Raw genomic sequence first — 43,192 nt, 5'->3', positions numbered from 1 at the left:
CCGGTCGACGACGCGGTGCTGCGCGCGGAGGGGGCGGCCACGACGCTCCTCCAGGTCGCCCAGCCCGGCGCCCACCCCCACCCCCCCCCCCCCCCCCCCCCCCCCCCCCCCCCCCCCCCCCCCCCCCCCCCCCCCCCCCCCCCCCGGGCGGTGCCGCCGCGCGGCGGGCGGCGCGGGGGACGGTGCGGCAGGCGGCGCGGGGGACGGTGCGGTGAGCGCCGCGGCGGTGCCCGACGACGGCGGCTGCACCGTGCTGCACGTGCAGCTGGACGACTTCCCGCTGTGCGTGGAGCTGCTGGAGCGCCCCGAGCTGGCCGGCGCTGCGGTGGCGGTGGCCGGCGCGCGCGGCGCGGTGCGGGCGGCCAGCGCTCCGGCCCGGCGCGCCGGGGTGCTGCCCGGCACGCCGCTGGGCCGGGCGCGCCGGCTGTGCCCGTCGCTGACCGTGCTGCCCGGCCGCCCCGGCGAGCACGAGCGCGCCTGGGCGGGGGCGCTGGGGGTGCTGCGCTCCCTGACCCCGGCGGTGCAGCCGCTGGCACCGGGCTCGGCGTGCCTGGACGTGGCCGGGGCGGTGCGCCGGCTGGGCCCGCCGGCGGCCGTGGCGCGCCTGCTGCGCGACCGCGTGGCCGACGAGCAGGGCCTGACGTGCTCGGTGGGGGTGGCCCCCACCCGGTTGCTGGCCGCCCTGGCGGCGGGGCGGGCCGGGCCCGACGCGCTGCTCGTCGTGCCGCGCGCCGGCGCGCTGGCGTTCCTGCACGAGGCGCCGGTCACCGAGCTGCCGGGCGTGGGTGCGCGCACCGCCGAGGTGCTGCAGCGGCTGGGCCTGCGCACCGCGGGCGACGTGGCGCACACCCCGTCGGCGACGCTGCGCCGCGCCCTGGGCGAGCGCGCCGGGCGCCGGCTGCACGCCCTGGCCTGGGGGCGCGACGAGCGGGCGGTGGTGCCCGAGGGTCCCGGCGCGCGGGCCGTGGCCGCCGAGGAGGTCTTCGCCCGCGACGTCGACGACCCCCGGGTGGTGCACCGCGAGCTGCTGCGCGTGGCCGCGCGCACGACGGCGCGCTCCCGCGCCGCCGGGCTGGCCGCGCGCACGGTCGCGCTGCGGGTGCGCTTCGCCGACGGCAGCGCCCTGACGCGCTCGCGGACCCTGCCCGAGCGCACCGACGTCACCCGCCTCGTGCACGCCACCGCCGCTGCCCTGTTCGACGGGCTGGGCCTGCAGCGGGCGCGACTGCGCGGGGTGGGCCTGCGCCTGGAGGACCTGGCGCCCGCCGCCGGGCAGCCGCGCCAGCTGCTGCTGGGGGAGCGGGTGCGGGGCTGGCGGGAGGCCGACGGCGCGGTCGACCGCGCCGGGGCGCGCTTCGGGGCGGGCAGTGTGAGACCTGCCACGTTGCTGGAGGCCGGAACTCCACCGCCGAGCCCGGGCGTTGCGTCCTCGGAGGACTGGAGCCCCCCGAGCGCCGTACCCGGTGGGCCCGGGTGGTGGAACATGTGGTAACCCGAGTTTCGCCTCCCGTCCCCGGGACCTATCCTGAAGTCACATCGTGCGCACGCCAGGAGGTACAGGTGCCGCTCTCGGAGCATGAGCAGCGTCTGCTCGAGCAGATGGAACGTGCGCTGTCCGCGGACGATCCCAAGTTCGCCAACGCCATGCGGGGTTCCCGCCACGGCCGCTCCGCGCGCCGGCGCCTCGCCGTCGGCGTCGTGGCCGTCGTGGTCGGCCTCGTGCTGCTCCTCGCCGGGGTGAGCACGAGCAGGATCTGGCTGGGGGCGGGCGGCTTCATCGTCATGCTCGCCGGGGCGATCTGGGCCTTCTCGCCGGCTCGCGGCACCGGGGCCAGGACCGACGCCCAGCCCGGCCCCGCCGCGGCCCGGCGGGCCCGCCCGGGCCGCGCCCGCCGCAGCGGCTCGTTCATGCAGCGCATGGAGCAGCGCTGGGACCGCCGTCGGGGCGAGCGCTGGTGAGCACCCCCTCCTGAGCGTCCCGGGGCCCACCGGCCCCCGCGGGCCCGCGCACCGTCGAACGGTGCGCGGGCCCGCGGCGTCCGGGCGCGCACCACGGGCCGCGGTGCGCCGGGTGCGCAGGACCAGCGGGTCAGTCCCGCTCCCACCACGCCAGCAGCGCCCGCACGCCCGCGCCGGGGAACCAGCGCGCCCGCCAGCGCGCCGCCCGCGAGCAACTCTCCGCGACGGCCCCGACCACCTCGTCGACCTGGGCGCGCACCACGCGCCGCCCGCCCGCCGCGCTCGCCGGGCGCTCGAGCACCGCGGCCCCCCGCCGGCCGGCGCGCCCCGCACCGCCCGCCGGGCCGGGGCCGCCGCCGGAGTCCCCGGCGCCGAAGCGGGCGCCCTCCACCGCCGCGCGCAGCGCGGTGAGCTGCTCGCGCGCCCCGGTGGGCAGCAGGGCGAAGTCCTCCACGAGCGCCGCGCGGCGCCGGGGCGTGGCCGAGACGGGCCAGCGCAGGCCGAGGTCGGCCAGGCGGTCCTCCAGCTCGGCCCAGGCCGCCTCCGCCGAGGACGGCCCGTCGTGGGCGGCGCGCCAGCGCCGCCGGCCCACCGCGGCCGCGCCGGCGCGCGGGGCCACCAGGGCCAGCACCAGCAGCAGCGCCGCGGCGACCCAGCCCCACGGGGCCGCGGCCACGCGCTGCCAGCCGGTCAGCTCGGCCTCCTCGGCCTGCTCGCCGGGCGCGCTCGCGGTCGCGCTCGCGCTGGGCGCCGCGCTGGCGCTCGGCTGCCGCTCGTCCTGCCCGCCCGACGACAGGTCCGGTACCGCGCCGCCCCCCGGTGCGCGGACGGCGGGCACCGTGTACGCCGGCGACTGCCCGGTGCGCGTGGCTGGGGTCGGCTCGAAGCGCACCCAGCCCATGCCCTCGAAGTACAGCTCCGGCCAGGCGTGCGCGTCCTGCGGGGTGATGCGCCAGTTCCCGGGGCTGGTCTGCTCCCCGGGCAGGAAGCCGATGGCCACCCGGGCCGGGATGTCCAGCGCGCGCGCCATGACGGCCATGGCGGAGGCGAACTGCACGCAGAAGCCCGACCTCTGCTCCAGGAAGGCGGCCACCGCGTCCGCGCCGCCGTCGTTGGGGGCGCTGGTGGAGTAGGTGAAGCCGCCGGTGGAGCGGAACCAGCGCTGCAGCGCGGCGGCGCGCTCGTAGTCGTCGCGCGCGTCGGCCGTCACGCGCGCGGCCTCCTCGCGCACGACGGCGGGCAGCGACTCCGGCAGGGCGGTGTAGCGCTCGCGCACCTCCTCCGGCGCCGCGCCGGCGGTGCGCAGCTGCTCCTCGACGGGGTCCACCTCGAGGTGGCGCGCGACGTAGCCGCGGTTGCGGGTGGTCTCGCCGTCGCCGACGACGTTGAGGGTCTCGCGCTCGTAGAGCCACTCGCCGTCGATGGCCACGCCCAGCGACGGGTACGGCAGCGGCAGGTACGTCTGGTCCAGGCCGCGCACCGAGATGGTCGTGGTGTGCACGGGGGAGGAGGCGCGCAGCTCCTGCGACAGCCCCGGCGGCGGGCTCATGCCGTCCTGCACCCGCTGGTTGCGCGGGATGTCCGCGCCCGTGCTCGGCGCCCACGTCTCCCCGTCGAAGACGTCGGCGGTGACGATGCGCAGCGGCGCGGGGTCCTCCTGGTCGGTCTGGTACGTCAGGATCGTCGCGTCCGAGCGCGCCCCCAGGCTCGCCTTGAGGTTGAGGATCGGGTTGATCACCGTGATGGTGTCGCCGGATCCGGTGTTCAGCGTCAGCGGCCGCTCGTCCAGGCCGGGCGCCAGGGCGGGCACGACCAGCGCCAGCGCGAGCGCGCCGGCCGCCGTGGCCGTCGCGGTGGTGCCCGCACGGGTGCCCGAGGGGCGCCGCACCGCCGCGCGCACCGCGCGCCCGGGCGCCGGCCAGCGCGGGTCGGAGCGGCTGGTGGTCAGCAGCACGAGGTAGGGCACGGCGGTGACCAGCAGGGCCAGGACCCCCGAGCCGCCGGGGGCCAGGGCCAGCGGCACGGCCAGCGCGGCGGCCAGCGGCACCCCGGCCAGCGCCGGCCGGCGCAGCGGCACGGCCGCCGCGTCCACGGCCAGCGCGATCAGGCCCGCACCGCCGACGAGCAGCAGGCGCAGCCCGCGCAGGTCCGCCGCGGGCACGCTGTAGCGCTGCACCACCTGCACGCCCTCGGCGAACAGCTGCACCAGGCGCCCCGGGGTGGCGCCGGAGGGCAGCACGCCGAGCACCGCGGTAGAGCCGCCGAACTGCGCGACCAGCAGCGCCAGCAGCACGACCGCCTGCGCCGCGACGGCCAGGCCCTCGCGGCGCAGCGCGGCGCGCACGACCAGCCCGGTGCCCACCACGGCCAGCACGGTGCCCAGCGCCCCGACGAGCCAGCCGGAGCCGACCACCAGGGGCGTCAGGGACAGCGTGGCGCCGGCCGAGGCCGCCGCGCCCCACCACGCGGCGCGCGCGCTGCGGGTCACCGCGGGCCCCGCGCGGGGGTCGCCGCCGGGCGCGCCGGCGCGTCGCCGCGGGCCGCGCGCGCCCAGGCCTGCGGCACGCTCGTGGCGGGCGTGGCCACGGCGGTGCGCCAGCCGGCGCGCGCCAGCACCAGGTGGGCGCGCCGCACGCCGGCGTCGGCGCTCGCGTCGCCGTCCCCGTGCCCGGCGCGGTCCCCGTCGCTCCCGCGGGCGCCCGCGTCGTCCGGGCCCGCGGCGGCCCACAGCCGCGTGCGCTGCAGCACCGCCAGGGCCGGCGCCCCCAGCGGGCGGGCGCTGGTCAGGGGCTGCACGTCGCCCTCGTCGACCTCCCCGAGCAGCGCCACGAGCAGGGTGGACTCCGCACGGCCCAGGGCCGCCAGCGAGCGGGCCAGCCCGTCGTCGGGCCCCGGGCGCAGCCGGGCCAGCTGGTGCAGCAGGGCGCGCGCGGCCGAGGCCTCCTCGCCGGCGCGCACCTGCTCCAGGCGGCCGCCGTGCAGCAGGCGCACCCGGTGCCCGCGCTGGTGCAGGTGCACGGCCACCGAGGCCGCTGCGCTGACCGTCCACTCCAGCGACGAGGCGGCGCCGCGGCCGTGGTGGGCGCCGGCGCGGTCGTCGAGCAGGACCACCGCGTCGGGGCGCCCGGGGTGCTCGTCGGAGCGCACCATCACCTCGCCGCGGCGGGCCGTGGAGCGCCAGTGCACGCGCCGCAGGTCGTCGCCGACGCGGTAGGCGCGGATCGAGGCGTCGTCCGGGGAGGTGGTGGCGGCCGCCCCCGCGGACGAGCCGCGCGCGCCGCCCAGGTCGCCCAGCGGGAGGTCGGCGAGCCGGTGCACCCGCGGCAGCACGTCCAGGGTGCTCGTCGGGCCGGTGGTGCGGGCGGCGACCACCAGGCCGAAGGGGTCGCGGGCGCGCACGGTGGCCGGCCCGAGCCGGTAGCTGCCGCGCACGTCGGACCTCACCGCGTGCTCGAGGTCCAGGGCGGCGCCCTCGCGCAACGGCGGCACGGCGACGCGGGCGGTGCCGCCCAGCGCCAGCGGCACGGCGTCCTCCAGGACGACCCGTCCGCCCGCGCGCCCGCGGCCGCGCACCGTCAGCCGCACCCGCGCCGGGGCACCGGCCTCGACCACCGCGGACCCGGACCTCGACACGAGGTCGAGGGTACGGCAGGAGCGGTGCGCCACCACGACGGCGAGGAGCACCAGGGCGGTGAGCAGCACGCCGGCGCGCAGCAGGTCGCGCTGCCCCAGCGCCGGCGCGGCGCCCGCGGCCAGCAGCCCGGTCACCAGCAGCGCCCAGCCGCGCGCGGTCGGGCGCAGGTCCGGGGACCGGCGGCGGGCGGCGGCCCGGACCCGGCCCGGCGCCCGCCGGCCGCGGCCCGCCTCCCGCCGCCCGCTCCCGCCCCGGCCGGGGCGCCGCGCGGCGCTCACCGCGGCGAGGGCAGCGCCGTGGTGCGCAGCACGTCGGCGACGACGTGGGCGCCGTCGCGCCCGGCCAGCTGCGCGTCCGCCGTCAGCAGCAGCCGGTGCGCCACCACGGGCACGGCCAGCGCCTGCACGTCGTCGGGCAGCACGTGGTCGCGCCCCTCCATCGCCGCGCGCGCCCGGCCCGCGCGCAGCAGGTGCAGCGCGGCGCGCGGTGAGGCGCCCAGGCGCAGGTCCGGGTGAGCGCGGGTGCGCCGCACCAGGTCCACGACGTACTGCTTCAGGGCCTCGGCGGCGTGCACGGCGCGCACCGCCTCGCCGAGGCGCCGCACGTCGGCGACGGCCACCACGGGCGTCAGCCGCTCCAGCGGCTCGGCGCCGCCGTGCTCGGAGAGCATGGTCAGCTCCGCCTGCGCCGAGGGGTAGCCCATCGAGACGCGGGCGGTGAAGCGGTCGCGCTGCGCCTCGGGCAGCGGGTAGGTGCCGTCCATCTCCACGGGGTTCTGCGTGGCGAAGACGACGAACGGCCGCTCCAGGGGCCAGGTGGTGCCGTCGACGGTGACCTGCCCCTCCTCCATGCACTCCAGCAGCGCGGACTGCGTCTTGGGCGAGGCCCGGTTGATCTCGTCGCCGATGACGACGTTGGCGAAGACGGCGCCGGGGCGGAACTCGAAGGCGCCGCGCTCCTGGTTCCACACGCTCGAGCCCGTCACGTCGCTGGGCAGCAGGTCCGGGGTGAACTGGATGCGGCGCACGGTGCCGTCGATGGCGCGCGCCAGCGCCTTGGCGAGCATCGTCTTGCCCACGCCGGGCACGTCCTCCACCAGCAGGTGCCCGCCGGCGAAGAGGACCGTCAGCGCCAGGCGCACCGCCTCGTCCTTGCCCTGGATGACCCGGTCCACCGTGCGCGCCAGCGCGTCGGTGGTGGCGGCCAGCTCCTCGAGCGCGGCGGGCAGGTCCTCGGGCGGCACGGCCAGCGGGTCCCCGGGGTGGCCGCTGGCGGGTGCGCTGGTGGTCGTCACGTGGCCTCGTCTCCTCCTGCGGGCGCGGTGGGGCCGCGCTCGTGCCGTCGCCCGGCCTCACCGTCGCGACCAGGCTCCACTGTGCCCCACGCCCCCGCCCCCGCGCCCCCCGGACGGCCCCTCCGCCGGCCCGCTCGGGGCCCGCGCCGGGCCCGCGGGGGCGGCGGTGCCGGCGGGGGCGCCGGGGCGGCGCGCGCGGCGGTGCGGCCGGGGTGGGGCGCGCGCGGGGGGCCGGGCGGGGCCCGCCGCCGCCCCCCACCGCGCTCCACCGCGCTGACCTGCGGCGATGCGCGCCCCCGGTGATCGCCGCGCGCCGCGTGACGTTGACCGTGGAGGAAAGTGGAGTACGGTGGAGGGGAGCGGCTCAGGAGGGGCCGCTCGGAACCGACCGTCGGGGGTTGCGGCTGTGTTCCTGGGCACCTACACCCCCCGCCTGGACGACAAGGGGCGGCTGATCCTCCCGGCCAAGTACCGGGACCAGCTCTCCGACGGACTGGTGATCACCAAGGGGCAGGAACGCTGCCTCTACCTCTTCCCCACGCAGGAGTTCGAGCGGATGCACGAGGAGCTGCGGCGGGCGCCGCTGACCCGCAAGGAGGCCCGCGACTACCTGCGGGTCTTCCTCTCGGGTGCCTCGGACGAGGTCCCCGACAAGCAGGGGCGCTTCACCATCCCCCCGGTGCTCCGCACCTACGCCGGGCTCGACCGCGACCTCGCCGTCACGGGCGTCGGGTCCCGCGTGGAGGTGTGGGACCTGCCCACGTGGGAGACCTACCTGGCCGGCGCCGAGCCCGCCTTCTCGGACCAGCGCGAGGAGGTCCTGCCCGGGGTCGTGTGACCCCCGGCTCCCGGCGCCCGCCGGGAGCGACCGTCGACCGCGGCCCCCAGCCGCTCCCGACCGGACCTGACGCCTCTTCCCCGGCGCCAGGCACGGACCCGCGAGCGGATGGGGACCACGGCCGACGGGCACGGACGGCGACGTCGGCCCGCCGGCCGGCGGGGAGCAGAGGTGGGGGAGCGGTGACCGAGGACGCGCAGGCCGCCGCGGTCGCGGCCCGGCACGCCCCGGTGATGCTCCGGCGCTGCACCGAACTGCTCTCCCCGGCCCTGCAGCACCCCGGCGCGGTCTCCGTCGACGCGACGCTGGGGATGGGCGGGCACGCCGCGGAACTGCTGCGCCTGCACCCGCACCTGCGCCTGGTCGGCATCGACCGCGACCCGCAGGCCCTGGAACTCGCCGGTCGCCGGCTGGCGGGTTTCGGCGAGCGCGTCACGCTGGTGCACGCGGTGCACGACGAACTGCCTGCCGTCCTCGACGACCTCGGCGTCGAGCGCGTGGACGCGGTGTTCTTCGACCTGGGCGTCTCCTCCCTGCAGCTCGACGAGGTCGAGCGGGGTTTCTCCTACGCGCGCGACGCCCCGCTGGACATGCGCATGGACGCAGGTGCGCCCACCACCGCCGCCGACGTGCTGAACACCTACCCGCACGGGGAACTCGCGCGCGTCCTGCGCGAGTACGGCGAGGAGCGCTTCGCCGACCGCATCGCCGCGGCCGTGGTGCGCGAGCGCGCCGCGGAACCCTTCGCGAGTTCCGCGCGGCTCGTGGACCTGGTGCGCGCCAACGTCCCCGCCGCCACCCGGCGCACCGGCGGGAACCCCGCCAAGCGCACGTTCCAGGCCCTGCGCATCGAGGTGAACGACGAGCTGCGCGTGGTCGAGCGCGCCCTGCCCGCCGCGTTCGAGCGCCTGGCCGACGACGGCCGCCTGGCCGTGCTGACGTTCCACTCCCTCGAGGACCGCATCGCCAAGAACGCGCTGCGCGGGCTCACCGCGAGTTCCGCACCGCCGGACCTGCCGTTCCTGCCGCCGGGTTCCGGCCCGCGCGCGGAACCCCTCACCCGCGGCGGCGAGGCGCCCGGCGAGGAGGAGGTCTCGGTCAATCCCCGCGCGGCGTCGGCGCGCCTCCGCGCGGTGCGCAGGCTGCCCCGGGAGGATCCCCGCAGGCCCTCCTCCGCGCTCGGGGGACGACCGGCCCGCCGGCCCCGCCCGCAGGACGGGCGCACCGCGACCGCGGGCGGCACGAGCAGCACGAGGACCACGGACGACGGAAGGACCCGGTGATGAGCCAGCCACTGATCGCGGCCCGCAAGGCCGCGGTCCGCGCTCGCGAGGCGCGCCCGGACACCGGGGCCGTGCCCGAGCTGCGCGTGGTGGTGCCGCCGGCCGTGCGCGGGCTGCGCCTGCCGCTGCCCGTGGCGTGCGTGCTCCTGCTCAGCCTGGGCCTGTTCGGCCTGCTGATGACGAACATCGCCATCGCCGGCGACGCCTACCGCATCACCGACCTGCAGGTGACCTCCCAGGGCCTGGCCGACCGCCAGCAGGCCGCCGAGGAGGAGCTCGCCGCCCGCTCGGCGCCGCAGGCGCTCGCCGCCCGCGCCGCCGAGCTGGGCATGGTGCCCGCCCCCGCGCCCGTGCACCTGACGGCCGACGGCTCGGTGGGCACTCCGACCCCCGCCACCGCGCCCGAGGAGCCCGAGGAGCCCGCGGGCACCACCGGCGCCGGGAGCACCGGGAGCGCGGCGGGCACCGCCGCGCCCGCGCCCCCGGCGGGCGCCGGGGACGCCGCGGGCGGGCAGCCCGCCGAGGACGCCGCGGCGGGCTGACCCGGCCGCGCCGCCCGAACGCCGCCGCACGCACGACCCGCCGCCGCGGGGAACCCGGAAGGCCCCACCTTGCCCCGACCCACCGCCGCCCGCCGCAGCCGCGACCTCGACGACCGCCCCGACCGCCGGCTGCGCGCGTTCGTCCTGACGGTGCTCGTGGTGCTCAGCCTGCTGGCCGGGCGCCTGGTGCAGCTGCAGGGCGCCGACGCGGCCGAGCTCGCGCAGGCGGCGCTGGACCAGCGCACCCACACCAGCACCCTGTACGCCCAGCGCGGCGACGTCCTCGACGCCGACGGCGTGGTGCTGGCCACCTCGGTGGAGCGCCGCGACGTGGTGGCCGACCCCGCGATCGTGGCGACCTTCAACACCCGCCAGGACGGCAGCGCCCGCGACGCCGCGCTGCCGCGGGGCCCGGAGGGGGCCGCGCGGGTGCTGGCCCCGGTGCTGGGCGCGGACGAGGCGGCCCTGGCCACCACCCTGCGCGGGTCGGGGCCGGAGGACCGCTACGCCCTGGTGGCCGTGGGCATCACCCCCGAGCTGTGGCAGCGGGTCTTCGACGCGGGCGTGGCCGGCATCACCTCCGAGCGCAGCACCCAGCGCGTGTACCCCAGCGGCAGCGCCGCCTCCACGCTCGTCGGCGTGCTGGGCACCTCCGAGACCGAGGACGGCAAGACGCGCGACCGCCCGCTGTCGGGGCTGGAGCTGGCCGACGACGACCTGCTGGCGGGCACCGACGGGTCCGTGCGCTACGAGCGCAGCCTGGGCGGGCAGGAGATCCCGCTGGGCGAGCGGGAGACCACCGAACCCGTCGACGGCACCTCGCTGCACCTGACGATCGACTCGGACCTGCAGTGGAAGGCGGCCACCGCCGTGGCCGAGCAGGTGCGCGCCACCGGGGCGCGCTCGGGCACGGTGGTGGTGATGGACCGCCGGCAGCGGCTGCTGGCGCTGGCCAGCGCGCCGAGCATCGACCCGGCGGACCTGACGTCGCTGAAGAACGAGGAGCTGAACAACACCGCGCTGACCGAGGCGTTCGAGCCCGGCTCGACCGCGAAGGTCATCACGATGGCCGCCGCGCTGGAGGAGGGCACCTCCACGCCCACCAGCGAGTTCACGGTGCCCGACGAGCTCAAGCGCTCCACGAAGGTCTTCCACGACTCGCACCCGCACCCGGTGCAGAAGCTCACCCTGGCCGGCGTGCTGGCCGAGTCCAGCAACACCGGCACCATCATGGCCGGGGAGGAGCTGGACTCGCGGACCCTGTACGAGTACCACCGGCGGTTCGGGTTCGGGCAGCGCACCGACCTGCACTTCCCCGGGGAGACGCCCGGCATCCTCGCCGACCCCGAGGACCACTCCGGCACCCAGCGCTTCACCGTCATGTTCGGCCAGGGCCTGTCGGTCAACGCGGTGCAGGCCGCCTCGGTGTTCGCCACCGTCGCCAACGACGGCGTGCGCGTGGAGCCGCAGCTGGTCTCGGGCACCTCGGACCCGGACGGCAACTACCGCGCCGAACCCGAGCCGGCCAGCTCGCGCGTCATCGGCTCCGGCACGGCGAAGACGTTGCGGGACATGATGCAGGCGGTCGTCGGCGAGAGCGGCACCGGCAAGGCCGCCGACATCCCCGGCTACCTCGTGGCCGGCAAGACCGGCACCGCGCAGCGCTACGACTCCGACTGCGGCTGCTACTCCGGCTACACCGCCTCGTTCATCGGCATGGCGCCGGCCGACGACCCGCAGCTCGTCGTGGCGGTCATCCTGCAGGACCCGAAGAACAACTACTACGGCGGTTCCGCCGCCGGCCCGGTCTTCAAGGACGTCATGACGTACGCGCTGCAGCAGCGCCGCACCCCCCCCTCCACCGCCGCGCCGGCGGCCCTGCCGCTGACCTGGGGCGAGGAGGGGTGAGGCGCTCCGCGCCGCACCGACACGCCCGGGGCGCCGTGACGGGGGCACCCCCGCGGACGGGTAACCTCACGGCGTGCCGATGACCGACGGGCCGGGCGGCAGCGCTCCTCGGCCCCTGACCCTCGCGGACGTCGCGGCCTCCCTCGGCACCGACCTCGAACCCCCCGCCGCCGGTGCGCGCGCCGTGGGCGGGGTGAGCCTGGACTCGCGGCGCGTGGTCCCCGGCGACCTCTACGCGGCGCTGCCCGGCGCGAACGTGCACGGCGCGCGGTTCGCCGCGCAGGCGGTCGCCGCGGGCGCCGCGGCGGTGCTGACCGACCCCGCGGGCGCCGCCGCCGCGCGGGCCGCCGGCGCGCCGCTGCTCGTGGTGGACGACCCGCGCGCGGTGCTCGGCGACCTGGCCGCGCGCGTGCACGGGCACCCCGGCGAGCGCCTGGTCACCGTCGGCGTGACGGGCACCAACGGCAAGACGACCACCGCGTACCTGCTCGAGGCGGTCATGCGGGCCGCCGGGTGGAGCACCGGCCTGCTGGGCACCGTCGAGACGCGCATCGCCGGCGAGCGGCTGAGCAGCGAGCGCACCACGCCCGAGGCGCCCGACCTGCACGCCCTGCTGGCGCGCATGGTCGCCGCGGGCGTGCGCGGCTGCGCGCTGGAGGTCTCCAGCCACGCGCTGGCGCTGCACCGCGTGGACGGCCTCGTGCTCGACGTGGCCGTCTTCACCAACCTCAGCCAGGACCACCTGGACTTCCACGGCTCCATGGAGGAGTACTTCGCCGCCAAGGCGCGCCTGTTCACCCCCGCGCACGCCCGGCACGGCGTCATCGCGGTCGACGACGCGTGGGGCCGGCGGCTGGCCGCCTCGGCGGGCGTGCCCGTGACGACGGTGCGCACCGGCGACGCGGGCGTGACCGGCGGGGCGAGCGGGGCGGGCGGGGCCGACTGGGCGGTGCGCGACGTGCGCCCCGGCCGCGACGGCAGCACCTTCCGTCTCGTGGGCGCCGACGGCGCCGAGCTGGCGCTGCGCTGCCCGCTGCCGGGCCCCTTCAACGTCGCCAACGCCGCCCTGGCCGCGGTGGCCGCCCTGCGCGCCGGGCTGGGCGCCGAGCACGCGGTGCGCGGGCTGGCCGCCTCGGCGGGCGTGCCCGGGCGCCTGGAGCGGGTCTCCACCGGCGCGCCGGGCGAGCCGCTGGTCGTCGTGGACTACGCGCACACCCCCGACGCGGTCGAGCGGGTGCTGGCCGCGCTGCGGCCGCTGACCACCGGGCGCCTGGCGGTGGTGCTCGGCGCCGGCGGCGACCGCGACCGCGCCAAGCGCCCCCTCATGGGTGCCGCCGCCGCCCGCGGCGCCGACCTGCTCGTGGTCACCGACGACAACCCCCGCTCGGAGGTGCCGGCCGAGGTGCGCGCCGCGGTGCTGGCCGGCGCGGCCGGTGCGGGCGCGGAGGTGCTCGAGGTCGCCGACCGGCGCGCGGCGGTGGCCACCGCCCTCGAGCGCTGCGGCGGTCCCGGCGACACGGTGCTGCTGGCGGGCAAGGGCCACGAGACGGGCCAGGAGGCGGCCGGGGTGGTCGTGCCCTTCGACGACCGCGTGGTCGCGGCCGAGGAGCTGCGGCGCCTGGCCGCGGCGCGCGGGCCGGCCCCGACCGGCGCGAGCACGGGCGCGAGGACGGGCACGACGTCGGGCACGAGTGCAGCTGGAGGTGGGTCGTGATCGCGCTGACCGCGGCGGAGGTGGCGGAGCTGGCCGGGGGCCGGCTGGTCGCCGGGGCCGCGAGCACCCGCGTCGAGGGGCCGGTGGTCGTCGACTCCCGGCTCGCCGCGCCCGGGGCGCTGTTCGTGGCGCTGCCCGGTGCGCGCGTCGACGGCGCCGAGCACGCGGCGGCCGCCGTCGCGGCCGGGGCCGCGCTCGTGCTGGCCCAGCGCCCCGTGGACGTGCCCGCCGGCACCGCGGTGGTCCTCGTCGAGGACGGCGTCGCCGCCCTGGGCCGGCTGGCCGCCGGCGCCCTGGCGCGGCTGCGCGCCGGTGGCGGCGGGCCGCGCGTGGTGGGGGTGACCGGCTCGGCGGGCAAGACGACCACCAAGGACCTGCTGGCGGCGGTGCTGGCCCCGCTGGGTCCCGTCGTCGCCCCCGTGGGCAGCTTCAACAACGAGGTCGGTGCGCCGCTGACGGTGCTGCGCGCCGACGCCGGCACCGCCGCGCTCGTGGTGGAGATGGGCGCGCGCGGGCGCGGGCACATCGCGGCGCTGTGCCGCGTGGCCCGCCCGGCCACCGGTGTCGTCCTCAACGTCGGCGCCGCGCACGTGGGGGAGTTCGGCTCCCTGGAGGCCACCGCCGCCGCCAAGGGCGAGCTGGTGGAGGCGCTGCCCGCCGACGGCCTGGCCGTGCTCAACGCCGACGACGCCCGCGTCGCGGCGATGGCGGCGCGCACCGCGGCGCGGGTGGTCACCTTCGGCCTCTCGCGGGGCGCGGACGTGCGCGCGCTGGACGTGCGCACCGACGAGCTCGCCCGACCGGTCTTCACCCTGGCCGCCGGCGGGCGCACCGCCGCGGTGCACCTGCGCCTGCACGGCGAGCACCAGGTCGGCAACGCCCTGGCCGCCGCGACCGTCGCGCTGGGGCTGGGCGTGGACCTCGACGACGTCGCCGCGGCGCTGTCGGCGGCCGGGGCCGCCAGCGGCGGGCGCATGCAGGTCGTCGAGCGCCCCGACGGCGTCACCGTCGTGCACGACGCCTACAACGCCAACCCCGACTCGGTGCGCGCGGCCCTGAAGGCCCTGGTGGGGATGGCCGGCGGCCGGCGCACCTGGGCGGTGCTGGGGGAGATGCTCGAGCTGGGCGCCTCCTCGCGCGACGAGCACGACGCGGTGGGCCGCTACGCGGTGCGCCTGGACGTCTCCAAGCTCCTCGTCGTCGGCGCGGGCGCGCGCCCGGCGTACACCGGCGCGGTGATGGAGGGCTCCTGGGGCGAGGAGGCCGTCTTCGCCGCGGACGTCGACGCGGCCGGGGCCCTGCTCGAGGAGCAGCTGCGCCCCGGCGACGTCGTCCTGGTCAAGGCCTCCCACGGCGCGGGCCTGGGCGCGCTGGCCGAGCGGCTGCTCGCGGGCGGCCGCGCGCCGGCCGCGGGCGCGGCGGGGGCCGGCGCGTGAGGGCGGTCCTGGTCGCGGGGGCCGTGTCCCTCGTCGTGGCGCTGTTCGGCACCCCGCTGTACATCCGCTGGCTGGTGCGCCGCGGCTACGGGCAGTTCGTGCGCGACGACGGCCCCACCAGCCACCACACCAAGCGCGGCACCCCCACGATGGGCGGGGCCGTCATCATCCTCGGCGCGCTGCTCGCCTACGGCGCCGCGCACCTGTTCACCGGCACGCCCGTGACGGCCTCGGGCCTGCTGGTGCTGCTGCTCATGGCGGGCCTGGGGGTGGTCGGGTTCCTCGACGACTTCCTGAAGATCTCCCGCAAGCAGAGCCTGGGGCTGCGCGCGCGCTCCAAGCTCGTCGGGCAGGGCCTGGTCGGCGTCGCCTTCGCGGTGCTGGCGCTGCAGTTCCCCGACGAGGACGGCCTGCGGCCGGCGTCGACGAACGTCTCGTTCCTGCGCGACGTCGACCTGCTGGACCTGGCGTTCGGCGGCGCCGCCGTGGGCACCGTGCTCTTCGTGCTGTGGGCGCTGTTCATCACCTCGGCCATCAGCAACGGCGTGAACCTCACCGACGGCCTGGACGGGCTGGCCACCGGCGCCACCACCATGGTGCTGGCCGCGTACGTGCTCATCTGCACGTTCCAGTCCAACCAGAACTGCTACGCGCTGCCGGAGTTCGAGCCGCGCTGCTACGAGGTGCGCGACCCGCGCGACCTCGCCGTGGTGGCCGCCGCGGTGATGGGCGCCTGCTTCGGGTTCCTGTGGTGGAACGCCTCCCCGGCGAAGATCTTCATGGGCGACACCGGCTCGCTGGCCCTGGGCGGCGCGCTGGCCGGGCTGGCGATCCTCTCGCGCACCCAGCTGCTGCTGGTGCTGCTGGGCGGGCTGTTCGTCATCATCACCCTCTCGGTGGTCATCCAGGTCGGCTCCTTCAAGATGACCGGCCGGCGGGTGTTCCGCATGGCGCCGCTGCAGCACCACTTCGAGCTCGCCGGGTGGGGCGAGGTCACCATCGTCATCAGGTTCTGGATCGTCGCGGGGCTGTTCGTCTCGCTGGGTCTGGGCGTCTTCTACGCGCAGTGGGTGGTCGGGGCGTGAGCGACGCGTCGAACGTGCTGGACGGCTGGCTGGGCAACCCCGCCCCACGCGCGGCCGACACCGACCGGGTGCGCGCGCTGCGCCACGCCGGCTCGCCGTGGGCGGAGCTGCGCACCCTGGTCGCCGGGGTGGGCACCTCCGGGTTCGCCGCCGCCGACGCGCTGCTCGAGGCCGGCGCGGAGGTGAGCGTCGTGGACGCCTCCGCCGACGGCGCCCGGCGCGAGAAGGGCGAGCTGCTGCGGGTGCTGGGCGCGCAGGTGCTGCTGGGGCCCGAGCACGTGCAGGCCCCGCCGCGCCCGTGGGCCGCCTTCGACCTCGTCGTCACCTCCCCGGGCTGGCGCCCGGACGCGCCGCTGCTGACCAGCGCCGCGCTGGCGGGCGTGCCGGTGTGGGGCGAGGTCGAGCTGGGCTGGCGGATGCGCCCGGACCCGGCCGGCGGCGCGCCGGTGGCGCCCTGGCTGACGCTGACGGGCACCAACGGCAAGACGACCACCGTGGAGCTGACCGCCTCCATCCTGCGCGCGGCGGGCCTGCGCGCCACCTCCGCCGGCAACGTGGGCACCCCGCTGGTGGAGGCGCTGCGCCACCCGCACGCCTTCGAGGTCCTGGCCGTGGAGCTGTCCAGCTTCCAGCTGCACTGGCTGTCCACCGACACCACCGCCTCGCTGCGCCCGCTGGCCAGCGCGGTGCTGAACCTGGCGCCGGACCACCTGGACTGGCACGGGTCGATGGACGCCTACGCGCGCGCCAAGGGCCGCGTGTACGAGAACACCGAGCGGGCGTGCGTGTACAACCTCGCCGACCCGCGCACCGAGGAGCTGGTGCGCGAGGCCGACGTCGTCGAGGGCGCGCGGGCGATCGGCTTCGGGCTGCAGGTCCCGCGCGTCGGCACGCTCGGCGTCGTCGAGGACGTCCTGGCCGACCGCGCGTTCGTCGAGCAGCGGCGCACCAGCGCCGCGGAGCTGTGCTCCTTCGCGGACCTCGTGCCGGAGGGCTCGGGCGCGCCCGTGGCCCCGCACGCCGTGGAGAACGTCCTGGCCGCCGCCGCGCTGGCGCGCGCGCACGGCGTCCCGCAGGTCGCCGTGCGCGACGGCGTGCGCGCCTTCACCCCGGCCCCGCACCGGGTGCAGACCGTGGCCGAGGCCGGCGGGGTGCGCTGGGTCGACGACTCCAAGGCGACCAACGCGCACGCCGCCGAGGCCTCGCTGCGCGCCTTCGAGCACGTGGTGTGGATCGCCGGCGGCCTGGCCAAGGGCGCGCGCTTCGACGACCTCGTCGAGCGCGCCGCGGGGCGGCTGCGCGCCGCTGTGCTCATCGGCGCCGACCGGGCCGCGCTGCGCGAGGCGCTGGCCCGACACGCCCCCGATGTGCCGGTCGTCGAGGTGGACCTCGCCCAGACTGGGGCCGTGCCCGACCCGTCGAGCGACGCCCCCGCGCAGGGGCGCGAGGCCTCCGCCGCCGCCCTCATGGACGCCGTGGTCGAGCGCGCCGCCGCCCTGGCCCGCCCCGGCGACACGGTGCTGCTGGCGCCGGCGTGCGCCTCCATGGACCAGTTCACCGACTACGCCCACCGCGGCGACGCCTTCGCCGCCGCGGTGCGCCGCCTGACCGGCCGGGAGGGCTGAGGTGGCGCTGGGCACCGCCGAGCGCCCCGGCACCGGCGGCCGGTCCGACCGGACCGGCCGGACCACCGGCACCTGGCGCCGCCCCGCGTGGCTGGAGGCCGCGGGGGAGTGGGCGCGCGAGCGCCTGCGGCTGCTGGACTCCCCCCTGGCCACGCACCACGTGCTGCTGGCCACGACCGCGCTGCTGGTCGTCATCGGCCTAGTGATGGTGCTCTCCAGCTCCAGCGTGGAGTCGCTGCGCGAGAACGGCTCGCAGTTCTCCTACTTCAAGAAGCAGGCCACGTTCGCGGTGCTGGGCGCCGTGGCGCTCGTCGTGGCCAGCCGGCTGCCCGCCACCGCGTGGCGGCGGCTGGCGCTGCCCGCGCTGCTGGCCGCCGCGCTGCTGCAGCTGCTCGTCTTCGTCCCCGGCGTGGGCCGGGAGGTCGGCGGCAACCGCAACTGGATCGAGCTGGGCCCGCTGTCCGGGCAGCCCTCCGAGGCGGCCAAGGTCGCCCTGGTCCTGGCCGCCGCGCTGGCCCTGACCCGCCGGCGCGAGCGCCTGCACGAGCCCGCGCAGCTCTTCGGCGCCCTGCTGCCCTCGGTGAGCGCCACGATCGGCCTGGTGCTGCTCTCGCGCGACCTGGGCACCGCGATGGTGATGATGCTGATCGTCGTGGCGATGCTGTGGACCTCCGGCGTGCCGGTGCGCTTCTTCGCGCTGGTGGGCGCCGCCGGCGCGCTCGTGGCCACCCTGCTGGTCGTGACCAGCGAGAACCGCATGCGCCGCGTGCACGACTGGCTGTTCGGCTCGGCCACCTCGGGCGTGGAGATCCAGGGCGCCAGCTGGCAGCCGGTGCAGGGCAGGTACGCCCTGGCCTCCGGTGGCTGGTGGGGCCTGGGGCTGGGGGCCAGCCGGGAGAAGTGGCAGTGGCTGCCCGAGGCCCACAACGACTTCATCTTCGCCATCATCGGCGAGGAGCTGGGGCTGCCGGGCACCCTCGTCGTGCTGCTCCTCTTCGCCGTCCTGGCGCTGGCCGCGCTGCGCCTGGTGCGCCGCTCGCAGGACCTCTTCACGAAGGTCGCCGTCACCGGGTTCGCGGCGTGGGTGCTGGGCCAGGCCTGCCTGAACGTCGCGGTCGTGCTCGGGCTGCTGCCCGTCATCGGCGTCCCGCTGCCGCTCATCTCCTACGGCGGCACCGCCCTGGTGGTGACGATGCTCGCGGTGGGCGTCCTGCTGTCCTTCGCGCGCGCCGAGCCCGGCGCCGCCGAGGCGCTGCGCGCGCGCGGCTCCGTCGTCGAGCGCTCCCTGGCCGTGCTGCCCGGGCGCGCGAGGAGGTCGCGGTGAGGGTCCTGCTCGCCGGCGGGGGCACCGCCGGGCACGTCGCGCCGCTGCTGGCGACCGCCGACCGGCTGCGCCTGCGCGACCCGGCCACGCAGGTGCTGGTGCTGGGCACCGCCGAGGGCCTGGAGTCGCGCCTGGTGCCCGAGCGCGGCTACCGCCTGGCGCCGGTGCCGCGCGTGCCGCTGCCGCGCCGGCCCTCGCCGGACCTGCTGCGCCTGCCCGGCCGGCTGCGCGCCGCGGTGGCCGCCGCCCAGCGCGCGCTGGCGGAGGTGCGCGCCGAGGTCGTCGTCGGCTTCGGCGGCTACGTCGCCGTGCCCGCCTACCTCGCGGCGCGCCGCGCGGGCGTGCCCGTCGTCGTGCACGAGCAGAACGCGCTGCCCGGCATCGCCAACCGCCTGGGCGCGCGCTGGGCGCGGCACGTGGCCGTCACCTTCCCGGGCACGCCGCTGCCGCGCGCGGTGCACACCGGCATGCCGCTGCGCAGCGAGGTCACCGACCTCGCCCGCGCCGGCGACCGCGAGGGGCTGCGCCGCGCGGCCCGCGCCCGCCTGGGCCTGGACCCGCACGCGCCCACCCTGCTGGTCACCGGCGGCTCGCTGGGCGCGCAGCGCCTGAACGAGGTGCTCGGCGCCGCCGCCGCCGACCTGCTGGCCGCCGGGGCGCAGGTGCTGCACGCCAGCGGCCGCGGAAAGCAGGTGGTGCTGGCGCCCGGCGCCGACCCCGCCCGCTACCTGGTGCGCCCGTACCTGGACGACATGGGCACCGCCTACGCCGCCGCCGACCTCGTGGTGTGCCGCAGCGGCGCCGGCACGGTCAGCGAGCTGACCGCCCTGGGCCTGCCGGGGGTCTACGTGCCGCTGCCGATCGGCAACGGCGAGCAGCGGCGCAACGCCGAGGGCGTCGTCGCCGCCGGCGGCGGGCTGCTCGTGCCCGACGCCGAGCTCGACGCGGCGTTCGTGCGCGAGCGGGTGGTGCCCCTGCTGAGCGACCCCGCCGCCCTGGCGGCCGCGGCCACCGCCGCGGCGGCCTCCGGCGTCCTCGACGGCGACGAGCGGCTGGCCGCCCTGGTGGCCGAGGCCGCCGGCGAGCGCCCCGCGGGAGCCGCCGCGTGAGCGCCCCCACCGAGCCCGCGGGCGAGCCCGTGCCCGTCGAGCGCCTCGGGCGCGTGCACCTGCTCGGGATCGGCGGCGTCGGCGTCTCCGGCGTGGCCCGGCTGCTGCTGGCGCGCGGCGTGGCCGTCTCGGGCAGCGACGCCGTCGACTCCGAGGTGCTGCACCGCCTGGCCGCGCTCGGCGCGCGCGTGGCCGTCGGCCACGACGAGGCCCACCTGGGCGACCTGGGCCCGGGGGACACCGTGGTCGTCAGCTCCGCGGTGCGCCCGGCCAACCCCGAGCTCGTCGCCGCCCGCGCGCGGGGCCTGCGCGTGCTGCACCGCTCCGAGGCGCTGGCCGCGCTCATGGTCGGCCGGCGCGGCGTGGCGGTGGCCGGCACCCACGGCAAGACGACGACCTCCTCCATGCTCGCCGCGGCCCTGCTCGAGGCCGGGCTGGACCCGGGGTACGCGATCGGCGGGGAGCTGACCGGCGGCAGCGACGGCGGCGCGCGCGACGGCTCCGGCCCCTTCGTGGCCGAGGCCGACGAGTCCGACGGCTCCTTCCGCGCCTATGCGCCCGAGGTCGACGTGGTCACCAACGTCGAGCCGGACCACCTGGACCACTACGGCACCGCCGAGGCGCTCGCCCGCGCGTTCGAGGAGTTCGTGCAGCGCCTGCGCCCGGGCGGCGTGCTCGTGGCCTGCGCCGACGACGCCGGCTCGGTGCGCCTGGCGGAGTTCGCCCGGCAGGCGGGCGTGCGCGTGCGCACCTACGGCACCCACCCGGACGCGGACGTGCGCCTGTCCGACGTGGACGTCAGCGGCGCGAGCCCCAGCGCCCTGGTGCACGTGGACGTCGACGCGGACGCCGGCCCCGACGCGGCCGCCCTGCCCCTGCGCCTGGCGGTGCCGGGGCTGCACAACCTGCGCAACGCCGCCGGCGCCCTCGCCGCCGCGCTGGAGCTGGGCGCCCCGGCGGGAGCGGTGCTGCGCGCGCTGGAGCGCTTCGGCGGCGCCCGGCGCCGCTTCGAGCACCGCGGCGAGGCGGCCGGCGTGCGGGTGGTCGACGACTACGCGCACCACCCCACCGAGGTCGAGGCCCTGCTGCGCGCCGCCCGGCCGGTGGCCGCCGGCGGGCGCGTCGTGGCCGTCTTCCAGCCGCACCTGGTCAGCCGCACCCGGCAGTTCGCCGAGCAGTTCGGCCGCGCCCTGGCCCTGGCCGACGAGGTGGTCGTCCTCGACGTCTACGTCGCCCGCGAGGACCCCGACCCCGCGGTCACCGGCGCGCTCGTGGCCGACGCGGTGCCCCTGCCGGCCGGCGCGGTGGCGTTCGTGCCCGACCGCGCCGACGCCGCCCGCGCCGTCGTGCGGCGGCTGCGCCCCGGCGACCTGCTGCTCACGGTCGGCGCGGGCGACGTGACGGCCCTGGGCCCGCAGGTGCTGGCGCTGCTGGCCGAGCGCGAGGGGCGGGCGTGACCCGGCCCACCCGTCCGCGCCGCCCGCCCGCGCCGACGGTGCCCGCCGCGCCCGCCCGCCCGGCGCACCCGCGCCCGGTGGGCAGCGCCGAGCGGCGCCGCGCGGTGCGCGCGGCCGCCCCGGCGCCCGCGGCGCGCCGGAGCCGCGCCGGAGCCCGACCCGAGGTGCGCGCCGCCCGCGCCGGCGGTGCGCGCGTGGCGGACCTGACCGGGCGCCTGACCCGGCGCGGGGGGCTGCTGCGGCGCCCCGGCCGGCGCGCCGCGACGGCGGCGCTGGCCCTGGCGGTGGTGCTGGCCGCCGCCGGCTGGGTCGCGCTGGCCTCGCCGTGGCTGCGCGTGCAGCAGGTCCGCGTCGACGGCGCCGGGCGCACCGCGCCCGAGCGGGTGCTGGCGCTGGTGGACGACGCGCGCGGCGAGCCGCTGGCCGCGCTCGACACCGGCGACCTGGCCCGGCGCATGGAGGGCGAGCTGCCCCTGGTGGCCTCGGTGGAGGTGGTGCGCGCGTGGCCCTCGACCCTGCGGGTGCGCCTGCACGAGCGCCAGGCGGTGGCCGCGGTGCCCTCCACCACCGGCGGCGTGGACCTCGTCGACGCCGAGGCGCGCGTGCTGCAGCACGCCGACGCCGCCCCGGCGGGGGTGCCGCTGCTCAGCGTGGACGTCGAGCGGGCCCGTCCCGGCGCGCTGCGCGCGGCGCTGGCCGTCAACGGCTCGCTGCCGGTCTCGGTGCGCTCGCGGGTCGCGGCCATCACGGCCACCAGCCCCGACGCGGTGACCCTGCGCCTGGCGGATGGCCCGGTGGTCGTCTGGGGCGACGCCGGGCGCCCCGAGCGCAAGGCGCAGGTCCTGCTGCGGCTGCTGGAGGAGCCGGAGGTCGCCGGCGCCGAGGCCGTCGACGTCTCGGCGCCCGACGCCCCCGCGGTGCGGCCCGCCAGCTGACCGGCCGCAGCGCGGACCGGCCCCGGAGTGGACTGGCCTCCGCGGGGGTTCGGCCGGACGGGTGGTCCTGCCCCCTGGGCGGTGCGCCACGGCGACACGCCGGGGCGGCAGTTGCACGTCAGCCCCCTGTCTCCCTACGGTCACCCAGCAGCAGGAAATGACATAACGTTAACCCTCTACCTGAGGGTCAGCGTTTTCCCGGGGGCGGCACGACCGGACCCGGGCGGCATCGGCGAAAGAGGCGAGAGGCACTCGACGTGGCAGCTCCGCAGAACTACCTAGCGGTCATCAAGGTCGTCGGCGTCGGCGGCGGCGGGGTGAACGCGGTCAACCGGATGATCGAGGTCGGCCTCAAGGGCGTCGAGTTCATCGCCGTCAACACCGACGCGCAGGCGCTCCTCATGAGCGACGCCGACGTCAAGCTCGACGTCGGCCGCGAGCTCACCCGCGGCCTGGGCGCCGGCGCGGACCCCGAGGTGGGCCGCAAGGCCGCCGAGGACCACGCCGAGGAGATCGAGGAGGTGCTCAAGGGCGCCGACATGGTCTTCGTCACCGCCGGCGAGGGCGGCGGCACGGGCACCGGCGGGGCCCCCGTCGTGGCCCGCATCGCCCGCTCGCTCGGTGCGCTGACCATCGGCGTGGTCACCCGCCCGTTCACCTTCGAGGGCCGCCGGCGCGCCAACTCCGCCGAGTCCGGCATCGCCGAGCTGCGCGACGAGGTCGACACCCTCATCGTCATCCCCAACGACCGGCTGCTGTCCATCAGCGACAAGCAGGTCAGCATCCTGGACGCCTTCAAGTCGGCCGACCAGGTGCTGCTCTCCGGCGTGCAGGGCATCACCGACCTCATCACCACCCCGGGCCTGATCAACCTGGACTTCGCCGACGTGAAGTCCGTCATGCAGGGCGCCGGCAGCGCCCTCATGGGCATCGGTTCCGCCCGCGGCGACGACCGCGCCGTGCAGGCCGCGGAGAGCGCCATCTCCTCCCCGCTGCTGGAGGCGAGCATCGACGGCGCCCACGGCGTGCTGCTGTCCATCCAGGGCGGCTCGGACCTGGGCCTGTACGAGATCAACGAGGCGGCCCGGCTGGTGCAGGAGGCCGCGCACCCCGAGGCCAACATCATCTTCGGCGCGGTCATCGACGACGCCCTGGGCGACGAGGTGCGCGTGACCGTCATCGCCGCCGGCTTCGACAGCGGCAGCCCGGTGCGCTCGCGCGGCGAGCGCGCCCTGGGCCAGGTGCCCGGCCGCGCCCCGGCGGCCCCGCCCGCCCCGGCCCGCCCGGCCCGGCCCGAGCCGTGGCAGCAGCAGGCCCCCATCGCCCCCTCGCACCTGCCCAGCGCGCCCCAGGCGCCGGCGCAGCCCGCCGCGCCCGCCCAGCCGCAGTACGCCGCCCCGCAGTACGCCGCGCCCCAGTACGCGCAGCACGCCCCGCAGCAGCAGGCCCCGCAGCAGCCCGCCCCGCAGGCGCCGCAGCAGCCCGCCCAGCAGGCGCCGCAGTACGCGCCCCAGCAGCCGGTGCAGCACCAGCCGCAGATGGTGCCGGGCGAGGACCCCGTGCAGGTCCCGCGCATCATCGAGCTGCCCAGCGACACCGCCGGGGCGCGCCGCCCGGTGCGCCCGCGGCCCGAGGAGGACGACCTCGACGTGCCCGACTTCCTCAAGTGAGGCGCCGCCCCGCCGCGCGGCCCGGTCGCGCGGCGGGCCGCGGCGGGTCGGCGCGGGCCGCCCGCCGGTGAGCGCCGCGCACGTGCCGCTGCTGGACGCCGGCCTGCCGGCCGGCGTCCGCGGCGGCTTCACCACCCGCGCCGGCGCCGGCGGCGCCGGGGCGCACGCCGGGTTCAACCTCGGCGACCACGTGGGCGACGACCCCGAGCGGGTGGCCGCCCACCGCGACGCGCTGCGACGGGCCGTGGGCGCCGACGCCCTCGTCGTGCCGGTCCAGGTGCACGGCGCGGACGTCGTGGAGGTCGCCGACGAGCACGCCCCCGTCCCGCGCGCCGACGCCCTGATCACCCGCCGGCGCGGGCTGGCGCTGGCCGTGGTGGTCGCCGACTGCGTGCCCGTGCTGCTGGCCGACCCCGGTGCCGGGCTGGTGGGCGTCGCGCACGCCGGGCGCCCCGGGCTGGTCGCCGGGGTGGTGCCCGCCGCGGTCGCGGCGCTGCGCGCGGCCGGTGCCCGCGACCTGCGCGCCGCGCTGGGCCCGTGCGTGTGCGGCGGGTGCTACGAGGTGCCCGCCGCGATGGCCGAGGAGGTCGCCGCCGCCGTGCCCGCCGCCCGGGCCAGGACGCGCCGGGGCACCCCGGCCGTCGACGTGGCCGCCGGTGTCCTGTCCCAGCTCGCCGCCGCCGGCGTGCCCGCCACCGGGCCCGGGCCGTGCACGCTGGAGGACCCCTCGCTCTACTCCTACCGCCGCGACGGCGTCACCGGCCGCAGCGCCGGCGTGGTGGTGCTCGCGTGAGCGGTGCGCCGGACCCGGCGCGCGCCCGCGAGCTGGCCGGCCGGCTGGCGGCGGTGCGCGGGCGCGTGGCGGCCGCGGCCGCGGCCGCGGGGCGCGAGCCGGCGGAGCTGACCCTCGTGGTGGTCACCAAGTTCTTCCCCGCCGGGGACGTCGCCGCCCTGGCGGCCCTGGGCGTGCGCGACGTCGGCGAGAGCCGCGACCAGGAGGCCGCGGCCAAGGCGGCGGCGCTGGAGCCCGCCCACCCGGACCTGCGCTGGCACTTCGTGGGGCAGCTGCAGACGAACAAGTGCCGCGCGGTGGCCCGCTACGCCCGCGCGGTGCACTCCGTGGACCGCGTGCGCCTGGCCGCCGCGCTCTCGGCCGCCGCCGGCGCGGCCGGGCGCGAGCTGGACTGCTTCGTGCAGGTGGACCTGGCCGCCGCGCTCGGCGCCGCCGTGGACCCTGCGCGCGGTGGTGCCGCCGGCGCGGACGTGCTGCGCGTGGCCGACGCCGTGGCCGCCGCCCCCGGGCTGCGCCTGGCGGGGCTCATGGCCGTCGCCCCGCGCGGCGAGGAGCCGGCGCGCGCCTTCGCGCAGCTGGCGCGCACGGGCGAGCGGGTGCGCGCCGAGCACCCCGGGGCGGTGCTGCTCTCGGCCGGCATGAGCGGCGACCTGGAGGCGGCCGTGGCGGCCGGGGCGACACACCTGCGTGTCGGCAGCGCGGTCCTGGGCGCGCGTCCGGCGGCGCGGTAACGTCACCGACGCCCGGCGCCCCCGCCGCGGTGGGACCCCGCACGACCGCACCCCCCGAGGAGACTGCGATGGCCGGCGCACTGCGCAACGCGATGGTCTACCTCGGCCTGGCCGAGGACGACCGCTACGCCGAGGAGTCCGAGGCCGACGCGCCGCGCGAGCGCGCCGAGCACGTGCGCGGGGCGCACCCGGCCCCGCGGCCCGAGCCGCGGCACGAACCCCGCTCCGAGGCCCGCGCGCTCGATCCCACTCCGGTCGCGGAGCGCCGCGCGGAGACCACGGGTCAGGTGACCCCGATCAGGAGGCAGGTGGCGCACGTGGTGCCGCAGGTCAGCAGTGCTCCGGAGCTGCACCGGATCACGACGATCCACCCGCGCACGTACAACGAGGCCAAGACCATCGGGGAGAGCTTCCGCGAGGGCGTCCCGGTGATCATGAACCTCACCGACATGGACGACGCGGACGCCAAGCGCCTGGTCGACTTCTCCGCCGGCCTCGTCTTCGGCCTGCACGGCTCCATCGAGCGCGTGACGAACAAGGTGTTCCTGCTCTCCCCGCAGAACGTCGAGGTGGCCTCCCAGGAGGAGGAGCGCCCCGCGGAGCGCACCTTCTTCAACCAGTCCTGAGCACCACCGGCTGAGCACCGCTCCCGCGCGCCCGGCCCGCGCGCGGTGCCCGGCGGGGGTCGGCGGCGCCCCGCGGGGGCCGGGCGGGGGACCGGGGGCGGGCCGGACGGGTCCCTCCCGGCCCGTCGCGGCCCGGGCGCGCGCGCGTCGGGCAGGATGTGGGGGTGGCCCTCCTCTTCGAGTCCCTGCGCCTGGTCGTCCTCCTCTTCTTCCTCTGCCTGATCGCCCGGCTCGTGCTCGACTGGGTCCAGGTCTTCGCCCGCGAGTGGCGCCCGCGCGGTGCCGTGCTGGTCGCCGCGGAGGGCGTCTACACGGTGACCGACCCGCCCCTGAAGGTGCTGCGGCGCGTGCTGCCGCCGCTGCGCCTGGGGGCGGTGCAGCTCGACCTCGCCTTCCTCGTCCTGGCCCTGCTGTGCTCGATCCTGCTGGGCGTGCTGGGCACCCTGGCCCTCGAGGCGTCCCGCTAGGCGCACCCCTGACGCGCCCCGCGCGGTGATCCGCGGCGCGGGGGCGTTCCGCTACGGTGACGCCAGGTGGACCGTCCGGCCGGGGCGGCCCTCGACAGAGGTGAGCCCCATGCCGTTGAGCCCGGAAGACGTCGTCGAGAAGCGCTTCAACCCCACGCGCGTGCGCGAGGGGTACGCCCAGGACGAGGTGGACGACTTCCTGGACGAGGTGGTCACCGAGCTGCGCCGGCTGAACGCCGAGAACGACGAGCTGCGCTCGCAGCTGCAGCAGTGCCGGGCCCGCGTGGCCCAGCTGTCGGGCACCACCCCCGCGGCCGCCTCCGACGACGCCGTCGCTCCCGAGGCCGGCCGGCCGCTGGACGCCCAGGACGTGCCCGCCCGGGAGGTGCCCGCGCAGGACGTGCCCGGGCCGCGCGAGGGCGCCGGCGCGGTGGCGGCGAGCGCCCTGCGCGCCGAGGGCGGCGCGCCGGTGGAGGACGCCGAGCACGTGCGGGACGCCGAGCGCACCCCGCGCGCCGGGCAGCCCTCCTCGGGGGAGCAGCCGGCCGCGGCGGACGCGCCCGGCGCGGACCCCACGTCCCAGGCGGCCGGCGTCATCGCGCTGGCCCAGCGCCTGCACGACGAGTACGTGCGCGAGGGCCAGCAGCAGCGCGACGCCCTGCTGGAGGCGGCGCGCCAGCGCGCCGAGCAGACCGTCTCCGAGGCCGAGCAGCAGCGCGAGCGCACCCTGCAGGAGCTGCAGGAGCGCCGCCGCCTGCTGGAGGAGGCGATCGTCCAGCTGCGCGAGCGCGAGGGCACCTACCGCGAGCAGCTGGAGTCCTTCATGGCCGGGCAGCTCGAGGAACTGCGCCGCAGCGGCCGCGTCGTGCCCGACGACGCCGCCGCCCGCTGAGCGCACCCCGCCGCACCCGCACCGCCGAGCGCGCCGCCACCCCGCCGGGGGTGGCGGCGCGCTCGCGCTTGCGGGGTGCTCGAGGGGTATCGCGCGGTCCGTGAGTCACTTTCTGTTTCCACTTGCTCACGCAACGTTGTATCCCTAGTCTTCCGGCACGCGGCAGCAGGCCGCGGGCAGCGGAGGGGGACCACGGTGGGCACAGCGGTTTCGGGGACGGCGACCACGCGGCGCAGCCAGGCGGCGGGCACGGCCTCGCGCGCGCGCACGGGCGGCGCCGCGCGCGCGGCCGCGGTGCGCGAGCTGCCGGTGGCGGGCACCGAGGAGGCGTGGACCCCGGCGGAGCTGGACGGGGTGCGCGGCGAGCTCGAGGCCGAGGTGGACCGGCTGGAGCGCCAGCTGCACGACGCCACCAGCTCCTTCTCCGCCCTCGTCGCCTCCGGCGAGGGCGCCGGTGACGACCAGGTCGACCACGGCGCGGCCACCGCCGGGCGCGAGCACGAGATGACGATCGTCAACAACGCGCGCGACCTGCTGGAGCAGACCCAGCGCGCGCTGGTGCGGCTGACCTCCGGCGCCTTCGGCGTGTGCGAGTCGTGCGCCGGGCCCATCGGCAAGGCGCGCCTGCAGGCCTTCCCGCGCGTGACCCTCTGCGTCGGCTGCAAGGCGCGCGGCGAGCGCCGCTGACGCCGGGGCCGCCCCCGGGTGCGCGGCGGGCGTGGGAGACTCGTGCGGCCATGACCGCGCCCCCGCCCGCCGCCCGCCCGCGCCGCACCGCCCACGCGCTGGTGCTGGCGCTGTCCGTGTACGCCCTGGACCAGGTCACCAAGGTGCTGGCCGTGGCCCACCTCGAGCCGGGAGTGCGCAGGCCGCTGCTCGGCGAGGTGCTGCAGCTGCACCTGATCCGCAACCCGGGGGCGGCCTTCAGCTTCGCCACGGGCGCCACCTGGGTCTTCACCGCGGTCGCGCTGGCGGTGGTGGTCGCCGTGCTGGTGCTGGCGCGCCGGCTGCGCAGCACCGGCTGGGCCGCGGCTCTCGGCTTCCTGCTCGCCGGTGCGGCGGGCAACCTCACCGACCGCCTGCTGCGCCAGCCGGGCTTCGCGCGCGGGCACGTCGTGGACTTCCTCGAGCTGCCGAGCTGGCCCGTCTTCAACGTGGCCGACGCGAGCATCTGCTGCGCCGCGGTGCTCATCGCGGTGATGACGCTGCGCGGGGTGGGCCTGGACGGCTCCCGCGAGCAGCGCGGCGCCCGAGCGGCGGGGGAGGGCTCCCGTGCCTGAGGTGCGCAGCCTGCCCGTGCCCGACGGCCTCGAGGGCGAGCGCGTGGACGCCGCCCTCTCCCGCCTGCTGGGCCTGTCGCGCACGCGCGCCGCCGAGATCGCCGCCGCCGGCGGCGTGCTCGTCGACGGCGCCGTCGTGGGCAAGTCCGACCGGGTGCGCGCCGGCGCCTGGCTCGAGGTGGAGGTGCCCGACCCGCCGTCGGCGCCGGCCGTGGTGGCCGAGCCCGTCGAGGGCCTGGTGGTCGTGCACGACGACGAGGACCTCGTCGTCGTCGACAAGCCGGTGGGCGTGGCCGCCCACCCGAGCCCGGGCTGGACCGGGCCGACGGTCGTGGGGGGCCTGGCCGCCGCCGGCTACCGCGTGGCCACCTCCGGGGCCGCCGAGCGCCAGGGGGTCGTGCACCGCCTGGACGTGGGGACCTCCGGGCTGATGGTCGTCGCCAAGAGCGAGCACGCCTACTCCGCGCTCAAGCGCGCCTTCAAGGAGCGCACGGTCGAGAAGGTCTACCACGCGCTCGTGCAGGGCCACCCGGACCCGCTGCGCGGCACCATCGACGCCCCCATCGGCCGCCACCCGGGCAGCGCGTACCGCTTCGCGGTCACCGCGGACGGCAAGCCGTCGGTGACCCACTACGAGGTCCTGGAGGCCTTCCGCGCCGCCGCCCTGGCCGAGGTGCACCTGGAGACCGGCCGCACGCACCAGATCCGCGTGCACTTCTCGGCGCTGCGCCACCCGTGCGTGGGCGACCTGACCTACGGCGCCGACCCGGTGCTGGCCGCGCGCCTGGGGGTGGGGCGGCAGTGGCTGCACGCCGTCCGGCTGGGCTTCGAGCACCCGGGCACGGGGCGGCCGGTGGAGTTCACCAGCTCCTACCCCGACGACCTCGCCACGGCCCTGGCCCGGCTGTCCGACTGAGCCGCCGGGACGCGCCCGCCCGGGCGCGCCGGCCGTCCCCGCCGCACCGGGCGGGCGGCCGGTCGGTGCGACGCTGCGGGCCCATGCACCGCCGCGGACCCGTCGACCGGTGCGACCGCCGGGGCGGCCGGCCCGGCGGAGCCCGCGAGGTGCACGCGCGCGTAGCGGAAGCCCACCATGCGCTGGAAGTGGCGCAGCCCGTTGGTCAGCTTGAGCGGGGGCGTGGCGTCGAGCAGGTGGCGCACCCCGCGCCGCGCCAGCTCGTCCACCAGGTGGGCCAGCGCGTAGTAGCGCGCGTCGCTCTGCGCGGGTCCGGAACCGAGCGTGCGGAAGTAGCGCAGCGAGCCCCACTCCCCGGCCGTGGGCGTCACCGACAGCAGCACCGGCTCCCCGGCCACCTCCGCCACCAGCCACAGGTCGTGCTCGAGCACCTCGCTGTTGTCCGGGTCCTCGCTGCGGTAGCGCGCGTCGCGGTGGGCGCGCTCGGCCGCCTCGGCGCGCACCAGCAGCTCGCGGCGCTCGGCGGGGTCGTGCACGAGCCGCCAGGTGGTCCCGCGCCGCTCGGCCGCGCGCACCTTGCGGCGCAGCGTCTGCCGCGAGGCGCCGTCGCGGTACGCGCCGGGGGTCGCGGGCACCTCGAGCACGGCCAGGCCGGCCGCGCCCACGGGGACGAGCCCCAGGTAGCGCTGGGTCAGTGCCGCCCGCAGGGTGAGCCCGCCGGGCGAGGCGTCCGTGCGCACCCCCAGCCGGGGCAGGCGGGCGATCGCCACGGCGGTCGGGAGCACCTGCAGCGGGTGCCGCGCGGCCAGGCCCACCAGGCGGACCTTCGCGCCGCCCAGCACCCCGGCGCGCTCCGCGGGCCGCTGCAGGGCGTCGACGCAGCGCGTGAAGCGGTCGGCGAGCGCGGGTTCGGCGGTGCCGGCGTCGAGGTGCCGCACGAGGCGCCGCACGAGGAGCCGGGAGCGGTGCCCGGCGGCGGAGCGCGACCCCCGCGGGGTCGTCCCCTGCACTGCTGCCATGCCCGCCGTCTCCTCCTCGCCGCGTCCCCGGGGCCCGTGTCGGCCCCCGGCTGCACCACGGTGGCAGCAGCGCGCGCCGGTCGGCGCCCGCCGCCGCCCGCCGGCACCCGTCCGGGCGAGCAGGACCACCCGTCGGGACCACGGCGCGCCGGACCGTGCGCGCGGGGCGTCGCGGGCTCGGGCGCCGCGGGGTGCGACCCGGCCGCCGGGGTCGTCGGCGAGGCTGACCGCCACTGTCCCCGGCGGCGCCTACCATCGAGGCCGCACCACCCGCCGCACCGCTCCAGGAGGCGCCAGACCATGGCATCCGCCGACTCGTTCGCCCACCTGCACGTGCACACCGAGTACTCGATGCTCGACGGTGCGGCGAAGGTCGACGACCTCTTCCGCGAGGCCGCCGCGATGGGGATGCCCGCGGTGGCCACCACCGACCACGGCTTCGTCTTCGGCGCCTACGACTTCTGGAAGAGCGCCAGGAAGCACGGCGTGAAGCCGATCATCGGCGTGGAGGCGTACCTGACGCCGGGCACCGCGCGCCAGGACAAGACGCGCGTGAAGTGGGGCGACCAGTCCTCGCGCCCGGGCGACGACGTCTCGGGCGCGGGCTCGTACACCCACATGACGATGCTGGCCGAGAACACCGCCGGCATGCACAACCTCTTCAAGATGAGCTCGCTGGCCTCCCTGGAGGGCTTCCTCTACAAGCCGCGCATGGACCGCGAGCTGCTGAGCACCTACGCGCAGGGCCTGATCGCCACGACCGGCTGCCCCTCGGGGGAGGTGCAGACGCGCCTGCGGCTGGGCCAGTACGACGAGGCGCGGGCGGCGGCGGCGGAGTTCCGCGACATCTTCGGCGCGGGCAACTTCTTCTGCGAGCTGATGGACCACGGCCTGGACATCGAGCGGCGCGTGCAGGACGACCTGCTCAAGCTCGCCAAGGACCTCGACCTGCCGCTGATCGCCACCAACGACCTGCACTACACGCGCGCCGAGGACGCCCAGGCGCACGCGGCGCTGCTGTGCGTGCAGTCCGGCTCGACGCTGGCGGACCCCAAGCGGTTCAAGTTCGACGCCGACGAGTTCTACCTCAAGAGCCCGGCGGAGATGCGCCACCTGTGGCGCGACCACCCCGAGGCGTGCGACAACACCCTGCTCATCGCCGAGCGCTGCGAGGTGGAGTTCACCGAGTCCACCGGCGCCTACATGCCGCGCTTCCCCTGCCCGCCCGGCGAGGACGAGGAGAGCTGGTTCGTCAAGGAGGTCTGGAGCGGGCTGGCGCACCGCTACCCGGGCGGCATCCCCGACGACGTGCGCAAGCAGGCCGACTACGAGATCGAGGTCATCACCTCCAAGGGGTACGCCGGCTACTTCCTCGTCGTCGCCGACTTCATCAACTGGTCCAAGGCCAACGGCATCCGCGTCGGCCCGGGCCGCGGTTCCGGCGCCGGCTCGATGGCCGCCTACGCCATGAAGATCACCGACCTGGACCCGTTGCGGCACGGGCTGTTCTTCGAGCGCTTCCTGAACCCCGAGCGCATGTCGATGCCCGACTTCGACGTCGACTTCGACGAGCGCCGGCGCGGCGAGGTCATCCAGTACGTCGTGGAGAAGTACGGCACCGACCGCGTCGCCCAGATCGTCACCTACGGCACCATCAAGGCCAAGCAGGCCGTGAAGGACTCCTCGCGCGTGCTGGGGTTCCCCTTCGCCATGGGCGAGCGCATCACCAAGACGATGCCGCCGGCCGTGATGGGCAAGGACATCCCGCTCTCGGGCATCTTCGACCCGGCCCACAAGCGCTACTCCGAGGCCGGGGAGTTCCGCGAGCTGTACAAGAGCGACCCCGAGGTCGTGCGCGTCGTCGACACCGCGCGCGGCCTGGAGGGGCTCAAGCGCCAGTGGGGCGTGCACGCCGCCGGCGTCATCATGTCCTCGGACCCGCTGATCGACCTCATCCCGATCATGAAGCGCGAGGCCGACGGCGCGATCATCACCCAGTTCGACTACCCGACGTGCGAGACGCTCGGGCTGGTCAAGATGGACTTCCTGGGCCTGCGTAACCTCACGATCCTCGACGACGCGCTGAAGAACGTCGAGCTCAACGGCAAGGACCCGGTGGACCTGGAGTCCCTGGAGCTGACCGACCCGGCGACCTACGAGCTGCTCGGGCGCGGCGACACCCTGGGCGTCTTCCAGTTCGACGGCGGCCCGATGCGCTCGCTGCTGCGGCTGATGCGCCCGGACAACTTCGAGGACATCTCCGCCGTCGGCGCGCTGTACCGCCCCGGGCCCATGGGCGCCGGCTCGCACACCGCCTACGCGCTGCGCAAGAACGGCCAGCAGGAGATCACCCCGATCCACCCGGAGCTCGAGGAGCCGCTGAAGGAGATCCTCTCCACGACCTACGGCCTGATCGTGTACCAGGAGCAGGTCATGTCGATCGCGCAGAAGGTCGCCGGTTACACCCTGGGCAAGGCCGACCTGCTGCGCCGCGCGATGGGCAAGAAGAAGCGCGAGGTCCTCGACGCGGAGTACGTCGGGTTCGAGGCCGGCATGAAGGAGAACGGGTTCTCCGCCGCCGCCGTCAAGGCGCTGTGGGACATCCTCGTGCCCTTCTCCGACTACGCCTTCAACAAGGCGCACTCGGCCGCCTACGGGCTGGTGTCCTACTGGACGGCCTACCTGAAGGCGAACTACCCGGCCGAGTACATGGCCGCGGTGCTCACCAGCGTGCGCGACGACAAGGACAAGTCGGCGCTGTACCTCAACGAGTGCCGCCGCATGGGCATCCGGGTGCTGCCGCCGGACGTGAACGAGTCCAGCGCGAACTTCACCCCGGTCGGTCACGACATCCGCTTCGGGCTCACGGCGATCCGCAACGTCGGCGCCAACGTCGTCGACGCGGTCGTCGCCGCGCGCGAGGAGCGCGGCCGCTACGAGTCGTTCACCGATTTCCTCACGAAGGTCCCGGCGGTGGTGTGCAACAAGCGCACCATCGAATCGCTCATCAAGGCGGGCGCCTTCGACTCCCTGGGGCACCGCCGCCGCGCCCTGGTGGCCAAGCACGAGGACGCCGTCGACGCCGTCGTGGACGTCAAGCGCAACGAGGCCATCGGCCAGTTCGACCTGTTCGCCGGCCTGGGCGGCGGGGACGACGGCGCCGACGGCGGCGGCTTCACCGTGGAGATCCCCGACCTGCCCGAGTGGGAGAAGGGCGAGCTGCTCGCGCACGAGCGGCAGATGCTGGGCCTGTACGTCTCCGACCACCCGCTCTTCGGCCTGGAGCACCTGCTGGCCAACGCCTCGGACTGCTCCATCGCCTCGCTGACGGCGGACGACTCGCGCCCGGACGGCTCCCAGATCACCGTGGCCGGGATGATCACGAGCCTGCAGCGCAAGATGACCAAGCAGGGCAACCAGTGGGCCATCGTCACGGTGGAGGACCTCGAGGGCGCCATCGAGTGCCTGTTCTTCCCGCAGGCCTACCTCACGGTCGCCCCGCTGCTCGCCGAGGACCTCGTGGTGGTCGTCAAGGGGCGCCTGAACCGCCGCGACGAGGTGCCCACGATCTACGCCTCCGAGCTGCAGGTGCCCGACGTCAGCGCCACCGACGGGATGCCGGTGACCGTCTCGCTGCCCACCGCCCGGTGCACCCCGCCGGTGGTCGAGCGCCTGCGCGACGTGCTGACCACCCACCCGGGCACCACCGAGGTGCGCCTGCGCCTGACGCGCGCCGGCGGGGGCTCGGGCACCCTCATGCGCCTGGACGACGCGCTGCGCGTGACGCCCAGCCCGGCCCTCTTCGGCGACCTCAAGGCCCTGCTCGGCCCGACGTGCCTGGTGTGAGGCCGGGCCCGACCGCCCCGCCCGCGCCGGACGGCTCCGCCCGGGCGCCGGGGACGCGCCTGCCGCTGGCCCTGCTGGTGGGGCAGGCCGCCGGCGGCGCGCTGCTGGGCGTGCTGTGGTGGGCGCTGGCGCGCCGGCCCTCGGCTGCGCTGGTCGGCGAGCCGGTGCTGACCTCCGCCGCCCAGTACCCCGTCGCGCGCGACGGCTCCTTCGCGGTCCTGACCGCCCTGGCGGGGGCAGTGGCCGCCGTGGTGGTGCTGCGCCGCGCCGGCGAGCGCCCCGTCCTCGTGCTGCTCGCCGCGCTGGCCGGTGCCCTCTCGGGGGCGCTGCTGACCGTCGCGGTCGCCGGGGTCCTGCCGCCGGCGGACCCGGGCGAGGCCGCGCACGTGTCGGTGCACGCCTGGTCGGTGGTGCTCGTGCAGCCGCTGGTCGTGGCCGCGCTGGTGGCGCTGGTGACGCTCGCCGGGGCGCTGGCCGACTGGGTGCGCGCCGAGCGCTGAGCGCGGCGCCGGGCGCGGTCGCGCCGGGCGCGGTCGGGCGCGGTCGGGCGAGGTCGAGCGTCAGGCGCGGGCGATGCGCGCGCAGCGCCCGCCGGTGGCCGCCAGCAGGTCCTGCGGCGCCAGCTCCACCTGCAGCCCGCGCCGCCCGGCGCTGACCAGGACGGTGGGGAACCGGGCGGCGGACTCGTCGACGAGGGTCGGCAGCGCCGTGCGCTGGCCGAGCGGGCTGATGCCGCCGAGCACGTACCCGCTGGAGCGCTGCGCGCGGGCGGGGTCGGCCATGGCCGCCGCCCTGCCGCCGGCGGCGGCGGCCAGCGCCTTCAGGTCCAGCTGCGAGGCCACCGGCACCACGGCGACCACGAGGCGGCCGTCGACGTCGGCCAGCAGCGTCTTCAGGACGCGCTCGCCGCTGACGTCCACGCCGGCCGCGCGCAACGCCCGCACGGCCTCCTCGCCGTAGGCGGTGGTGCCCGCCTCGTGCGGGTACGGGTGCACGGTGTGGGGGGTGCCGCGCTCGGCGAGCAGGCGCAGCGCGGGCGTGCCCGCCTCCGCGCGCGGTCCGCGGTTCCTGGCCACGCTGGTCCTCCGGGGGTCGGGGCCTCGGGTCGGGGTCGGGCCCCTGGTCGGGGTCGGGCCGCTAGTTGGGGTTGGGCCGTCCGCCGGGCAGCTCCGAGGCCGGCACGGTGCCCAGCGCGGCGATGAGGGCGCTCTCGCGCTTGAGCAGGGCCAGCTCCTCGCGCAGCCGCGCGCGGGTGTCGGGCGCCTCCAGCAGCCGCTGGCGCTCGGCCAGCGGCAGGACCGCGGCGGCGGCCACCAGGTACGACAGGACCGAGGGGTCGGCCGGGGCGGTGGCGCCGCCGATGCCCAGCTGCTCGCGGTACTCGGCGAAGCGGCGCTCGACAGCGGCGGCCAGCGCCGCCACGTCCGCGGGCACCGGCGCGTCCTCGGCGTCGTCCTCGTCGTCCTCGTCCTCGCCGTACGGCTCGACCAGGCCCGTCAGGTACGGGGTGCCGGCCTCGTCGTCCAGGCCGAGCAGGCGGAAGCGCGTGGCCCCCACGGTGACGATCTCGTAGCGCCCGTCCTCGAGCTCGGTGACCTCGCGCAGCAGCGCCACGCAGCCGACGTCGTGCAGGGCCAGCGCGCCGCCCTCGCCCACCTCGTGGCCGGCGCGGATGGCCACCACGCCGAAGCCCTTGAGACCCTCGCGCTCCTCCGCGACGAGGTCCTGCACGAGGCGCCGGTAGCGCGGCTCGAAGACGTTCAGCGGCAGGACCAGGCCGGGGAAGAGCACGCTGCCGAGGGGGAAGAGGGGCAGGCGCTGGGGCACGCGCCGGAGTCTAGGGCCGCCGGCGGGCCCGGTCCCGGGCGGCACCGCCGTCCGTACACTTCTGCTGTGACCCCCGCCGCCCAGCCCGACGCCCCGGCAGCCGCCGCGGGCACCCTCCGCGCGCTGCGCCGCACCGACCTGCGCGGGCGCACCCTCGACGCGGTGGCCCTGCGCGCGGTGCTCCCGCGCGCCGGGGTCGACGTGGCCGCCGCGCTGGCCACCGTCGCGCCCATCTGCGAGGACGTGCGCGCCCGCGGCACCGCCGCCCTGCTGGAGCTGACCGAGCGCTTCGAGGGCGTGCGGCTGACGCACGTGCGCGTGCCCCGCGAGGCGCTGCGCGAGGCGCTGGCCGGCCTAGACCCGCAGGTGCGCGCGGCCCTGGAGGAGAGCGCGCGCCGCGCCCGCCTCGTGCACGCCGACCAGCGCCGGCCGGACACCACCACCCGCCTGGCCGACGGCGGCACCGTCACCGAGCGCTGGGTGCCGGTGGCGCGCGTGGGGCTGTACGTGCCGGGCGGGCGGGCGGTGTACCCCTCCAGCGTCGTGATGAACGTCGTGCCCGCCCAGGAGGCCGGGGTGGCCTCGATCGCCGTGACCAGCCCGGCGCAGCGCGACCACGGCGGCCTGCCGCACCCGGCCGTCCTGGCGGCGTGCGAGCTGCTGGGCGTGGAGGAGGTCTACGCCGTCGGCGGGGCGCAGGCGGTGGCGATGTTCGCCTACGGCGCGCGCGACGCCGACGGCGAGGTCGTCGTCGCCCCGGTCGACGTGGTCACCGGCCCGGGCAACATCTACGTCGCCTCCGCCAAGCGCTACGTGCAGGGCGTGGTGGGCATCGACTCCGAGGCGGGTCCCACCGAGATCGCCGTGCTCGCCGACGACACCGCCGACCCGCGCCACGTCGCGGCCGACCTCGTCAGCCAGGCCGAGCACGACCCGCTGGCCGCCGCCGTGCTCGTGACCCCCTCCGAGGCGCTGGCCGACGCCGTCGACGCCGCCCTGGCCGAGCTGGTGCCCGCGGCCAAGCACGCCGCCCGCATCGCCGAGGCCCTGGCCGGCAGCCAGTCCGGCGTCGTCCTGGTCGACGACGTCGACGCCGGCCTGGCCGTGGTGGACGCCTACGCCGCCGAGCACCTGGAGGTGCAGACCGCCGACGCGCGCGCGGTCGCCGCCCGGGTGCGCAACGCCGGCGCCGTCTTCGTCGGCCCCCACTCGCCCGTCTCGCTGGGCGACTACTGCGCCGGCTCCAACCACGTCCTGCCCACCGGCGGCACCGCTTCGCACGCCGGCGGCCTGGGCGTGCAGACCTTCCTGCGCGGCGTGCACGTCGTCGACTACGACGAGGCCGCGCTGCGCGAGGTCGCCGAGCACGTCGTGGCGCTGGCCGAGTCCGAGGACCTGCCCGCGCACGGGCGGGCCGTCACCGCGAGGTTCGCGTGAGCCGGCCCGGCGAGCCCGGCGAGCGACCCGGCGACGGACCCGGCGAGCGACCCGGCGGGGAGCCGGGGGAGGACCCGGGCGAGGACCTGGGCGAGGGCCTGGGCGAGGACTTCGACTTCGACGCCGCCTTCGAGCGCGAGTTCGGCCCCGCGCGGCCGGTGCGCTCGGTGCTCGTCGTGCCGGTGGCCGACGCGCGCAAGCTCGCCGAGGTGTGCACGGTGGCCGGGGTGCGCGCCCACGTCGTGCCGGTGCGCGGCGTCGGCTGCGTCCTGGTCACCGAGGACCCCACCACGGGCGAGCGGGACGCGCGGGCCCTGTCGCAGGCGGTGCGCCGCGCGGAGGTGCTGCTGCTGACGGTGGGCGAGGACTCCATCGAGGGGCAGAGCTGGACCGCCGGCGAGCGCGGCACCGACCCGCGCCCGGGGCTGCTGCTGTCGGTGTGGCCCGACCAGGTGCAGCAGCTCGTGCTCGGCCGCGTCGACCCCGCGCGGGCCGCCGGCGCCGCGCAGGGCGGCGAGGGCAGCCGCATCGGCGCCTTCTGGAAGCTCTTCCGCCGCGACGCCGGCCCGGGCGCGGACGGCTCCGGCGAGGACGGCCCGGACGGGCCCGGCGCGACGGGCCCGCGGCGCCCCTGAGCGTCCCGCGCGGACCCGGCGTTCTGGGAGGATGGCGCCGTGAGCACCGGAACCGCCCGACCGCCGAGCAGGGCCACCGCCCTGGAGGACCTGCCGCTGCGCGAGGACCTGCGCGGTGAGCACCCCTACGGCGCGCCGCAGCTGCAGGTGCCGGTGGTGCTCAACGTCAACGAGAACCCGTACCCGGTGGCCCCCGAGGTCGTCGCCGACATCGCCGACGCCGTCGCGCGCGCGGCCACCGGCCTGAACCGCTACCCGGACCGCGAGTTCCTCGACCTGCGCGCCGACCTCGCCGCGTACCTGCGCCTGGAGTCCGGCGCCGACCTCGCGCCCGAGCAGGTGTGGGCCGCCAACGGCTCCAACGAGGTCATGCTGCACGTGCTGCAGGCCTTCGGCGGCCCGGGCCGCACCGCGCTGAGCTTCGCGCCGACGTACTCGATGTACCCGGAGTACGCCCGCGACACCCTCACCCGCTGGGTCGCCGGCCGCCGCGCGCAGGACTTCACCCTCGACGTCGAGCACGCGCGCGCGCAGGTCGCCGAGCACCGCCCCTCCGTGGTGCTGCTGGCCAGCCCCAACAACCCCACCGGCACCGCGCTGCCGCTGAGCACGGTCGAGGCGGTCCTCGACGCCGTGGACGCCCTGCCGCGCCCGGCGGTCGTCGTCGTCGACGAGGCGTACGGCGAGTTCCGCCGCGCCGGGGTGCCCAGCGCGCTGGAGCTGCTGCCCGCCCACGGCAACCTCGCCGTCTCGCGCACCATGAGCAAGGCGTTCTCCCTGGCCGGCGCGCGCGTGGGCTACCTGGCCGCGGCCCCCGCGCTCGTCGACGCGCTGCGCATCGTGCGCCTGCCGTACCACCTCTCGGCGGTCACGCAGGCCGTCGCGCGCGCCGCGCTGAAGCACTCCGCCACCCTGCTGTCCACCGTCGCCGAGCTGCGCGCCCGGCGCGACGAGACCGTGCAGTGGCTGCGGGGCCGGGGGCACGAGGTCGCCGAGTCCGACGCCAACTTCGTGCTCTTCGGCACCTTCGCCGACCGGCACGCGGTGTGGCGGGGGCTGCTGGAGCGCGGGGTGCTCATCCGCGAGACGGGCCCGGAGGGCTGGCTGCGGGTGAGCGTCGGAACAGCGGCGGAGATGGCGGCGTTCCGGCAGGCGCTGACCGAGGTCGACGAGGAGGAGAAGTGAGCCGCACCGCGCGCGTGGAGCGCAGCACGTCCGAGTCCAGCGTCCTGGTCGAGCTCGACCTCGACGGCACCGGGCGCACCGAGATCGACACCACGGTGCCGTTCTACGACCACGTGCTCACCGCGCTGGGCAAGCACTCGCTGGTGGACCTCACCGTCCGCGCCAAGGGCGACACCCACGTCGACGTGCACCACACGGTCGAGGACACCGCCATCGTGCTCGGCCAGGCGTTCCGCCAGGCGCTGGGCGACAAGCGCGGCATCCGCCGCTTCGCCGACGCCACCGTCCCGCTGGACGAGGCGCTCGCGCACGTCGTCGTCGACGTCTCCGGCCGTCCCTACTGCGTGCACACCGGCGAGCCGCCCGGGCAGGAGCTGCACCTGATCGGCGGGCACTTCACCGGCTCGCTGACCCGCCACGTGCTGGAGAGCTTCGCCTTCCACGCGCAGATCGCGCTGCACGTGCGCGTCCTGGCCGGGCGCGACCCGCACCACGTCGTCGAGGCGCAGTTCAAGGCGCTCGCCCGCGCGCTGCGCTACGCCGTCGAGCCGGACCCGCGCGTGCAGGGCGTGCCGTCCACGAAGGGGGCGCTGTGAGCAGGAGGGTCGTCGTCCTCGACTACGGCTTCGGCAACGTGCGCTCGGCCGTGCGCGCCCTGGAGCGGGTGGGCGCCGACGTCGAGCTGACCGCCGACAGGGGCGCCGCGCTGGAGGCCGACGGGCTGCTCGTGCCCGGCGTGGGCGCCTTCGCCGCCGTCAACGCCGGTCTGCGGGCCATCGACGGCGCCGGCATCGTCGACAAGCGCCTGGCCGGCGGCCGGCCCGTCCTGGGCATCTGCGTGGGCCTGCAGGTGATGTTCGAGACCTCCACCGAGCCCGGCGGCGGCGTGGCGGAAGGGCTGGGCCAGTGGCCCGGCACCGTCGAGCGCCTGCCCGCGCAGGTCGTGCCACACATGGGCTGGACGCCGGTGCAGCCGCCGGCGGGCTCGGTGCTCTTCGACGGCGTGGAGCACGAGCGCTTCTACTTCGTGCACTCCTACGCCGTGCAGCGCTTCGACCTGGTCGACACCACCGGCGGTCGCGTGCAGGCGCCGCGCGTGACGTGGGCCGAGCACGGCGCGCGCTTCGTGGCCGCCGTGGAGAACGGCCCGCTGTCGGCCACGCAGTTCCACCCCGAGAAGTCCGGCGACGCCGGGGCGCAGCTGCTGCGCAACTGGGTGGCCTCGCTGGGCTGAGCCGCGCCGGCTCGTAGACTGCCCGCCCGTGACCAGCGCCACCCCCGCCGCCCCGCGGCTCGAGCTCCTGCCCGCCGTCGACGTCGCCGACGGCCAGGCCGTCCGCCTCGTGCAGGGCGAGGCCGGCAGCGAGACCTTCTACGGCTCCCCCCTGGACGCCGCCCTCGCGTGGCAGGAGGCCGGTGCCGAGTGGATCCACCTCGTCGACCTCGACGCCGCCTTCGGGCGCGGCTCCAACCGCGACCTGCTCGCCGAGGTCGTCGGGCGCCTGGACGTGGCCGTGGAGCTCTCCGGCGGCATCCGCGACGATGCCTCCCTGGAGGCGGCCCTGGCCACCGGCTGCCGCCGCGTCAACCTCGGCACCGCCGCCCTGGAGGACCCGGCCTGGACCCGCTCGGCCATCGCCCGCCACGGCGACCGCGTCGCGGTGGGCCTGGACGTGCGCGGCACCACGCTGGCCGCGCGCGGCTGGACCCGCGAGGGCGGGGACCTGTGGGACGTGCTGGCGCGCCTGGACGCCGACGGCTGCGCGCGCTACGTCGTCACCGACGTCACCAAGGACGGCACCCTGCGCGGGCCGAACACCGAGCTGCTGCGCGAGGTGTGCGCGCGCACCTCCGCCCCCGTCGTCGCCTCCGGCGGCGTCTCCAGCCTGGAGGACCTGCGCGTGCTGCGCGAGCTCGTGGAGGTCGGCGTCGAGGGCGCCATCGTCGGCAAGGCCCTGTACGCCGGCGCCTTCACCCTGCCGCAGGCGCTGGACGTGGCGGGCCGGCCCTGACCGGCCCGCTGGGCGCACCCGGCGAGCCCGGCGAGCCCGGGGAGCCCGGGGAGCCCGGGGAGCCCGGGGAGCCGGGGGAGCCGGGCGCCGGCGGTGCCGACTCCGCCGGGGTGCCCTGGGCAGGGCGGACCCTGCTGCCCAACCCCTTCACCGGCGACGAGGGCCGTCGCGCCCCCGGCCTGCAGCGCGCGCTGGGCGAGTGGAGCGCCGCGCGCGGCGCCGGCGCCGGCGCTGCGGACCTGCTGCGCGCGGAGGCGCGCGTGGTGGCCCAGCTGGCCGCCGCGCGCGTCTTCGCGCCCGTCGTGGCCGTCCTGGGCGAGCGCGACGTCGTCGCGGCCGGCCCGGCGGGGGACAAGAGCGCCGACATGGCGTTGGCCCTGCTGACGCAGCCGGACGGGCGGCGCGGCCTGCCGCTGTTCACCGACCTGGCGGCCCTGGCCGCCTGGCGCTCCGACGCCCGGCCGGTGCCGGTGGCCGCCGCGCGCGCGGCCCTGTCGGGGGTGCAGGAGGGCTGCGAGGTGCTCGTGCTCGACCCCGCCGGCCCGGTGCGCTTCGTGGTGCGCCGCACGGCGCTGTGGGCGCTCGCGCAGGAGCGCGAGTGGGTGCCGGCCCCCTTCGACGGCGTCGTGGAGGCGGCGGTGGCCGAGGCGCTGTCCGCCGTGCCGGCCGTGCGGGGGGTGCGGCTGGAGGCGGCGAGCGGTGCGGAGCTGCGCCTGGTGCTGGGGGTGGCCCCGGGCCTGGACCGCCCCGCGCTCGACGAGCTGACCGCCCGCGCCGGGCACCTGCTCGGCGCCTCCGACGTGGTGGCCCAGCGGGTGGACTCCCTGGAGCTGCGCCTGCTGCCGGCCCCCTGAGGGCCCGCGAGGGCCCCGGCCTCCGCCGGGACCTCGGGGGGCGGGGGCCGTCAGGACGCGACGGGCTCGTCGGGGGAGTCGCCGGAGGTGCTCGCCGACCCCTGCGCCGACGCGTCCGCGGCCACGGTCGCCTGCCGCTGGCGGATGGTCAGCGCCGCGCCCGCGCCGGCGGCCAGCAGCGCGACCGCCGGCATCCAGGGCCGGTTCAGCGCGTGGCCCAGGGCGTGGTCCAGGGACAGGCGCCCCGGGCCCGAGACGGCCAGCGCCGTGCTGGCCAGCGCCAGCACCGCCGGGTACTCCAGCCCGCCGGAGGTGGACCAGAAGCCGTTGGGGGCGTGCACGGTGGCCGCGGCCGCCATGGTCGCCGCGGCGGTCGCGCCGGCGGCCGGGGTCGCCAGGCCCAGGGCCAGCAGCGCCCCGCCGCCCGTCTCGCTCAGCCCCGCCAGCAGCGCGCTGCGCCCGCTGGGGCGGAAGCCCATGGCGTGCATGGCGCCGCGGGTGCCCTCCAGACCGGGCCCGCCGAAGGCCCCGAACAGCTTCTGCGCCCCGTGGGCGGCCAGGGTGCCACCCACGCCCAGTCGCAGCACCAGCCGTGCCAGGTCGCTGCGCGTGCTCGCCGTGCTGCTCATCGTCTCGCCCTCCTCCCGCGGGGCGCTCGCCCCGGTCCTGCGACACCCAACCACCCCCGCCGCACGGCGGCGCGGCGGCGAGGTCGTGCGGAGGCGCAGCGGCGCAGTGGCGAGGTCGTGCGGCGGCGTACCGGCCGCGGGGGGGGGGGGGGGGGGGGGGGGGGGGGGGGGGGGGGGGGGGGGGGGGGGGGGGGGCGGGGGAGGGGGGGGGGGCGGGGCGGGGGGGGGCG

Annotated in this window: 39 protein-coding genes; 32 read left to right on the top strand and 7 right to left on the bottom strand. The window is 77.8% G+C overall.

Features of this window, described 5'->3' with window-relative positions; genetic code table 11:
• Positions 1–211: 211 nt before the first annotated feature.
• Together ACRYMN_RS14140 and ACRYMN_RS14135 are read left to right on the top strand one after the other, a co-directional pair.
• Positions 212–1,492 (top strand): DNA polymerase Y family protein, encoded by a 1,281-nt coding sequence (locus ACRYMN_RS14140; protein ID WP_432496254.1) that lies wholly within the window; start codon positions 212–214, stop codon positions 1,490–1,492.
• 68 nt (positions 1,493–1,560) lie between these two features.
• Entirely contained in the window at positions 1,561–1,959 is a 399-nt protein-coding gene (locus ACRYMN_RS14135; RefSeq protein WP_432496252.1) for an SCO2097 family morphological protein, read from the top strand.
• A 130-nt stretch (positions 1,960–2,089) separates the two neighbouring features.
• Here ACRYMN_RS14135 and ACRYMN_RS14130 read toward each other — a convergent pair whose 3' ends face one another.
• Genes ACRYMN_RS14130 through ACRYMN_RS14120 form a run of 3 tightly spaced genes read right to left on the bottom strand, consistent with a single transcriptional unit; the run spans position 2,090 to position 6,887 of the window.
• Entirely contained in the window at positions 2,090–4,447 is a 2,358-nt protein-coding gene (locus ACRYMN_RS14130; RefSeq protein ID WP_432496250.1) for a transglutaminase TgpA family protein, read from the bottom strand.
• Positions 4,444–5,871, bottom strand: a complete 1,428-nt coding sequence (locus tag ACRYMN_RS14125) for a DUF58 domain-containing protein (RefSeq protein WP_432496247.1) — start codon at positions 5,869–5,871, stop codon at positions 4,444–4,446. Before ACRYMN_RS14125 ends, ACRYMN_RS14130 begins: the two co-directional genes overlap by 4 nt.
• Positions 5,868–6,887, bottom strand: a complete 1,020-nt coding sequence (locus ACRYMN_RS14120; protein WP_432496245.1) for an AAA family ATPase — start codon at positions 6,885–6,887, stop codon at positions 5,868–5,870. Before ACRYMN_RS14120 ends, ACRYMN_RS14125 begins: the two co-directional genes overlap by 4 nt.
• 406 nt (positions 6,888–7,293) lie before the next feature.
• Here ACRYMN_RS14120 and mraZ point away from each other — a divergent pair, with 406 nt between their 5' ends.
• The 21 genes from mraZ (at position 7,294) to ACRYMN_RS14015 (ending at position 29,518) form a co-directional block, all read left to right on the top strand.
• Positions 7,294–7,725, top strand: coding sequence for a division/cell wall cluster transcriptional repressor MraZ (gene mraZ, locus ACRYMN_RS14115; protein WP_432496243.1), 432 nt, complete (start codon positions 7,294–7,296; stop codon positions 7,723–7,725).
• Between the two features lie 182 nt (positions 7,726–7,907).
• Entirely contained in the window at positions 7,908–9,008 is a 1,101-nt protein-coding gene (gene rsmH, locus ACRYMN_RS14110; RefSeq protein ID WP_432496241.1) for a 16S rRNA (cytosine(1402)-N(4))-methyltransferase RsmH, read from the top strand.
• Positions 9,008–9,550 carry a cell division protein FtsL gene (gene ftsL / locus ACRYMN_RS14105; RefSeq protein WP_432496239.1) on the top strand — a complete coding sequence of 181 codons (543 nt, stop codon included), beginning with the start codon at positions 9,008–9,010 and terminating at the stop codon, positions 9,548–9,550. Before rsmH ends, ftsL begins: the two co-directional genes overlap by 1 nt.
• A gap of 69 nt (positions 9,551–9,619) precedes the next feature.
• Entirely contained in the window at positions 9,620–11,458 is a 1,839-nt protein-coding gene (locus ACRYMN_RS14100; RefSeq protein ID WP_432496236.1) for a peptidoglycan D,D-transpeptidase FtsI family protein, read from the top strand.
• A 79-nt stretch (positions 11,459–11,537) separates the two neighbouring features.
• A complete protein-coding gene (locus tag ACRYMN_RS14095; RefSeq protein ID WP_432496259.1) occupies positions 11,538–13,172 on the top strand; it encodes a UDP-N-acetylmuramoyl-L-alanyl-D-glutamate--2,6-diaminopimelate ligase in 1,635 nt (544 codons plus the stop codon).
• Complete coding sequence (locus tag ACRYMN_RS14090; RefSeq protein ID WP_432496233.1) at positions 13,169–14,608, top strand: UDP-N-acetylmuramoyl-tripeptide--D-alanyl-D-alanine ligase; 1,440 nt, start codon at positions 13,169–13,171, stop codon at positions 14,606–14,608. The genes ACRYMN_RS14095 and ACRYMN_RS14090 overlap by 4 nt, the downstream gene beginning before the upstream one ends.
• A complete protein-coding gene (gene mraY, locus ACRYMN_RS14085) occupies positions 14,605–15,693 on the top strand; it encodes a phospho-N-acetylmuramoyl-pentapeptide-transferase (protein WP_432496231.1) in 1,089 nt (362 codons plus the stop codon). The genes ACRYMN_RS14090 and mraY overlap by 4 nt, the downstream gene beginning before the upstream one ends.
• The gene (gene murD / locus ACRYMN_RS14080; RefSeq protein ID WP_432496229.1) at positions 15,690–17,318 is read left to right on the top strand and encodes a UDP-N-acetylmuramoyl-L-alanine--D-glutamate ligase; all 1,629 of its coding nucleotides are present in this window, start codon (positions 15,690–15,692) and stop codon (positions 17,316–17,318) included. The genes mraY and murD overlap by 4 nt, the downstream gene beginning before the upstream one ends.
• A 1-nt stretch (position 17,319) precedes the next feature.
• The gene (gene ftsW / locus ACRYMN_RS14075) at positions 17,320–18,642 is read left to right on the top strand and encodes a putative lipid II flippase FtsW (RefSeq protein ID WP_432496227.1); all 1,323 of its coding nucleotides are present in this window, start codon (positions 17,320–17,322) and stop codon (positions 18,640–18,642) included.
• Positions 18,639–19,751 (top strand): undecaprenyldiphospho-muramoylpentapeptide beta-N-acetylglucosaminyltransferase, encoded by a 1,113-nt coding sequence (murG, locus tag ACRYMN_RS14070; protein WP_432496225.1) that lies wholly within the window; start codon positions 18,639–18,641, stop codon positions 19,749–19,751. The genes ftsW and murG overlap by 4 nt, the downstream gene beginning before the upstream one ends.
• On the top strand, positions 19,748–21,208 hold the full coding sequence (gene murC, locus ACRYMN_RS14065) for a UDP-N-acetylmuramate--L-alanine ligase (RefSeq protein ID WP_432496223.1): 1,461 nt from the start codon (positions 19,748–19,750) through the stop codon (positions 21,206–21,208). Before murG ends, murC begins: the two co-directional genes overlap by 4 nt.
• On the top strand, positions 21,205–22,143 hold the full coding sequence (locus ACRYMN_RS14060) for a cell division protein FtsQ/DivIB (protein WP_432496221.1): 939 nt from the start codon (positions 21,205–21,207) through the stop codon (positions 22,141–22,143). The genes murC and ACRYMN_RS14060 overlap by 4 nt, the downstream gene beginning before the upstream one ends.
• Before the next feature lie 257 nt (positions 22,144–22,400).
• Complete coding sequence (gene ftsZ, locus ACRYMN_RS14055) at positions 22,401–23,813, top strand: cell division protein FtsZ (RefSeq protein WP_432496218.1); 1,413 nt, start codon at positions 22,401–22,403, stop codon at positions 23,811–23,813.
• Positions 23,814–23,880: 67 nt separating this feature from the next.
• Positions 23,881–24,606 (top strand): peptidoglycan editing factor PgeF, encoded by a 726-nt coding sequence (pgeF, locus tag ACRYMN_RS14050; protein WP_432496215.1) that lies wholly within the window; start codon positions 23,881–23,883, stop codon positions 24,604–24,606.
• Positions 24,603–25,337, top strand: a complete 735-nt coding sequence (locus tag ACRYMN_RS14045; protein WP_432496213.1) for a YggS family pyridoxal phosphate-dependent enzyme — start codon at positions 24,603–24,605, stop codon at positions 25,335–25,337. Before pgeF ends, ACRYMN_RS14045 begins: the two co-directional genes overlap by 4 nt.
• Before the next feature lie 68 nt (positions 25,338–25,405).
• Positions 25,406–25,963: a cell division protein SepF gene (locus tag ACRYMN_RS14040; protein WP_432496210.1), complete on the top strand. Its 558-nt coding sequence runs from the start codon at positions 25,406–25,408 to the stop codon at positions 25,961–25,963.
• Positions 25,964–26,127: 164 nt separating this feature from the next.
• Positions 26,128–26,430: a YggT family protein gene (locus ACRYMN_RS14035; protein WP_432496207.1), complete on the top strand. Its 303-nt coding sequence runs from the start codon at positions 26,128–26,130 to the stop codon at positions 26,428–26,430.
• 109 nt (positions 26,431–26,539) lie between these two features.
• Positions 26,540–27,322, top strand: a complete 783-nt coding sequence (locus ACRYMN_RS14030) for a DivIVA domain-containing protein (RefSeq protein WP_432496205.1) — start codon at positions 26,540–26,542, stop codon at positions 27,320–27,322.
• Positions 27,323–27,517: 195 nt separating this feature from the next.
• Positions 27,518–28,009 carry a TraR/DksA family transcriptional regulator gene (locus ACRYMN_RS14025; protein ID WP_432496202.1) on the top strand — a complete coding sequence of 164 codons (492 nt, stop codon included), beginning with the start codon at positions 27,518–27,520 and terminating at the stop codon, positions 28,007–28,009.
• A 50-nt stretch (positions 28,010–28,059) separates the two neighbouring features.
• Entirely contained in the window at positions 28,060–28,602 is a 543-nt protein-coding gene (gene lspA, locus ACRYMN_RS14020; RefSeq protein WP_432496199.1) for a signal peptidase II, read from the top strand.
• Positions 28,595–29,518 carry an RluA family pseudouridine synthase gene (locus tag ACRYMN_RS14015; RefSeq protein ID WP_432496196.1) on the top strand — a complete coding sequence of 308 codons (924 nt, stop codon included), beginning with the start codon at positions 28,595–28,597 and terminating at the stop codon, positions 29,516–29,518. Before lspA ends, ACRYMN_RS14015 begins: the two co-directional genes overlap by 8 nt.
• On the opposite strand, the gene ACRYMN_RS14010 is transcribed toward ACRYMN_RS14015, so the two are convergent.
• Positions 29,473–30,537, bottom strand: coding sequence for a hypothetical protein (locus ACRYMN_RS14010; RefSeq protein WP_432496193.1), 1,065 nt, complete (start codon positions 30,535–30,537; stop codon positions 29,473–29,475). The genes ACRYMN_RS14015 and ACRYMN_RS14010 overlap by 46 nt on opposite strands.
• A gap of 300 nt (positions 30,538–30,837) precedes the next feature.
• Between ACRYMN_RS14010 and dnaE the strand changes: the two genes are divergently transcribed.
• Both dnaE and ACRYMN_RS14000 read left to right on the top strand, forming a co-directional pair.
• A complete protein-coding gene (dnaE, locus tag ACRYMN_RS14005; RefSeq protein ID WP_432496190.1) occupies positions 30,838–34,383 on the top strand; it encodes a DNA polymerase III subunit alpha in 3,546 nt (1,181 codons plus the stop codon).
• Complete coding sequence (locus ACRYMN_RS14000) at positions 34,380–34,883, top strand: hypothetical protein (protein WP_432496187.1); 504 nt, start codon at positions 34,380–34,382, stop codon at positions 34,881–34,883. The genes dnaE and ACRYMN_RS14000 overlap by 4 nt, the downstream gene beginning before the upstream one ends.
• A gap of 60 nt (positions 34,884–34,943) precedes the next feature.
• On the opposite strand, the gene ybaK is transcribed toward ACRYMN_RS14000, so the two are convergent.
• Entirely contained in the window at positions 34,944–35,459 is a 516-nt protein-coding gene (ybaK, locus tag ACRYMN_RS13995; RefSeq protein ID WP_432496185.1) for a Cys-tRNA(Pro) deacylase, read from the bottom strand.
• 61 nt (positions 35,460–35,520) lie between these two features.
• The gene (locus ACRYMN_RS13990; RefSeq protein WP_432496182.1) at positions 35,521–36,210 is read right to left on the bottom strand and encodes an LON peptidase substrate-binding domain-containing protein; all 690 of its coding nucleotides are present in this window, start codon (positions 36,208–36,210) and stop codon (positions 35,521–35,523) included.
• 123 nt (positions 36,211–36,333) lie between these two features.
• On the opposite strand from ACRYMN_RS13990, the gene hisD reads away from it, so the two are divergent.
• From hisD to ACRYMN_RS13955, 7 genes are all read left to right on the top strand, one after another.
• Entirely contained in the window at positions 36,334–37,647 is a 1,314-nt protein-coding gene (gene hisD / locus ACRYMN_RS13985) for a histidinol dehydrogenase (protein WP_432496256.1), read from the top strand.
• Positions 37,644–38,282 (top strand): hypothetical protein, encoded by a 639-nt coding sequence (locus tag ACRYMN_RS13980; RefSeq protein ID WP_432496180.1) that lies wholly within the window; start codon positions 37,644–37,646, stop codon positions 38,280–38,282. Before hisD ends, ACRYMN_RS13980 begins: the two co-directional genes overlap by 4 nt.
• Positions 38,283–38,321: 39 nt before the next feature.
• A complete protein-coding gene (locus ACRYMN_RS13975) occupies positions 38,322–39,467 on the top strand; it encodes a histidinol-phosphate transaminase (protein WP_432496177.1) in 1,146 nt (381 codons plus the stop codon).
• Positions 39,464–40,063: an imidazoleglycerol-phosphate dehydratase HisB gene (gene hisB / locus ACRYMN_RS13970; protein WP_432496175.1), complete on the top strand. Its 600-nt coding sequence runs from the start codon at positions 39,464–39,466 to the stop codon at positions 40,061–40,063. Before ACRYMN_RS13975 ends, hisB begins: the two co-directional genes overlap by 4 nt.
• Positions 40,060–40,701: an imidazole glycerol phosphate synthase subunit HisH gene (gene hisH / locus ACRYMN_RS13965; RefSeq protein WP_432496172.1), complete on the top strand. Its 642-nt coding sequence runs from the start codon at positions 40,060–40,062 to the stop codon at positions 40,699–40,701. Before hisB ends, hisH begins: the two co-directional genes overlap by 4 nt.
• A 28-nt stretch (positions 40,702–40,729) precedes the next feature.
• Complete coding sequence (gene priA / locus ACRYMN_RS13960) at positions 40,730–41,479, top strand: bifunctional 1-(5-phosphoribosyl)-5-((5-phosphoribosylamino)methylideneamino)imidazole-4-carboxamide isomerase/phosphoribosylanthranilate isomerase PriA (protein WP_432496169.1); 750 nt, start codon at positions 40,730–40,732, stop codon at positions 41,477–41,479.
• A gap of 110 nt (positions 41,480–41,589) precedes the next feature.
• Entirely contained in the window at positions 41,590–42,333 is a 744-nt protein-coding gene (locus tag ACRYMN_RS13955; protein WP_432496166.1) for an SseB family protein, read from the top strand.
• Positions 42,334–42,383: 50 nt separating this feature from the next.
• Here the strand turns inward: ACRYMN_RS13955 and ACRYMN_RS13950 are convergent, their stop codons facing one another.
• On the bottom strand, positions 42,384–42,962 hold the full coding sequence (locus ACRYMN_RS13950) for a DoxX family protein (RefSeq protein ID WP_432496163.1): 579 nt from the start codon (positions 42,960–42,962) through the stop codon (positions 42,384–42,386).
• Positions 42,963–43,192 lie beyond the last annotated feature (230 nt).

Source organism: Kineococcus gypseus, assembly GCF_050871305.1.
GTDB lineage: Bacteria > Actinomycetota > Actinomycetes > Actinomycetales > Kineococcaceae > Kineococcus > Kineococcus gypseus.
This window is presented reverse-complemented; position numbering and strand designations above follow the sequence as displayed.

What these genes read in the sequence shown, in the direction of transcription:
- ftsL (WP_432496239.1), top strand. Translation starts at nt 9,008, where the DNA reads ATGAGCCAGCCACTGATCGCGGCCCGCAAGGCCGCGGTCCGCGCTCGC.
- ACRYMN_RS14010 (WP_432496193.1), bottom strand. Translation starts at nt 30,537, where the DNA reads ATGGCAGCAGTGCAGGGGACGACCCCGCGGGGGTCGCGCTCCGCCGCC.
- ACRYMN_RS13950 (WP_432496163.1), bottom strand. Translation starts at nt 42,962, where the DNA reads ATGAGCAGCACGGCGAGCACGCGCAGCGACCTGGCACGGCTGGTGCTG.
- ACRYMN_RS14030 (WP_432496205.1), top strand. Translation starts at nt 26,540, where the DNA reads ATGCCGTTGAGCCCGGAAGACGTCGTCGAGAAGCGCTTCAACCCCACG.
- dnaE (WP_432496190.1), top strand. Translation starts at nt 30,838, where the DNA reads ATGGCATCCGCCGACTCGTTCGCCCACCTGCACGTGCACACCGAGTAC.
- ACRYMN_RS14095 (WP_432496259.1), top strand. Translation starts at nt 11,538, where the DNA reads ATGACCGACGGGCCGGGCGGCAGCGCTCCTCGGCCCCTGACCCTCGCG.
- lspA (WP_432496199.1), top strand. Translation starts at nt 28,060, where the DNA reads ATGACCGCGCCCCCGCCCGCCGCCCGCCCGCGCCGCACCGCCCACGCG.
- ACRYMN_RS14040 (WP_432496210.1), top strand. Translation starts at nt 25,406, where the DNA reads ATGGCCGGCGCACTGCGCAACGCGATGGTCTACCTCGGCCTGGCCGAG.